We start from the raw sequence: 57671 nt of genomic DNA on the forward strand, positions 1-57671 counted from the left end.
CGTGGTCAAAAAACCAAGCCAGAACCAACGCCTGTCGTCGGAACCACGAAATACACGAACGAAACGAAAGTAAGACCGGAGACCATCTTTCGTGTAGTTCGTAACTTTCGTGGTCAAGACAAGCCACAACCAACGCCTGTCATTCCAACCAAGAAACACACGAACAACACGAAAAAAGACCGGAGACTATCTTTCGTGTCGTTCGTACCTTTCGTGGTCAAAAAACTAAGCCAAAACCAACGCCTGCCATTGCCACACGAAGACCACGAAAAAAGAGCAGAGACCAGCATGCGAGCGGCCTGTTATCATCGTAGAAATTCTTAGGCTGAAGGCTGGTTCGTGGCGTCGTCGCGATCTCGGCCAGTTCGTTTCTCATGCGACGCCCGTAAACGCCATGGCAGCAATTCTGTTGAAAGATGAAAGCTACAAGGTCATGGGCGCCTTGTTTGAGGTCTATCGAGAAATGGGGTGCGGCTACCTCGAATCGGTCTATCAAGAATGCGTGATACTTGAGTTTACCGACCAAGACATCCCGTTTGCATCGCAAACCGAACTGACGTTGAAGTACAAGGGACACGCTTTGAATTCCAAGTACATCCCCGACTTCATTTGCTTCGGCGAGATCATTGTGGAACTTAAAGCAGTTGGATCAATTACAGACCAACATCGTGCTCAAGTCCATAACTATCTCAGAGCAACCCGCCACCGCCTCGGCATCATCGCCAACTTCGGCCACCACCCGAAACTCGAATACGAACGCATCCTTCGCTAACGCCCGAACCAAGACCACGAAATACACGAACGAAACGAAAGCAAGACCGGAGACCATCTTTCGTGTCGTTCGCACCTTTCGTGGTCAAAACCAAGCCTGAACCAACGTCCGACATTCCAACCACGAAATACACGAACAACACGAAAGCAAGACCGGAGACCATCTTTCGTGTCGTTCGTAACTTTCGTGGTCAAAAAACCAAGCACCCAGCCAGCAACTATTCGGTTTCGTCGATTCCGTAGGTTCTGAGGCGGTCTCGGAGGGTGCCTCGGTGGATGCCTAAAATCTCAGACGCTTTCGCTCGGTTGCCGCTCGTGTGGGCGAGGACAATTTGGAATAGCGTCGGTTCGGTGGCTGCGAGGAACTTGGCGTGCAGGTCGTTCGATGAAGAGTCCGATGATTCGAGCACCGACAGCGTCCATTTGCTGACCGCTTGTTCGAGTGACCCTTGAGGCGACGAGGAGGCTTCGCCACGTCCGGGGGCGGGTGGTGGGAAATCGCGAATCGACAGTGGACGAGAACGGGCTACGACGGCGGCGTGTTCGACCGCGTTTTTGAGTTCACGTACATTGCCGTGCCACGGTTGTTTCTGCAATTCGGCCAGCAATCCGTCACTGATCGCTTTCTCCGGTGCAGGGTATTGGATGCCCGTCAAGAAGTGCTGGCACAGCGGACCGATGTCGATTGTCCGTTCACGCAGCGGGGGCAAATGAATTTGCATCCCCGTCATGCGATGAAACAGATCTTCGCGAAACGTGCCGTCACCGACCGCTTCGTGCAAATCACAGTTGGTAGCGGCGAGGATACGAACGTTGGCGGTGCGTGTGCGAACATCACCGACACGGCTGTATTGTCCTTGTTCGAGCACCCGCAACAATTTGACCTGCGTACCCAGCGGCAGGTCGCCGATCTCGTCGAGCAGCACAGTCCCGTTTTCCGCTCGCTCGAACAAACCAGCCCGATCATCGCTCGCGCCCGTGAACGCACCTTTGACATGCCCGAACAGCTCACTTTCGATCAAATCAGGGTTCAACGCCACCGGTGCGATCGGCAGGTACGGGCCTTCACTGCGACGGCTATGCCGGTGAATTGCCGCAGCGACGAGTTCCTTGCCCGTCCCCGTTTCACCCGTGATCAACACCGACAGATCGCTCTCGGCCACCAACGCGATCTGGCGAAACACCTGCTGCATCGCGGGCGAAGTGCCGATGATCGCAGTTGGGTTGATGGCCGTTTTCGTCGCCACCACCTGTGGCGTTTGGTGATCGGATTCCACGAGGGCTTGGCGGGATACCCTTAACGCGTCCTCGAGCTTGAAGGGTTTCGTCAGGTAATCCGTCGCGCCATTCTTAACCGCCGCGACCGCCGTTTCCAAGTCACCAAAGGCGGTGATCACGACCACGGGAGCCTGATCGGTGGCGGCGAGGAACTTGGGAAGTGCCGTGATGCCATCTTCCTTAGGCAATCGCACGTCGAGAATCACCAGCGACGGTTTAACGGCAGCGGCCTGTTCGAGACCTTCCTCGGCAGACGAAGCCGTCACGACCGCGTGTCCCTCCTGAGTCAGCATTTTTTCGAGTGCCCAACAGATCGAGGGTTCATCGTCGACGACCAACACAGTGTGCTGGGTCGCTGCGGTGCGTGGGCGGGCGTCGGTGGAACGGTTCATGCGGAAGCGGTTGAGGGGTTAAACGCGGTCGGTGTGAGTGCTGGGTCAGGCGTAGGCAACGGATTTGTCTGTCGTGAGTGCGTGACCCTTTTTGCGGTTCATCAGTGTCGATTGCGAACTTGCCTTGAGGATTTTAGCGAGCCTGAGTTTGCGACTTCTCTGAATCGGATTGCCCGCGAGTGGTTGATCGAGTCGGTGTTGGCATCTTCATGGTGTCATCGTTAGCATGATGTGCGAGCGAGTGAATTAGCGAAACCTCTGCCTTGCGCCGCAGGCTCGTAAATAACAAACCGCAGGCAGTCACTTTAGACAGCGATTCATCCAATCCGGAAGGCGTTCCTTATCGCATCGGCGGTTTCCGAACTCGAAACTAAAACCTGCGAGCGATGTCGGGTGTGTTGGTTAGGAATTGTCATTGTCCATCAAACTGGCAGTGAATTCGAACACGGTCCAGCCTTCTTCGCGACGCCAAGCGACGTCGCCGTTGAGGTGTTCGGCGGCGCGACGGACGACAGAGAGGCCTAACCCCATGCCTTCGGGTTTGGACGTAACGAACGGTTCGAACAGTTCGTCCACAACGTTTTGATCGATGCCGGGGCCGTTGTCGCGGACACGGACGCAAACCGATTTGTCGGTTGGACGCTCGAGACGCACCTCGACGACATCGCCCGCCTGCATCGCGTTGTGCACCAAATTAGTCACCGCTGCAACCCACGTGGGGCCGTCACCGATTCGGTGCGAGGCATCCGATTGCGGGGTTGAGTCAAACGATTCATCAAGATGCCACTCGACATCGAGATGCAGGTGCCGTGCGATCGGCGTGAGACTCGAACGGACATCGTTCCAACAAACCGTGACATCGGTCGGTCGGTCTTCGTCTTGCCGTCCCGATGCGACGAGCAACAACCGGCGAACGTAATCTTCGGCCAATTCAATTTGATGAATCGCGACAGGCAGGCTTTCTTTGTCCGACGAGTCGCACTGGGCCGCGTGCAGTTCCACCGCCATGCGTGCCCCCGTGAGACTGTTGCGGAGTTGGTGTGCCATCCCACCGGCGATTTGATGCAGCAGCTTTTCGCTCTGTTGCCGATTCACTCTCTTCCAGAGTTGGTCCAACTGCCCCGCCATCTCGTCCACGTCGGCCCCGAGTCGTCCGAGTTCATCGGGGGCGTGATCGGTATCGGTGCATGCGAATTCGCCCGCCGCGATGCCACGCACCCGCCGCTGCAGTTTCGAGATCCGGCCGACCAAGCGAGACTGCATGAACAGCGTGATCGAACTGAGGGCCAGAATCGTGGACAATCCGGTCGCGAGCGGCAGGATCGCGGCACGACGCCGACTCGCCGACAACGTTCGTTCGTCAAAGACCACCGCGACGCGGGCGACGTCGTCTGCACGGACCTTGCCGCGTTGGGTGTCGAAGAAATAGACGAGATAACGCTTTTCGTCGATCGTCATTTCGCCCTCCTGCGGTGCCGCGTCAAGGCCGTCGAGGGTGCTGTATTTCACCCGCCCGGTTTTGCCGGTCGTGACCAAGTCCGTTTGCGTGAGTTCGGCGAGCGAATCCAACACGGTCGCGTTGAGCGGAAACGTCGAATCAGCCAACGTGTTTTTGATCCCGACAAACCGCTCCTGCAAATCGTCCATCGCCCATCGATCGCCGAGCCGATAAGACGCCAACGCGACGATGATCGCAGCGATCAACGCCACCGCGATCAGCGGTCCGAGCAATCGAAAACGGAGCGAACGGAGGGGGGCGGGGTCAGACAATGCTTTTTGGAGTGACTGCGTTGGATGGACGTTTGAGATCGTTCAATTGATCGGCGGTTGCATTTGGGCGGCCCCGAATTTCCGCCAGGACTCGGGACATGACTGTTTGAGTGCGATTTCTATTAACATCTCCATTTTGGTTGTAGCCGCCGTCGCCCGGCGGTGGACCACGTTCTGGAGAACGTAGCCGCTTTTGAAAACCTACGTCATTTACAGAAACGCTCGATTTGTAGAAACGTTCTAGCCCCGAGAATTCTGCCGATCTGAGAGTATGATTGTAGGCGAAACCCCGCGATGGAATATCCGCCCGGCACGACGGAAACAACGCCCCGGATTCCACCGTCGCGGACACAAAAAGCGCCATTTGTTGGGATTGAGACCAAATGACGGATTGGCACAGGGGGTGCTAAGTAGGGTGCAAAGTAGACAGTCGCGAAACTTTCACCGAATCACGCATCCGTTCCTATCCCCGGCCTTTCTCGCATTCGCAGCGACCGAACGGGGAGGTGAATCGAGAAATTCGCTCGCTGGCCCAAAACGATCGCCCCCTCACGCTTTTGAACCTCCTGAACACTCCATGAAACAATCACGCCCCGCATTCACACTCGTCGAACTTCTCGTCGTGATCGCCATCATCGGAGTGCTCGTTGGCCTCTTGCTGCCTGCGGTTCAGGCGGCGCGGGAAGCGGCGCGTCGGATGCAATGCAGCAACCATCTCAAACAGGTCGCACTGGCCTGTCACAATTACCAAAGCACCTACGGACGTTTTCCACCGTCGTCGCTCGTCAATCTCGACGTCACCACGACGGGCAACAATGGATCGTGGGGCGTTCATGGCCGCATTCTTCCGTTCCTCGAACAGGGCAACGTGTTCGAGAACGTCGACTTGTCCCTCGCGTGGGATGACCAGCAGTCGATCAGCGAGTTGAAAATTCCTGTCTTCGCATGCCCGAGCGATCCGGGAACGGACCAAGTCCGAACGTTTGACGATAACCGACCGTCGCTCTATCCGACGACCTACGGGTTTAACTTTGGGCGATGGTTCGTGTTTGATCCGACAACGGAAAAGGGCGGTGACGGGATGTTCTATCCCAACAAAATGCTCGACTTCCGGGATTGTCTGGACGGTTCGAGCCATACGTTGTTGATTGGCGAAGTGAAAGCGTGGACTCCGTACCAACGAAACGGCGGCCCCTCGTCCATCACCTTGCCGGCCACGCAGCTCGACGCGGAGGTGATCGTCGCGAGCGGCGGTCAGTTCAAAGACACCGGTCACACCGAATGGCCCGACGGACGCGTCCACCACACCGGCTTCACCGTCACGTTGGCTCCCAACAGCGTCGTGCGTTACACCAACAGCGGCCGTGAATACGAAGAGATGGATTACAACTCGTGGCAGGAAGGAAAGGACGGCGGCGCGGGCAACCCGACCTACGCCATGATCACCTCACGCAGTCACCACACGGGATTGGTCCAGGTCGCCAAGGTCGACGGTTCCGTCACATCGATCACCGAGTCGATTGACATTGAAACATGGCACGCCCTCGGCACCCGAGCAGGACGTGAGGTGATCCAAGGCGAGTGGTGATGCAATCACGGGACTTCAGAGTGGGATAGCCTTCCAGGCTGTCATGACCGCATCAACAGACCAGAAGCCAACCCCACCTGGTTTTATTCGTCGCGTCACGCGCGTGACGCGAACGCTTCTTTGAAGAACGCGCTCACCAAGTCGTCCGACCATGACGTTCGGTCTCGTTTCAAATACCCGTGGTGGCCGCCGCCTTTGGAAACGTGCAGCCGTACCGAGCCGGTCTCTCGGTCAGAGCTTTGCTGAGCCACCGGCGCGAACGATTCGACGGGCACGAGCGGGTCGTCGTCCGACGTGACGACGAGGGTGGGAACGTTGATGTCATTGATCACCTTCGCCGCCGACGCTTGCCCGTAGTAGTCTTGCTCGCTTTCGAATCCGGCCAACGGGGCGGTGAACTCTCGATCGAAGTGACGCAGCGTTCGGGGCCGTGGCAGTCGAAGCATCTGTTGATAATCTTCGCGTGACCGCAGTTGCGGCGACGCCCGGCGGAGCAAGTGTTTGATGAAGTACCAGTTGTAGAACCGCAACCGGGCCGACTGCATCGCGTCGCTGCAGAGCTGCAGATCCAGCGGCGGGGCGACGGCCAAAATTGGGCCGACGCGATCCCATCCCAACGGTGGTGTATGGAAACCGTTGCCGACGCGTCCGGCCGTTAGCAGCAATTGGTTCCCGCCCAGCGAAACGCCCACGGCTCCGATCGGGCTGTCAGCGTCATCGATCAGCCGGGCGATAAACTCGATCGCCGCCACCACGTCTTCGCTGCGCCCTGCGTGAGTAATCGTCCGGCACAGGGGCGCCGAATCCCCGCAACCCCGCATGTCGAGACGAAACGTGCGAATGCCTAGCTGCCCGAGTCGCCGTTGAAACCGAACCATGTACGGGGCGGCGTGACATCCGCAAATGCCGTGCAACATCAAAACCGCTCCGCATTGCGGCGTCCAACCCTCAGGCTGGTCGTCGTGCATCACCAACGCATCGCCATCGGGCAACGATATTTGATGTCGCTGATGGCTGGCCGCAACCGGCCGAACCGCTTGGCCCGGACGCGCCCCGATCAACGTTTGCAGATGGCCGCCTCTCAGAAGACGGTGCGGGACGTAGGGGGGGATCTCGAACTCGTGGAGCCACTGAGCGACGCGTCGTTGCGGGCGTGCGTTGGTGGTAAAAGTATGCTGTGTTTGCATGTTTTTCTCTGACGCTTCAAGAACAGAGCGGTTTGTCGTACAACTATCGGCCATGAAAACCATTCGAACCTTTCTCGCCATTCCATTGCCCGCCCCGTTAGCCCAAAGTGCGTCGGATTGGATTCACGAAATGAAGGGATCCGTGGAGCAAAGCCGCCCCACCCCAGAAAAACGATCTACAGTTTCACCTCCGTCGACGAATTCCGCGATGGGTATCAAATGGGTTCCTGAGGACAATCTTCATCTGACCCTGAAATTCCTCGGGGAAGTCGAGAATATCGAGATCCCAAAAATTTGCGATGTCGCTGCTGAGGTGTGCGAGCAATTCGATCCCTTCGAACTGAATTTCGTCGGCGCCGGGTTCTTGCCCGACGTGGCGCGAGCCCGAGTCTTGATCGCCAAAATCGAAGATCCGACCGAGTCGCTTACCGCGATGGTCCGTCTTTTGGAGGATCGCTACGCGGATCTCGGTTTTAAACGCGAATCCCGCGACTACGTTCCGCACCTAACGCTCGGCCGGGCCCGCAGCGGCAGTCGCCGGGTTTCTCAAAAAGCGATCGATTTGTGGCAACGTCACGAAAACGATCCGCTCGGCGAGATGACCGCCCGCAGCATCCAAGTGATCGGCAGTTTCCTTGAAAAACGCGGCCCGACCTACAACGTGATGAACACGGTGGAATTGTAAGGTGGGCGAATGCAACGAAGACGTCATCCTCGCGATTGAATCGACCTGCGACGAAACCGCGGCCGCGGTCGTGACCCGCAGCGGGCGAGTGCTCGGCGAATGCATCGCGACCCAAGAAAATTTACACGAGCAGTTCGGCGGCGTCGTGCCCGAGATCGCCGCTCGCGCGCACCTCGAACGCATCCTTCCGGTCATCGACACGTCGCTGCGCCAGGCGAACGTCAACGGGCGAGATTTGCACGCGATCGCGGTCGCCGATCGACCAGGCCTCGCCGGTTCGCTGCTGGTCGGCGTCGTCGCGGCGAAGTCTCTCGCCATGGCATGGCAGAAACCGCTCGTCGCGATCAACCATTTGCACGCACACCTCTACGCGTGCCAGTTGAGCCGTATGTCCAGTGACGATGACGCAGCCACTGACACGGCCGGCCGAACCGCCGAGCCGACCGAAACGACCGAAACGACGAGCGTCTATCCCGCTATCGGATTGATCGTCAGCGGTGGGCACACGACGTTGTATCTTTGCCGTGACGCGGTCGACCTTGAGTATCTCGGTGGAACGATCGACGATGCCGCGGGGGAAGCGTTTGACAAAGTGGCCGCGATGCTGTCACTGGGCTTTCCTGGTGGAGTGGCTGTGGCGAAGTGGGCGGAAAAAGGGAACGCCCAAGCGTACGCGTTCCCTCGATCGAAACAACATGACCGTACGTACGACTTCAGCTTCAGTGGGCTCAAAACAGCGGTGCGTTACGCTATCGTCGGCCCCGGCCGACAGGACTTCTCGTCGTTGCAATTAACCGATGAAGTCAAAGCGGATGTCTGTGCATCGTTCGAAGCCGCCGTGGTCGATGTGCTGGTAGCCAAGAGCAGGCGAGCGGTCGCCGAACTTGGTGTGAGGCGATTGTTGGTCGGTGGCGGTGTCGCTGCCAATCGCAGGCTGCGCAGCCAACTCACCGAAGCGTCGGAACAGGACGGATTCGACCTCGTCATCGCACCTCCCGAACTGTGCACCGACAACGCCGTGATGGGTGCGATCGCATGGAAGAAGATCGACCGCGGCGAGTTCGCAACCCTCGACCTCGACATCACCCCCGGCCTCCAACGCGGCTTCTAAAATAGGCCGGTTGATCCACGCGAAAGATGGGCTCCGGTCTTACTTTCGTTTCGTTCGTGTGTTTCGTGATTGGAATGACAGGCGTTGGTTGAGGGTTGGTTTTGACCACGAAAGGCGCGAACTACACGAAAGCTGGTCTCCGGTCTTTTTTCGTTTCGTTCGTGTATTTCGTGGTTGGAATGACAGGCGTTGGTTGAGGGTTGGTTTTGACCACGAAAGTTTCGAACTAGACGAAAGCTGGTCTCCGGTCATTTTTGTTTCGTTCGTGTATTTCGTGGTCCGAATGACAGGCGTTGGTTCAGGCTTGTTTTGACCACGAAAGGTACGAACTACACGAAAGCTGGTCTCCGGTCTTTCTTCGTTTCGTTCGTGTATTTCGTGGTTGGAATGACAGGCGTTGGTTGAGGGTTGGTTTGACCACGAAAGTTACGAACTAGACGAAAGCTGGTCTTCGTGCTTACTTTCGTATTGTTCGTGTTTTTCGTGGTTGGAATGACAGGCGTTGGTTGAGGCTTAGTTTTGACCACGAAAGGTACGAACCACACGAAAGCTGGTCTCTGTTCTTACTTTCGTTTTGTTCGTGTATTTCGTGGTTGGAATTGCGGGCGTTGGTTGTGGCTTGTTTTGACCACGAAAGGTACGAACTAGACGAAAGATGGTCTCCGTTCTTACTTTCGTTTTGTTCGTGTATTTCGTGGTCCGAATGACAGGCGTTGGTTGAGGCTTGGTTTTGACCACGAAAGTTACGAACTAGACGAAAGCTGGGCTTGGTGCTTACTTTCGTATTGTTCGTGTATTTCGTGGTCTTAAAAAGCGGGTGGGGTTGAGTGATTGGCCATGTGAGTTGATTGTCTCTCTTGGGGCGTTTGTGTTTCGTGGTTGAGTTGTGTGTGGATTGCTTTTGTGGATGGATTGTTGTGGCAATGGGGGGCTGCATTTGGGATGATGCGGGGAAGTGGCTGGGCGTTCGGTTAGTGTGACGCTTGGTCCTCCCTCCCTGAATTTAGGAACTCAATCATGTCATTTCGATCTCAGTCATGGCGTTCATCATCTTTGACACGACGCTCGATGCTGGCGGCCGGTGGTGCCACGTTGTTCACCACTCCGGGGGCGTTTGCCGAGGAGTTGTTGAAGCCGACACCTCGGTTGACCGAAGGTCCTTTTTATCCCGACCGTTTGCCGTTGGATCAGGACAACGACTTGATCGTGATCGGGGATGGGACGACTCCAGCGGTGGGCGAGATCACGCATTTGACGGGCCGTGTGTTGACTCCGGCGGGATCGACGTTGCGTGGGGCGACGGTGGAGATTTGGCAATGCGACGCCAACGCGGTTTACTTGCACTCCCAAGATAGTGACCGCAAGAAGTCTCAGCAGGATCAGAACTTTCAGGGGTATGGCAAGTTCGAGACCGCGTCCGATGGAGGCTACCGTTTTCGGACGATCAAGCCGGTGCCGTACCCAGGTCGGCCGGCGCCACACATTCACATCAAAGTCTCGCAGAACGGTCACGAATTATTGACGACGCAGTTATTGATTCGTGGCCATGAAGGCAATGTGCGTGACGGGGTGTTCCGGCAAGTGCGTCAGAGCGAGCAGCGTGACTTGTTGCTGGGCGATTTCAAGCGAGTCGCCGAATCAAAGATCGGCGAATTGTCCTGCAACTTCGACATCATCCTCGGCAAAACCCCAGCAGACGCGCGAGAAGGTTAGCGTTCCGTCTCGCCTCAACACTCGCGTAATCGGTAGTCATTAGTAGGCCGGACCAATCGCAGCGACGTTCCGGCAATGTCGCGACTGCCAGATGCACGTCACAAAGCCTACTTCATCCGGGCTATGTTTAGGATGAAGAGGCCGGCAGCGGCTCATTAATCTTTAATAACGCTTGATTGCATGACTTGCCGTGTGGTGGGGTTCTCTAAACGGATAGAGATCTTGATTGCCTCGGGGCGAATGGTGAACGGTGGAAGCGTTTCGCGTTCATCCTCGTCATCGGCACCATTGGCCCCATCGTTGTCCAAGCCATCTGCAGCCAAGTCTTCTCCGGCAACCGGTGTCGACGTTCGCCACGTCGTTCCTGCACCGCTGCGGTTATCTTGAAAGAACCCGTCTCTTTCGTAATGAGAAGTGTATGTGTCAAACGTAGGTTGGAATAAAACGATATTCGACGAATTGATAACGAGCTTTCCTGACCGGAGCAAACTGCTTGCATAGTTGTTTATCTGCGCTGTCAGCGGGAAGGTCGTCGGCGCACCCGGAGATACATTTGTGCCTGCGAAGGCTGATTTTACGAAACCGAATTCGGTCGCGTTTGATAACGCGGCGTCACCCGCATTAGAAATGTTGTTGGTAACCTTCATTTCTCCCCATCCACGCAGCGAACCCCCGGCGAGTAACGGATATGCCAAATCGACGAAACCGCCATTTGCGGAGTCCGACGCATCATGAATTGCTTCTCGATACGCAACATCATTTGGTGACACGAGCATCGGTGTCGATGTCAGGATCGAGGTGGCTGTCGGGTCGAGGATCTGGATGTCAAAGCCTCGGCAATTGGTCACAACGACATCTTCGCTCGTTCTATCACCCGCTAGAACAAATTCCTGCCGCAGGAAGCCACTCCATCGTCTTTCGAGTACAACCGCATCGGTCACGGGACTAGTGAGGCTCGTAGGATCTGTCGACGTGCTATCCGGACGAACAGGTAGCGACGAAGTCGCGTCGGCGTTCAACAATAGTTCCACCGGTTGATCGAGCGAGAGAATTGGCATTGAAGTAATATTGCTTCCCGAGCCAACTAACGTCCCAACAGGGACTCGCACGTGAGCAAATCGATTGTGTGGCTTCGAAAGATCCTCGAGCGAGTTGGCAATGATTGTGTTGTTGTAGGTGCCGTTGTTATTGAGGCCTCTCCGGACAGACAAATCACACTGCTGGTGTGCCGCAGCCATTCCTGTCTGCCACGCTGTTCCCGCTGCCGGAAGATTGACCGCACCACCCGTTAGATTTAAGTCGGGCCTTATGAGTAATACACGACGATACAACGACACCGCATCGGGAAGTCCATTCCCGTTTGCATCCAATATTGCTCCAGCAGAATCTATTTCCGCGTTCAGGAAGTAGATGATTTCCGCATGTTTCGATCGAATCATCACTGGCGTTGTGCTCGTTCCTGAACCCGTCAGAACCCGTTCTGGAACCTGACCTTGAAACCACTGACCTGGCTTCGCAACAGCGGTGAAAGCAAGGTAATCGTCCAAGTCTCCGTAACGGGAATCCACGGCGACTGTAAACCCATCAATCGTATCTTGGCTCCCAAGGATTGACGAACTCGCGTTTGTCATTGGGCCTTCGTAGTACATGAAGTACCCAGGTGGTTCGTAGTCTAGTGTTGCCGGTTCTAGGGTCACGGTGCATTGCTCTAGCTCATTGCGTAACCGAGAAGTGACGTCTCGCAGTTCTGCTGATAGGGTGACGCTACCGCGGCCGTCGCGGACTCGCTCTCCAACGAAAGCAAATGCTCGTGCTAGAGCAGCCATCATGATAAGCGTGACAGCCATCGCGATCAGCAACTCGACCAATGTGAATGCGAATCTAGATGCTGAGGACGACCACCGACATTTATTCTTCCGAGTGCAATCGTACGGCAGGCTTGTATTCATGCGTCGGCTTCTGTTAGAGACTTGCAAACTGAGTTCACGACTCGCATGTGTTACTGCCATGGCATCAGTTTCGCAGAGAGATAAAAGAGTGCTCACTGGTAAAACCTCTCGAATACGACGGTGTCACGAGCGTTGAGGTCTTTACCAGGAACAAAACCAACTGGGACCGAGCGGTCTACAATAAACATCGCTCGATACCGCCGATTTTGCCCGATCGCCTCGTTGTATTCCGCTCCGAGGCTGTCGGTGTCATTGGGGTCCACCTCAAATAGCCCCAGCGTGAGCCGAACCACAAAGACTTGCGAGTTGTCTGACGCCAGATTTGGCATCCGCAACAACGTCTGATACCGCATGAAGGGGTTGCTTTCGGAATCCAGGTGCGTACCAGTCAATTGCTCGGCATTCTCTCGAACGAAGAAAGGAGTTACATCCGCCGAACCGCCTTGGTCTGGGTCAGATGTCTTCAGGGTTCCGCGTCCTCTCAAGAGGCTCGAGTTCACTGAGCGACGGCGGGCGTCAGCTTGGGTCGTTGCGTCGATAAGTTTAGGGAAAAGGTTTCCGCGAGATGGACTACGAAAGACACCTGCAAACTGTGTCGGCAGGTAAGGATTCAGCTTTGAGGTGTCGTAGTTGAATGGAGCGCTCGCGCCTGTAACGGCAACGCCGGTTGATGGGAGAGTGTAGCTCCTTCGTGATTCGGCCAAGTCGGTGAAGCTCAGCCTGCCAGTGTTGGTTTGAACGTGTCCGTCGAGCAGACCGTCCCAAACCTCAGGTTCCGCGATTGTATTGATGTTCACCGTCCCATTTCGACTGCCGTTCCGCAAAAAATTGAACGGCGGTCGCATAAGCGGGGATAGCTCATCGGTTAATCGATTCGGATGGATGTAAGAAACTTCCCCACGGTAAGGAGGCAGCGTCTCGACCATTTCAAGGATGCGTGCAAAATCGGCACCTTCCGCTGGAACTCGGTCACTATGGAAGAAGTTGAGCAGGTGACGGAACGCTCCGCGGAATTGAAGACGGTCAACGGGATCGTCTGGGTAGTTGATTGGGTCGGCAGACAATGTGTTGAATTCTTCAAAAAGACGTCCGGAGGAGCATGCCGGGACCATCAGCAGTTCAAACGGTGTTGCAAACGGACGATTCAACCACGGATGCATCGCATACGGAGTCACGGGCAAGTTCTGGTCCATCGTTGGGTCCGGTGTAGAGTCACCGTTCTCATCGATCGTACCTCGAAACGCTGTGCTGAATCCCGTGAAGCCTGCATTGACAGGGACTTCATTCGTGTTCAAAAAACCGAAACTCGACAAGATATGCGCATTGGGATTGTTGACCGGTGCGTTGAACGAAAAGAAATCGTCATCGGTCGCAATCAGGACGCTAGGTGCCGCCAAGGTTGTCTCGTACGAGTACAGAGCGTTTTCCCCAGTGATCCTACCGCCGATACCATCCAGGACAGCTCCATCACGCTGACGGGTGCGACGGGTGTATACAGGGTCATAGGTCTTGATAGGGTCCGTGAGGGCTGGTTTGGGCGGACTGGGGACGGTTCCTTCTTCCGAAGCAACGGTAGTAGCATTCTCTTTCCCGCTGAATACCGTCAAATCGATGGGAAGCCAATCGACGGTACGGTACGGGTTGGTAACCACATCGTACTCTCGGGTTGGATCTGCAAGACGCTGTAAGAAGGCAGAGCAGTATTCAGGAATAGTCCCGAGGAATGGATCGTACTGGTTGTTGTGTGAGTTCGTTAAATCGCCGTCTGAGTCAGTCTCGCGCCTTTGGATGCGTGGTATGAGCAAGTTGTCACCAGGAGGTGGGTCAAGTGTGTCAAGTGGCCGATCGGATGGCAGCGATGCCCCGTAACCGGAAAACGGTTCCGAAATATTTAGGCCACGTCCTGTACTCGTTTGAGCAACGAAGAACTTCGGCCGTATACCGTAGGTCGATTGAATGTCGAAGAGCGGAGTACCAGAGCTAAGATCGTACTGTTCGATGCCATTTGTTGCGCTGTACGAGAAGCGTTGATTGGAAATCGTGGTGCGGTCCGATTTGTATCCAAAACGAGTGTCTTCCCGTGGGGCGATGCAGAAAAACTGCCCGCGTTCCAATTGGCGAGCCGGGACGACCTCGTTATCGCCGACATTGGTTCCCGTCACAAATGCATATGTGTTGTTCACGCTCATCCCTGCGATGGCGGTTGGAACCTCAGTGAAAACGATATACCGCTCGAGACTGAGGCCAGTTCCTATGTTCCCATCTACTTCGTCTGTTTCATTGACATCTGTTTGAAAGCTGAGCGTGTCTGTGTTTAGGCCACGGAGTAGCGCGGGGTTCTCTGCCGCCTGTGCGGAGATGCTGTCTGCACCAATTGCTGCCAAATCGGGGTTGGCGGTATCAGGATAGTGGTGCTCGCTAATTGCGATTCGCCAAACGGGTGCCGATGTGGTGTCGGTATCATCAACTCGCTTGTCTAGTTGCAGTCGTCCAGACGAGTTGTAGAGTTCACGAGGCAGTCCAGCATGAGGCTCTCCTACGGTCGCTGGTCGCGGGTTATACAACTCCAAGAACAGGCTACCTTCTGGGTATTCCTCTTGGTCGGTGTCTTTATCGTCGGTTTCACCTGAACCTTTGGGGCCACCACCCGGGGTGCCATCGGTTACGCGTACATCGTGGTAGGCAGCTGACTCGCTAAAAACTAACTCCGGTCGCTCGACTCCCCAAACGGTGTTCTGTGCGGTTGGAGGTCCAGGGTTCCAGCCATCGAATGGATCTGGATCAAAAACGAATCGAGTCATGACCGAATCGGGATCTCGATAATCAATGACATTCACTGCCCATTGAGCGATTCGCCGAATTCGATACTCTGCCTCGAAATTCAAATTGGTGCTCGCGGTTGGCTTGTCTACAGGAAACGCATAGTCCTTGGAAACCAGTAGCATCAGTGTGTAAAGATGTCTCGCGAGCAGTTGTCGCCCTGTGACCTGGTCCTGTTGAAAAGGATCAGTTGTGGCGATTGGTGTTAAAGCCGGATCATCGATGTCAAAAACATAATGAGGTGTGACGTTTTGGAAGTCAGTGGGAATCGAACCAGCAGTAGCGACGAATGCATCGGTTTCACCTTTTACGGTGGCGTCACCATCCGTGTCCGCGACGTCGGTATTACCATCCCCGTCGTCGTCTGTTCCGGTAATGTCCTTTCGGAGCACTTCTGCTGGTTCGTCAATGATGTCATTTAGATTGTCGTCCGCACCGTTGCCAAATGGACGGTTGATGTCAATCTTTTTCCCCAGCCGGATTTCAGGCGGGATTAGCTCATTAATTTCAAGTTGTGTAAGTGCTGTCCCTCCCCGCTCTACCACAATGCGATCAATTAACGACTTGAATAGGGACTCCCCTGGATCGTCGAGCGTTGGGAGCGGTGTGTCATCCGACTTGCTGATTGTTGTCAGCAGTCGTCCCACATTTGGAACGGAATTGACAATCTGCCTTAGTCTCGTTGGTAGCAGGTCGATGTCGAATTCGTAACTGCGCAGGATTGCCTCAAGATCTGCTTCGCTAAACGAATCATCGCCGGTCAGATGCCCGTGTGGGTCCAACTCATAGGGGTCGTTGACCGCCTCTGAAACGGAGGCTGTGTTCGGCGCGGTGACGAGGTCGCCTGACCTGCCAATTGCAATCCCTCGATGCCCATATGGATCCGCGGAGAACCCATATCCGTCATGCGCGTTGTGTACTGCGGGGCGAGCGCCAGTCCGAATTGTGTCCAAGTTGTCTGACAACGCATCTGCCTTACCGGGTTCACCGTCAGTACCCAATCGCGTTGCGATAAGGTTGTTGTCGACCGCGTCGGGTAACTTGATTTCAGCAGGGCCGTATCCAAAACCACGAAGTGCAAATAGATCTTCGGCGATTGTTGAGCCCCCCCAACGCCCGTTTGCGTCGTCGATGCCGGTGGCAGTCGCGGCGATCTGAGTGTTGCCATGCGCGTTGACGTTCAAGCGCCCCGATAAATCCTCGATCATTGGTGCTACCAATGGTCGAAGTAGTTTGCCCTCCGGAGAAGTGATTAAAGGGAGGTTCAAATCAATCCAGACACTGTCTGGAATTCCGTCAGAGTCGTTGTCAACGTCCCAAGGGCCTTCTATCAGGGCCTTGGCAAGTTGATTCAATCGGTTTCGTGCTGTCCCGTACGGGGTAGTTTGCAACAATGGTGCTCGCAGTGCGAAACTACTGCTACCTCCCGTAAAGCGTTCATTGATTGCTGTTTGTCCTGACACGAACTGACCTTCCGCGATGGGAAATGGACGAAACGTCCCTCTCGCAAAACTTGCAATAACATCTCCGTACTTATAGGGATCAGCTAGCGAAGTTGCAGTCGGATTGCTCCAATCAGACTCAATATTAAGGATGTAATTGAGAACCGACGGACGATGGAACGATGGGATGACCGTGTTGTCGTCGTGGCGATAGCTCAGAAACCAATTGTTGAAATCCGCTGCATCATAGTCCTCGTCAAAATCACCTCGGATACCAGTGCCCTTGTCCACTGTTGTGAAAAGGTGGTTAGGCTGGAGAGCCATAGGAAGATCGTTGGGGGCAGTCGAGTAGCCGATTCCGGCAGGGATTCCTCGAGTGGAGTCGGCGGCAGAGGCAATAACGGGCTCACTGATTTCACTACCTCCAAATCCAATGCCTGGCGAGTTTCTCGGTACCCCATTCATGTGAATCCGGTCATCTACTGCGGGTGCAGTCGAATCGCCGAGGTCAATGAGTAGGCGATGATTGCTTCCTGCATCCCAGAAGGACCGAATAACTCGGTATGTGTTTGTTTCCAAATTGCCTGAGGTAAATGTAATGATTCGGCCAGCATAGAGATCATCAAATTGGTCAGCGACGAGATTCTGGTCGTTTGGGTCGATATCAGTGGACGAGACATCGAAACTACTGACGGTGATTGAACGAAAGCCGTTGGTCGCGGCGGAAATTGCAGTTACCCTCAGCGACGAGTAGTCAGTGCGTCCGTAATAGTCGCTAAGTAGGTCTTCGCCGTAGAAGGGATGGCTGTTATTTGCGGTACCGCGAATCAACGTCATCAACGCTTCGTCTATCAATGCATTTGCGTTCGGCTCTTTAATCGTGCGAGTTGCAATCGAAAACGACGCTTGCCGAGACTGACTGCTAAAGACCAGGTACGCAGCAACAAGCAAGCTGAAGAATGTCAGCATGCTGAGGACCACCAGCAGGATGATTCCGGAAGAAGGTTGCCGTTTCATCGTATTCTCTTTCAAGTAAGGTGAGCGTTGCTCACCGCGCATAAAGCGGGGTGTTTTTCAAACAGTACAAGCAAAGTCAGCCGAGCGGTTGCTGGCGTTACGCGCGCCTTATTCAAAGTTAGCAAGCGAAATCGATTGCTCCTTAACCGCCACAACACCTTCCATGAGCGTTGCGTAGGTCACTGAATTTTCAGTGCTGTCTAATGGGTTAGTGGGTGCTGGAAAGGCAACCGAAGAAAAAGACCAATCAGGCCCGTCCAGCATTACGGTTCGTTTCCAAACCGTAGTGTCTGGACGATAGTTCTTATCTGACGCACTTGCGCCTGTGTCTGAGACAAAAATTCCGTCTACAGCTGTGTTAGACGAGGGTTCGATGATCTCCGGTTCGCTGTCCACTGAAATCACGCGATACCACCGATGATTTGCAGTGAGTATTGGAACAGTTGCATTGGGATCCACTGTCCGGGAGAGCATGATCCAGTCGTTTGACTGAATGTTTGGAGGTGTATTTCCCGCGGATAGCAGTGTCACCGTGCCGCCGGCTCCGCCGCTGAATCCAGATGACTCTGCTACCATGCATAGACGTTCCGATAGAGCGTTGCCGTTAGGGGGCTCTTGGTCGTTTAGAGGAAATGTATCGAAAAGCTCTCGGTTTCGCAGGACGACAACCGACATCGACGCATGCAGTGTGTCTTCGAAAGGGTCGACGGTAATGATCCAACTGTATTGCCCCGTCGGCGCTCCGCGCCCAAATGGGACAGCACTGGTTGCGTTGCTCGCTTGCAGTCCCAGCAGCGAGGAAGAGATCGATCGATCTTTAGGACGCAACACGTTGAGGTCATCAGGACGTTCTACGAGCGTGCGTGCCGTTTCAAACTGCCCCGTGGCAATCAACGCAGCAACATCAGACAACCCCACTCGCAGCATACGTGGCTGGCCTGCGTATCCTGTTGTGCTAACCGACGTTTCCTGCGAAGGGTCGAGCAGCGGGTCATGATTGGGCTCGTAGAACGGAAACACATCTGCATTGTACGAATCGGCATGGCTGTTCGAGGCGTCGTCGGACGGTTCGGCAGCCCCCATCATCGGATCAATACAAAACGGACGAATGAACTTCGGTGTGCTATTGACCACCCCAACGCTGCCAAGAGGAATCAAATTGTCATTTGAGATCCAGTCACGTGCGAGGACTTCTTTTCCAACAGCAGACGTCAATTCCGAACCAATGTTCAAATCGATCGAGCTCTGTGCTCGCTGTCCTGCGACGGGCAAAACGGACACTAAGCCCAACAGCCCGATCATGACGACGCCGATGGCGAAAATTACCTCGACGAGCGTAACGCCGCAGCGTGTCTTTACTGACGCTAAAATCTTCATCAATTCCCCTCCAGCGATACGCCACTTCGAGCAAGTTCACGGGCCTCTCGCACTGCTTCAGCTAGCTTCGTGAGATCTTGATTGTCTGGCGCGGTTGTTTTGATTGTCGAGCCATCTATTGACGCAAAAGGGCTCGTTCTGACATGACCACTATTGGGGTTAATGACCAACCAGACCGAATCGAGATCCATCAAATTCGATTGGCCTCTGCGATCGTTTTGGTAGAGATCTTCACCAAATACAATTATTCCGTCCGTCTTCCCAATACAGAGATAGATTGTTGAATCTGGAATCGAGTATGGATCTCCGACTTCTCTTACACCAGTGACCTCGCCACCAGGTCCAAATACGATGTCGATATGTCCTTCTGCGGTGCTATTCGTGAAAGGTGCAAAGCTATTGCCATCGTCAAGCAATTCGTCATCGTAGTCACCATCCACATCCCTATCTCGTACTGTGAAGCCAGACAAATTAAGATCGATAGCTACGCCTCTCGGCATAGTAAGAACCGCTGTCGACGATACAGTGGGGCTTCGATGGATCCGGAATTTAACGGGATCTTGCGTGTTCAGTGGTGAGCGGACAGTAGAGGGATATCGCGGCACGTTTGGCGCTGCGTGAGTGGCTGGTGTTCTTTCTGTAAGATCGAATGAGACCGTAACCGTCGTTGCCGCATTGCCAGTGGTTGCGTCGTCTGAAATGGTGGTGATAGGTGCACATCTTCCACCAGGCAATTCCAAAAGGTCACCAATCTTCACTGGGGCCAACTCATCGTCGATCGCAGAATCTCTGAGTATCTCAGAACTCAATGCAATTAGCGGGCAGTCAACAGCGTCAAATTCAGCTTCATCAATCCCCGCACCGCCACTTGATTCTTGCAACCTAGCCATGGCATCGGACGCGTCACCGCTGTAGGGCGGCACTCCTGTCAACTGCCTTAGCTGAAGGGATGCACTTCGTCCGAACGGTGTGGAAACGTTTAAACGCTCTATGCGGACGCCAACGTTACGCTGTTCAGCGATCGCGCGATTTCGTGCAACGTCGATAAACGCAGCGATGTTTTGCACAGTACGCACACTTTTTTGATCGTCAACGATCTCTTTCACTGTTGGCAGCGCTATCGCAGCAAGAAGGCTTACGATGAAAAGCGCAATCAGCAATTCGACCAGTGTGAATGCCAGCGAGCTTACTGGACTTGCATTCGTTCTACTGAAGCTGGTTTGGTTCGCCTTCGGCTCACACGAAGTATTTGCAAATTTCCACATCACTGCGACTCCTGAAGCGAGAAGTTGGTTATGTCGTCAGCATGCAGTTCGGCATTGGTTATCTGCCCCGGTTTTACCGACACCGACGAATGCCGCAGATAAGGGTCGACAAATTGATAGGGGGCTGATCTTCCGTCGTTTTCATCGCCAATTTTCGATGTGGTACCTGTGTCCATCGAACTAAGTGGCCAAGATTGAGTTGAATGATCGACTGAGGAGGAAAGCTCCACCCCAAACTCTTCATCCTCGCCGCTGGAGAGAATAAGTGGTCGGATCGAATAAGGCTCGTCTTCGCTCGCAACCAAATAACCGAAATCAGATCGGAAAGGGTCAAAATCATCGGGAACACTGTTGTCAAATCTCCCTGTCGGCAGCGTGTACCCAACTGGCCATCGCACAAAACCTAGCGGTCTGCCCCAGCCATCAAGGATCTCAGGCATTCCGTCCTCGTCCGTGTCTCCGATATTCGAGTCAGGAATTCCATCGATCGCGGGTGTACCGCTGGCAAAGGAAGTTGCCATTATGAGATACAAGCATTCAGCGCCTTCGTTCTCCGTGTCCCAGGTATCTGTGGCAGAGGTGGTCACGCTATTGGCACGCGTAACAAAGTTAGCAGGCTTGCCTGAACCAGCCCATGTAACGGGGAATTCAAACCGTGGAAATGACGAGCCATCGAACTTTCGAATCACGCGTCCGGTTGCAGCGTCTTCGACTATTCGGTTTGCTACTGCCTTGATTGAAACCGGATCCGATGTTGTCCATTCAGTCGAATTCCATGTCGCAACATCAGCGATTTTGTCCGGCATCTCCAGACGCTGCAGATCTCTGGTCATGTTCAGCCGAACACGCGCGGCTTCGTAGGCTAACAATTCAAAACTGGCAGTCATCTTCTGCGAAGTATTGTTCGGGTTTACCGCATCTCTCGATAGATTGGGAATAGCAAGGGGGAGTGGCCGATACTTATAAGATTCATATAGTTCTTGAATAACCCCGTCGCAGGTGCCGATGATAGCTCGCGTGCGAGACGCTCTTGCACTATTGACCACGCCACGGGCGGCAAAAAGCACCATGCTTCCCATGATGCTCATGATCACCATCACGACCAGGATCTCTGTGAGCGTGAAAGCAGTCCGGTAGCGTTGCTGTTTCGTGTTAGACCTCATTCCAGCTCGCCCTCGAGAGTTGCGGCTTCAATAAAGTTGGTTGTATTGTCGAGATTGCCGTTGACGTTGATGTTGCTGTTCCAATCACGATCCTGATACCCGCGACTGCCCAGGCTAGAGTCAGTAAAGTACAGTGAGCTAATCGAAGTTGCGGAAGTCCCGTTGGCGGGATAAACAGTGCGACCTGACTCGGTAACAAAGTGAACCGGGGTGTCGCCTGGTGATCCGGAGGTGATGGATAGAATGGAGCCAAACACTCCATCCAGTCCGGGCGAAATTAGCTGAAATGAATTAGGGCGGTGGAAAGACACGGCCGCAAACGCTTCGGCTTCGTCGGCGTACTCGCTGCCGGCAGGTGGCTTGATTCCTATTTCAGTCTTGTAAGGCCTTATTCCACCGACTTCACTGGTTCCGGAGAGGTATCCGTTGTACACCGCTGTCGAACTGGTGCTGATATTGCCGTAGGTGCGTGAATCGAAATAAACAATCGGAGATGTCTCATCACCACCCGCCAAGTACGCAGGCAAAAGATCCTGCGACCCACCGTAGTCTCCTATCGAAAAGCCTGAAACAGGAAAACCGAAGAGCGTTTCGTCATTGCTTACATATCTTGCACCATTCAAGACCATCGTCATCCTGGTTTGATCGAAATCAAAGAATGTATTATCTCGAGTTGTTTGAAGCTGATAGTCCGCGAGATCCGTCGAGCCCGCTGTGCCGGAAGCGAGAAGCTCCAGCGGTCCGCCAGGGCCTGTAATCGGATGCTGAATATCGGCACTGAAACCACCTAAGAAGAACACTAATGCTTCAGCACGATCCATGGCATTAGGACTAAACGCTCCTGTTGTATTGGTAGCTGCTTCATTGTCGACAAGTCGGTCGAGAATTGTGACATCCGGCTCTGCCATTCTTGGAAACAGCTTCCGCATGTGCCGTTTTAACACCGCTTCGTTGCTGCCATCCGGCGGGTAATCTCCGTATTTTTCTTTATACGCTTCTACAGCTTGAGCGATTGAGTTCACTTCAAGCTTAAGCGCGGTTTCGTTCGCTCGCCTAATGCTGTTCGTTATCGCCGGGATTAACAGCCCTGCCAGAATCCCAATAATCGTGATCACCACGAGGATTTCGACTAGTGTGAAACCGGGTTTGGAGGGGGGCGGTGATTGGTGGGTTGCGGTGGTCATGGGCTACAAGCCTTGGGAGGAAGAGGCGGTTGGGAAAGCTGTTGGGGTTAGCTGTTAGCTGTTAGCTGTTAGCTGTTAGCTAGTTGCTAGTTGCTAGTTGCTAGTTGCTAGTTGCTAGTTGCTAGTTGCTAGTTGCTAGTTGCTAGTTGCGGCCTAGGTCAATCCGGTGATCAGTTCCACGAGGGGCATGAAGAGTGAGATCACGATGAAGCCGACCGCGACCCCGAGGAACACGATCATGATCGGTTCCATCAGTGCCGTGAGGCTGTCGGTCATGATCCGGACTTCTTCGTCGTACGTGTCGGCGACTTTGTAGAGCATCGTGTCGAGTTCGCCGGTCTCTTCGCCGACGTCGACCATGTTGACGACGAGGTCATCAACCACCCGCCCTTTGATCTTGGTCAAGTAGAACAGCACGCACAGCACCATCCCGCCGACGATCATGTAAAGCGCAAGGAACGTGAGTGTTTGAACCATGCCGTCTTTGTCGAGCTTGCTGCCTTTACTCGTCAACGCGACGCTCATGACCATGATGCCGGGGAACGATCCGAACAACGCCCAGAACACGGCGGCCATGGGGTGGAACCCGAGGACGGAGTGTTCCCGCAGCGGTTTACTGATCACTTCCCCTTCGCGGATCTGCTCGGCGACTTTGGTGTACAGTTTTTCGAACATCGCGTTACCGGCGGTCTCGCGGGTGATGTTCAGGCCTTCCATGATCGGCACCCCGGAACTGATCAGTGTTCCGAGCGTTCGTGTCGTCCGGGCGAGAATGTTCTTTTCGATCAACGCCCCGAAGATCGGCACGCGGAGGATGAACATGTCGAACCCGATCCGGCCGTGTTTGAATTTCCGCATCAGTTTGATCAGGATCAACGCACACACCGGCATCGCGATCAGCAGGAACCAGTAGCCCGCGATGTAGTTACTCATCGCGATGAGCAGCATCGTCGGTGCGGGAAGGGTCAAGCCGAACTCGTCGAACATCTTTTCAAACGTCGGAACGATGAACAACATGATGAACGTCAGGATCAGGATCGCGACCGTGACCACGATGACCGGGTAGATCAACGCACCTTTGACTTTTCGTTTGAGTGACTCGGCACTTTCGAGGAAGTCGGCGAGACGGTTGAGGATGGTTTCGAGAGCACCACCGGCCTCACCGGCTTTGATCATGTTGACGTAAAGACGGTTGAAGACTTTGGGGCATTTCGCCATCGCTTCGGAGAGCGTTGACCCGCCTTCGATCTCGTCGCAAACGTCCATCAGGGCGTTCTTGAGTTTGCCGGGTTTCTGGTTCTGTTCGAGAATCTTGAGGCTGCGGAGGATCGGCAAGCCGGCGTCCTGCAGAATTGAGAGCTGGCGGGTGAACGCGCAGATGTGTTTCGTTTTGGCACCCCCGAGGGCGAAGGGCCGTTTCTTCTTCCCACCAACGTCGACGGCGCCTGCGGCCTGTTTCTTGACGGCGATCTTCGTAACGAAGTATCCCATCTGACGAATAGTGGTTTGCGCTTCGTCCTCGTTAGCGGCTTCGATTTCGTCCCGGATCTCTTGTCCGGTCGCGTCCATCGCTTCAAAGGTATAAGTTGGCATGAGCTATGCTCAGGTGAAAAGGTTAATAACTACAGGTGTTTCAACTATCGTTCGATTGCTATCGCCAATCGTTCGCATTCTTAATCTTAATCTTGATCCTAATCTTCATCTCTCACTGGTGTCCCAACCGGTTGGCTACGCGTGATTCGTACACGGCTAGACCTCGCGTTCGCTGTCGTTGGCTCGTATCAGGCCTATCAGCATTGAGACGGTATCGAGCAGCATTTGCTTGCCTTCCAACGCGACATCACGTTCAATCAAATTCTTCGCGACGAGTACGTCCAGGCACGCTGCCGACTCGAGCGTCGATCCTCGTGCAATGTCGAAAAAACGACAGCGGTCTTTTGCTGTGAACTTGCCGTTTCCTTCTGCGATATTGAGTGGGATTGAGGTTGATGCTCGATCAAGTTGATCGTTGGCGGCATACTTGCGCGGAACATTGTCAAGTAGGTTGGAGGCCCAGGCTACGAACTCGATGGCACGTTGGTAAACGATGAGCTTTTCGTGGTCGAATTGTCGCATTACTGGGCTCCTAAAAGTTCTTAGCCTGAGTTGGTCGGTGTTTTGTTTTGCGGGATAGGGCGGGCGATGAAGATGCGTGTTGTTCGGGCGATGATTTGAGTTGGGGTGGGGATTGAGATTGTGAGTTAAGTTGGCGGTGGGGATTAAGATTATGAGTAAGATTAAGATTAGGATTTGTTTGGAAGCTAACAGCTAATCGCTAATCAGCCATCCACAACTGTTTCTCTTACGATTTCGTCGAGGGTGGTGATTCCTTCTCGGGCGACTTGCATTCCGTAGTCGCGGAGGGTGATCATTCCGTCGGCTTGGGCTTTGTCTCGTAGGTCGTCGGTGCTGTCGCCGGACATGATCATTTCGCGGATGGCGTCGTTCATGACCATCAATTCAAACAGCGCGATCCGGCCTTTGTATCCGGTGTTGTTGCAGTTTTCGCAGCCGGTGCCTTTGAAGTAGTCGGTCTCTTCGACTTCCTCGCGGTTGAGTCCGAGTTCCATCAGCAGGTCGGTGCTGACGCGGGTCTTCTCACGGCACTTGGTGCAGATCCGGCGGACGAGTCGTTGTGCGAGAATCGCTTCGACGGTCGCGCAGATCATGAAGGGTTGGATCCCCATGTCCGTCAGACGCGTCACCGTGCTCGGCGAGTCGTTCGTGTGCAGGGTGCTGAACACGAGGTGTCCCGTCAGTGCGGCTTGGATCGCGATCTCGGCCGTTTCGAGGTCACGGATTTCGCCGACGAGAATGATGTCAGGGTCTTGGCGAAGGATCGCTCGCAGGCACGATGCGAACGTGACGCCCGCGTTGGAATCGATCGGGATTTGAATGATGCCGTCGATGTCATACTCGACGGGGTCTTCGGTCGTGATGATCTTTTCTTTCGGGTCGTTCAGTTCGCTCAGTGACGAGTACAGCGTGGTGGTTTTGCCGGATCCCGTTGGGCCCGTCACCAGGATGATGCCGTTGGGGCGATCGATCGCTTTGCGGAAGTTGGCGATGGTGGTGGGGTCCATCCCGACGTTGTCGAGTGACAGGTCCACCACCGAACGGTCGAGCACACGCATGACGGTCGATTCGCCGAAGATCGTCGGCAGAACGCTGACGCGAAGGTCGACCGGGTGACCACCGACCATCAGTTCGATCCGGCCGTCCTGTGGCATCCGTCGTTCGGCGATGTCGAGGTCCGCCATCACCTTGATCCGCGTCGTGATCGCGAACGCGAGGTGGCGTGGCGGGGGAACCATTTCGTACAAGACGCCTTCGGATTTGATCCGGATTCGGAACTCGTCTTCGAAGGGTTCAAAGTGGATGTCCGAGGCGTGGTCCTTAATCGCGAGCAGCAGGACCATGTTGAGCAGTTTGCGAACGGGCGCCGAGTCGGCCAACGCGGCGGCGTCGGTGATGCTGAATTTCTCTTGGTCGAGAACGCTGACGGCGGCCTTGAGTTCTTCGTCTTCGGCGAGTTCGGCGACGAGTTTCTCGACGCTTTCCGCTTCGCTGTCGTAGTGTTTCGTGATCGTGGTGTTGACGTCACGTTCGGTCGCGACGACGACGCGGATGTCGTGGCCGAGGAACGTTCGCAGTTCGTCTTGGATGTTGAGGTTTTGCGGGTCGCAGGTGGCGATCGTCAGCAGGTTGGCGGCCTCATCGAACTGCACCGGGACGCAGCGATAGAGTTGTGCCATCGTTTCGCTGATCCGTTCGAGCACCTCGGGATCGATCTTCGCTTCTTCGAGCGAGACGGTTTGCATGCCCATCTGCTCGGCGAGCCCTTGGATCAATTGCTCGTCGGTGACGAGCTGCATGTCTTCGGCGACTTTACCGAACAGCGAACCGGGCTGTTGTTCTTGCTCTTCGAGCACGATCTGCAGTTGGTCATCGGTTAGGAAACCGAGGTCGACGAGGATCTGCCCGATACGACGTTGTGACATAGCAAGGACGCTTCGCAGCGGCCGGCAACTGTCGAGCGATGTGCTCTCGGGTTAACGGCCTAGTGAGTGAAAATGGCGGTGGCCCGCCGAGTTAGTTTTGATGGTTGGCGCTCGCGAGGAGCAAAACGCCGATGGCGACATGTTTGGACGTTGGGAGGACTCTCCACTCACTTCGCTCGGCCCTCCCGGAGGGCGGGTGAATCTTTGGGTGGGGAGGCTCGGTTTCGTCGTGGGGGTTTATGTTTCGTCGTGTGGGTTTATTCCCCTTCGGGCTCGGTGCCTTCTTCGATTCCCTTGCGGGCTTGGACGATGCGGCGGGCGAGGTCGTCGGGGTTGTGTGATTTTGCGAGGACGTCTTCGACGGTCACTCGGTTGGCTTTCCAGTGGTTGAACAGTGCGTCGTCCATCAGTTGCATTCCGAATTTGGCACCCGTTTGCATGGACGAGTTGATGCGGAACGTTTTGTTTTCGCGGATCAGGTTCGAAATCCCCGAGGTGACCACGAGGACTTCGTAGGCGGCGCAGCGTCCGCCGCCGATCTTCGGCAGCAGTGACTGGGCGACAACGCCGATCAGGGTCGATGCGAGCTGGGTGCGGATTTGGTCTTGGAGGTTACCGGGGAACGCGTCGATGATCCGGTTGACCGTGCCTTGGGCGCTGTTGGTGTGCAGGGTGCCGAACACGACGTGACCGGTTTCGGCCGCGCTGATGGCTGCTTCGATCGTTTCGAGGTCGCGAAGCTCGCCGACGAGGATCACGTCAGGGTCCTGACGCAAGGCTCGCCGGATCGCTTCGGAGAAGCTCGGGACGTCGACGCCGACCTCGCGTTGGTTGATCGTCGATTCTTTGTGTTCGTGATAGAACTCGATCGGGTCTTCGATCGTGATGATGTGGTGGTCGACGGTCTCGTTGAGCAGGTTGATGAGGCTCGCCAGGGTCGTCGATTTCCCGGAACCCGTTGGGCCCGTGACGAGGAACAAACCGCGTGGGCGGTGAACCAATTTCACGACCACTTCGGGTAGCCCGAGTTGTTCGGGGGTGAGTTTGTCGTTCGGAATTTGCCGCAGCACCATCGAGATGAAGCCACGTTGTTTGAAGACCGAGACCCGGAAACGGGCCAGTTCGCCGAACGCGAACCCGAAGTCGGTTGATCCTGTCTCTTGAAGTTCCCGTTGGCAACGTTCGGGCGTGATGCTCTTCATCAGCCCCACGGCGTCTTCGGCATCGAGCGTCTTGGTCTCGAGTTTGCGCATCCGGCCGTGCAGGCGGAACACGGGCGGTTGGCCAACGACAATATGGATATCGCTAACGCCCTGCTTCACAGCAGCTTGCAGCAGTTTGTCGATGAGAACCTGGGCCATGGCGTCCGCTAATTGCTAAAGAGGTAAACTGAGAGAGTGGAGAAGGACGGGGGGATGAGAACGTATCGCAACGCGCGTTGCATGGAGGCGCGACAATAGCCGCGTCCCCGGTGGGGCGTTGGTGCGTGGCGAGCCGGTCCGCTCAATCGGGCGGAATTGCTAGCAATTGACGTTCAGGGAATGATGCCTAGCCGTTGAAAATCGATCGGGGTTGGGTGAGGCGTTGGGGGCGAAGCGGGGGAAAGAATCGTTTGGTCGGGCGTTTGGGCCGTTGGAAACTGTTCTTGCCCGGTTTCGGGGACTCACCGCGTCACTGAATAAAAAGGATGCCAATGGCTGGGGTTCAGGCAGATCGAGAGATAAGAATGATGGGGTCGATCGGGCACTGAAAAATAAAGCTGGCTGGTGGGCCAGTGCGAGCATTATCGTGAAACACGTGTGAAAAGGCAACGATTTACCGGGAGAGTTTCAATTCGCACGCTCTGCCGACCCGTATAGGACGCAAAACCGTTACGCCAGCGAGTCGTTTGGGACGCCACGCAGGGGGGTGGGAAGGCGGTTTGCGCGGGTTCGTCGCGATCGCCACCGCCGGGGTTCATGCGGTGGCGAGCGGAGGCGTGTTTTCCGGGCGGGCGTGCCCGTGATTTGGCCGCTTGAGGGCGGGGGTTTGGGCAGTCCCGGCGAGGGCCTCGGTGGGCCTAGAGAGACGAGAGTTCCTTGGCGATGTGGCTGAGTGCCAGTTCCTCTTGCTCGGTCTGTTTCGCGACGCGGTAGACCTCTTCGAATGTGGTCACGCCCCGGATGACTTTGAGCATTCCGTCCGCGTAAAGCGTTGACATTCCGTTCTTGATGGCCTCTTCGCGGACCAGTTTCGTGGTGGTGCCTTTAAACATGAGTTCACGGAGTTTGCCGTTGATCAGCATCAGTTCGTAGATGCCGATCCGGCCCCGGTATCCCGACCGCCCGCAGTAGGTGCAGCCACGCCCTTTGCTGAACTCCGCCTGGGCCAGCATTTCGGGTGGAAGTTGCGAGTCCTTGATGACGCTTTCTGGCGGCTGGTACCGCACCTTGCAGCGGGGGCAGATGGTCCGCACGAGACGCTGGGCGAGCACCGCGATGACGGAGCTTGCCACCATGTAGGATGGGACTCCGATGTCCACCATGCGTGATATGGCACTGGGCGCATCGTTCGTGTGTAGCGTACTGAATACCAGGTGTCCAGTTAATGAAGCCTGGATTCCCATTGATGCGGTCTCATGATCTCGCATTTCACCGACCAGGATGATGTTCGGTGCTTGGCGGAGCATGGCTCGAATGATGCGGCCGAAGTCGAGTCCGATGCTATGTCGAACTTCGACTTGGTTGATGCCCGGCAGGTAGTACTCGACGGGGTCCTCGGCGGTGATGATCTTTCGGTCAGGTCGGTTCAGCGCGTTGAGAGAGGCGTAGAGCGTGGTGGTTTTTCCGGACCCGGTCGGTCCGGTGACGAGGATGATTCCGTTGGGGCGTTTGATCAGGGAGTTGAAGTTCCGGAAGTCGCGTTCGGAGAGCCCGAGCTGCCGCGTGCCGACTTTGATGTTGTCCTTGTCGAGGAGCCGCATCACGCAGGATTGGCCGTGGTTGGTCGGGATGATGCTGACCCGGAGGTCGAGCTGTTTGTCGCCGACGGTGATCTTGATCCGGCCGTCAGTGGGGCGTCGTTTTTCCGAGATGTCGATTTTGGAGAGGATTTTGATCCGGGCGATGATGGCGGAGAGCATCCGGCGGGGGGCTGCCTCCCTTTGGACGCAAACGCCGTCAATTCGATAACGGATCCGGACGCGGTCCTCAAACGGCTCGACGTGGATGTCGCTGGCGCGGAGCTGCACGGCTTCGGCGATCATCAGGTTGACCAGGCGGATGACGGGTGCGGAGTCGTCGTCGACGTCGCCCTCGTCCATCCCGTCGCTGCCGCTGTCGGTTTCGGTGAAGTCGATTGCCGTGTCGGTGAACTCTTGCAGCATCGAGTCAGCGGATTCACCTTCGACCTGCCCGTAGTACTGGTTGATGGCACCGTTGATGGCCTCTTTGGGGGCCAGGGCGGTTTCGATTTTGCGGTTGAGGATGAATCGCAGCTTTTCGACGGTTTCGAGGTCGAAGGGGTTGGCGATCAGGATCGTCAGGGCGCCGTCCTCCTCTTTGTAGGGCAGCACCATGTTCTCGCGGGCGACGGACTCGGGGACGAGCTCGATGACGGATTCGTTGATCCGGATGCTGCGGAGGTCCACGTAGGGGATTTTGTGGAATTTGGCGATCGCCTGCGCGACTTCTTCGGGGGTCGCGTATTCGAGTTTGACGAGGACGTCCCCGATCTCGGCTTTGGTGTTCCGGGAGATCTCCTCGGCTTCGGATAGTTGGTCGAGGCTGATGACGCCTTGCTGGAGCAGAAGGTCGGTGAAATCTTGCATCGTTTTGCTCATGGCGAGGTCCTTCGTCAGAAAAGAAGCGGTCGTGCGTCCCCTAGGATATCACGGGAGAGCGGGAAATACAGCTAATAGCTTTGTTAATAGCTGTCAGTCGTTAGCTTGTGGGAGGCTAGTTGCGGGCCGTCGCACTCTTCTCGTGTCTGGGGGCGTGCCGCGGAACACGTGAACAACGCAAAAAAGAGCTGAGACCATCTTTCGTTTGGTTCGTAGTTTTCCTGGTACGGAATCGAGCCTGGGCCAACGCCTGGATTTGGACCACGAAACCCGCGAACGACACGAAAGTAAGAACGGAGACCATCTTTCGTTTGGTTCGTAGTTTTCGTGGTTAAAGAATCGAGCTTGGGCCAACGCCTGGATTTAGACCACGAAATACACGAATGACACGAAATTAAGAGCGGAGGCCATCTTTCGTGGTTAAGGAATCGAGCTTGGGCCAACGCCTGGACTTGGACCACGAAATACACGAATGACACGAAATTAAGCGCGGAGGCCATCTTTCGTGTGGTTCGCGCCTTTCGTGGTTAAAGAATCGAGCCTGGGCCAACGCCTGGATTTGGACCACGAAATACACGAATGTCACGAAAGGTAAGAACGGAGACCATCTTTCGTTTGGTTCGTCGCTTTCGTGGTTAAAGAATCGAGCTTGGGCCAACGCCTGGATTTAGGCCACGAAATACACGATTGACACGAAAGTAAGAACGGAGACCATCTTTCGTTTGGTTCGCGCCTTTCGTGGTTAAGGAATCGAGTCTGGGCCATCGCCTGGATTTGGACCACGAAATGCACGAATGACACGAAAGTAAGAACGGAGACCATCTTTCGTTTGGTTCGTAGCTTTCGTGGTTAAGGAATCGAGCCTGGGCCAACGCCTGGATTTAGACCACGAAATGCACGAATGACACGAAAGTAAGAACGGAGACCATCTTTCGTTTGGTTCGTCGCTTTCGTGGTTAAGGAATCGAGCTTGGGCCAACGCCTGGATTTAGACCACGAAACCCACGAAAGTAAGAACGGAGACCATCTTTCGTTTGGTTCGTAGCTTTCGTGGTTAAAGAATCGAGCCTGGGCCAACGCCTGGATTTGGACCACGAAATACACGAATGTCACGAAAGTAAGAACGGAGACCATCTTTCGTTTGGTTCGTAGTTTTCCTGGTCAAAAATATAGTGCAGCACCTGTCTGTCTCTCTGCTCCTGTATCCCCTCCTCGACCTTGGCCGGGGGATCGAGGATGTTTTGTCTTGGTTTTGGGGTGTTTCTTTGGATTTGGGGATTTGGGGATTTGGAACGATGCGTGATCTTTGCCGGGACTCCCAGGCGATTTTTCAGGCTGGTGTGGACGCTGTTCGCGGCGAGACGCTGATGCGGGATTGCGTGCACTTGGATCGGCAACAGTTGACGTTGGGCGAAATTTGCGTTCCGCGGGGCTCGTTCGACCGGATCGTTCTGATCGGCGCGGGTAAGGCGTCGGGGGCGATGGCGGTCGGGTTCGTGGAACGGATTCGCGATTGCGAGCGGGAGTTAGACGCCATCGAGATCGTGGGGCACGTAAACGTGCCCGAGGGCTGTGATCGTGTGCCTGGAGGGATTGATTGGCCGGATGAGTTGACGTTGTGTGCGGCTCGCCCGGCGGGCGTGAACGAGCCGACGGAGGAGTCGATTCGAGGCACCGATCGGATTTTGGAATGGGTGCGAGGCGCGGGGCCGCGAGATTTGGTCGTGATGCTGCTGTCCGGTGGCGGCAGTGCGTTGTTGTGCCGTCCGGTCGCGGGCATCACGCTGGCGGAGAAGCTCGCCGTGATCCAGCGATTGAGCGGCGGTGGCGCGAACATCGCGGAGCTGAACACGGTTCGGAAGCATCTCAGTGATGTCAAAGGCGGAGGGCTCGCGCGGGCCCGTTGCGGCGGTGGGATGGTCACGATGGTGTTGTCGGACGTCCTCGGCGATCCTCTCGATCTGATCGCTTCGGGGCCGACGGTAAAGGACCCGTCGACCCGCGAGGATGCGTTGGCGGTGCTCGCGAGGTTTGATCCGGAGAGACGTTTACCGAAATCGGTCTACGCTGTTCTCGAGGCGGACGCTGTGCCTGAGGCGGATGTGGTGCTCGAGGCGGATGTGGCCCCGGCGCCACGTGAGACCGAGTATCCGATCACGGTAGTGGGCAACAACGCCGTCGCCGTGGACGCGGCCGGGATCGTGGCTGAGTCGTTGGGGTACAACCATGTGATGCAATCGGCGAGGGACAGCGAGGGGCCCGCGGAGGAGGTCGGGGTGCATTTGGCGGACATGACGCTCGGGATGCTCCGCCGCGACCAGAGTTTGCATCGGCAGGACGCGTTGATTACCGGTGGGGAGCCGGTGGTGCAGTTGGCGGACGCGTCGATTCGGGGCAAGGGCGGGCGGAACCAGCAGTTGGTGTTGGCTGCCTATCAGCGATTGCTGGCGAGTGGATTGAGCGACGCGGAGTGGGGCCGGTTGGTGATCTTGTCCGGCGGTAGCGACGGGGAGGACGGGCCGACGGACGCCGCGGGTGCCTATGTCGACGGGGCCGTTCATCGCCGGGCCATGGAGCTGGGGTTGTCGCCCGATGGCTTTCTCAAACGCAACGACGCGTATCGTTTCTTCGAACAAACCGGTGGGCTTTTGGTCACGGGGCCGACGGGCACGAACGTTTGTGACGTGCGGGTGGCGTTGGTGGGGGAATAGAAGCTAGTTGCTAGTTGCTAGTTGCTAGTTGCTAGTTGCTAGTTGCTTTTTTTACCCTGGTCGGTCGAGGCCGATGGAGCCGGCGGATCGTTTTCGGTTGGAGAGGACTTCGCTCATCGTTTCCCAATTCGTTTGCACGCATTGGTAGGCGGCGAAGGCGGCGAGGAGGCCGACCGCGGTTGCGGCGACGGCGGAGGCGACGACGTATTTGGCGATCGTGTCACGCGAGAGCAGCAGTGCGAGTCCGAGTAGCGGGATCCCGGCGGCGGCGAGCAGGAAACGGCCGCACCATTTGCGAATGTCGGCGTGCCGCTGGTCGAACCGTGGGTCTTGCATCGTTTTTCGGATCAGGCACGGGTAGTAAACCGTGGAGGTCATGACGACGAGTCCGAAGAACGGATAGACCGCCGCGACGCCGCCGCAGATCAGGAGTGAGCCGAAGAAGTGCAACGCCGCGACGGGCGGAAGGCTGGGGGAGCCGTTGACGAGCACGAGTGGATAAACGATCGCGGCGGCGAACCACAGCAGCCCGCCGATCCATGCGGCGCGTCGGCCGAGATGCACGGTTCGCAGAATCGCGTCTTGGTCGCTCGAGCCTCCGTCACGCGCCTTCAGGATGGCTGTCGCGACGGGTTTGGCGGTCATCACCATCAGGACGCCACCGAGTGGAAACGCGATCGCATTGACGATGTTGGCGAGGTGGAAGAATCGCGGCTTCAGTTCCGGGTAGCGGCCGATGATTTCGACGTAGTTGTAGAGAAAATTAAAGCATCCGGCGGCGATGTTCGGCAGCAAGATGAACACGGCGGCGATCAGCCACGGTGAAATGCGACCGCATCGGCCTGCCCACGAGTCGCTTGCGGGATCGAACAGTCGTGCGGCGTCGGGGTAGAGCGCCAAACGGAGTCTCGCGCCGAGTTCACCGGCGCTCTGCGGTCGATTCTTTGGGTCGAATTCGATCGCTTGGCGAAGGACTTGTTCGAGCACGCGTTGGGACCCTGCGGTGCTCTCTTCGGGGTGGCTTCGCCGTGACCGGGATGTGCGTTGGGTGGGTGGTGTTTCGATGGTTGTCGGGTTGTTGCGGCGGCGTTCGCGATGTCGTTCGAACCACCGGCGGCCACGCATCGGTGAAGGCTCGTCTTCGAACGGGCGTTGTCCTTGCCAGAGTTCCCACAGCAGGACACCGGTGGAGTAAACATCAGCGAGCGCACCGACCTCGTGATGAGCGGTTGGTTGCGGCGAAAGGTCACAGATCGCATTTGCAACGGCGTGGATTTGTTCCGGTGCCATGTATGCGAGCGAGCCTCCGATTGAGCGTGAGACTTCGTTGGCGATGTTGTCTTCGTCCGGGTCGGTTCCTTGCGCGGTGGCGGTCGTTGACGGTGGCACGCTGAAGCTGACGTTGAAATCGGCTAGTCGTGGAAGGCCTTCGGCGGACAGCAAGACGTTCGCGGGTTTGACGTCGCGGTGGAACACGCCTTGATCGTGAGCGGCTTGTAGCGCGTTTCCGAGTTGCACGCCGATCCATGAAACCACCATGGGCCACGATGACGTGGCGATCCAATCGCGCACGGCGGAATGTTCGGGGACTTGTTGAGACGCGTTGAGGAGTTGTTCGTCGACGCTGTCGAGCAGCACGTGTCCGGTCAGTTCGCTCGCCGTGTCCTCGCCGGGTGGTGAAGCGAGTGAGTCGCGTCGGAATTTTCGCACGCGTGTGACAACACCAGCCAGTGTTCCGCCGGGAAGGTACTGCATGTAAAGCAGGTGTGCGTTATGTCCGGCGAGGTGTCGCTGATCGAAGACGCGAACGATCCCCGGGTGGTCTAATCTCGCGAGCGTTCGTGACTCTTCGGCGTCACTGCCGTCGTGCGTTGTGCCGGCAGAGATCTTTAGCGCGACGAGCCGCCGCATCGGTACTTGTTGAGCGAGGTAGACGCATGCGAACGCGCCTTGCCCGAGCGGTGCGATGACGCGGAACTCATCGACGAGGCAACCGGGCGGCAGTGATCCGGGAAAGAGTTTGGCGGGCAGGTCATTGGATGAAACACTGCCTGATTTTGACTCACGCGCGGGCGTGTCTCTCGCGGCGATTTCGATCGCGGCCTGCATCTGTGCGGCGTGATTGTTTTCTCTGCCGTGCAGTGCGGTTTGGTCGGCATCATGCGCGGTATCAGGTTGGCTTTCATCGGGTGCCGTGGCATCGGCATGTGAGGCATCGTGTTGGCCGGCATCGAGTCGATGTGCATCGAAACGGGGCGTGAGAATGGTTTCGTCGCAGGCGTCATCAAGAGACCGATCGTCGTCTTCTGCGCGGGCGTCTGTTTGGGCCGGTTTGCGGGGTGACGGGCCGTGTGGTTGGTCGCTCGGATGCGAGGGCGTTGCGGGAGGGTTGGTCACGTCACGAGACGGTGAATTTTGCCCCTGATCGGTGGGTGGCGGCGTGGACCGGGGGGCGTTTGAGGCCGCATCGTTCTCATGAGGATCGTTCATGGATCGCGATGCCGTGAGCGTGCAATGGAGGGAGCGAGTGGGTCAGGGGCGAGGCCATCAGATAGCGTATCACGTAATTCTGCGGATGCGGTGTGGGGCGAGATGGGGCGGGGTGATGAGCTCAAAGGGGTATGGACACAAAAAAAGCCACGTTTGACCGAATCGGGCTCGCGTGGCTTGGCAAATGAATCGTCGAAGTCCCTCAGAATCGAGGGCAACCGAAGAGAAACGTCTAGCGACGCTTTTTCTTAGCAGCCTTTTTCTTGACTGCCTTTTTCTTGGTCGCTTTCTTGCGAGTGGACTTCTTAGCGGCTTTCTTAGTAGCCTTCTTCTTGGTCGCTTTCTTCTTAGTCGCCTTCTTTGCAACCTTCTTAGTGGCGCGTTTCTTCACCGACTTTTTGGCTGCACGTTTCTTGACGCTTTTCTTGGCGCTCTTTTTGACGCCAGTCGCTTTTTTCTTGGCCACAACTTCCTCCGCGAGAAAGAAAATGGTTGATGAGTCATTGTGACTTTTCAAAGACTCGATTGCTTCGATCGATGGACCATGAAGGTCTCTCGATCGTTCTCATCGAAGTGCTTTGGAAGCCACCGGCCACGGCTCAACAACACAAGTTTGTAGTCACTTCCGCTTGCTTCAATGTTCCACATTGACCATGCAAGCAAAAGCAACCGTTAACACACTAGCGCGTAACTGTACGCGCTTCCACAAATTCCGCAACATCTTTTTCTAAAAAAAGCGGTTGCGTTAGCAAAGATTTTTGCTACGAGGAATCCGTTTTGCAACCACACGTGCAAAATTTGATCGCATGCTCAGTCGAATTCGTTGTCTGTTTACGTTCGATGCGCATGTCGATTGAACGTGTGTGTTGTCATGTCATCGGATGTGCACGACAGCGGTTCTTCTAGATGAAACAACGTCGCAATCGCAATGTCGATGTGTGCGTGTGCAACGGCATACGCAATGTTTAACGGTATGGACTCTGCATCATCTGGTAGTTGCCGAAGCCCAGTGAGAGAAACAGCAAACCCATGATCGGTTGGTGCCCTTGTGTTAATGCGTAGAAGGCGACGACGCCGGCACTCGCCATGCTGATCCACAACCACGTGTCACCACGATCACCGCTCATCAAAACGAGTGAACGCATCACGCGACCACCGTCGAGCGGGAACACGGGAAGTAAATTCAACAGCGCCCAAAGGACACTTGGGAACACGTAGAACAAAATTAATGCCTTCAGACCCACGCTAGCGACCGGTTTACCTTGGAACCATGGACGCAAACCGTCTAATGGCCAAGGCATTTGGGCAAATGCGGTGACTTCGTAGCGCATTGCAGTGACGAGTCCTGCTACCGCGAATGCAGAGGCGATTTGTGCCAGTGGACCGGCCAATGCGATCACCAAATCAGACACGTGGGTTTCCTGGCGCGAGGAAGAAATGTCGGTAAACCCTCGGCCGTCACTGCGCATCGAAGATGGGATCGCGAGTCCACCGAAATGATACAGCACGATCGTGCTTTCTCGTCCGTAGAAGCGAAATGCGAAGGCGTGTCCGAGTTCGTGGATCAAAATCGACAAGAACAAACATGCCGTCCACAAGAACAACAGTGGGAAGATGCCGGGGCTGCTGTTACCGGTGGTGGCGTCAATATTTTGGGCGAAATCGTATCCGATCACAATCGCGCCAAGCCAGAACGTCCAGGCGATGCGCACCGGGAATCCGAAGAGCGAGAAGTTCAGATCGTACGGTGATTCATCAGGGGCTTGCAGGAACATGATCGTGCGTATCGGTCGCGAAAAGAGATGGAGAGAATGATGGGCTGCGTGCGAAGAAAAAAAATTTTTCTTCGTTACAGATTTTCAATCAAAAAGGACCACAGATCAGCGTACTCGTCGATCTTTTTGCTGGTCGGTGTTCCTGCGCCGTGACCGGCGCGTGTTTCAATCCGAATCAGTACGGGGGTGTCGCATGATTGGGCGGCTTGCAAGGCGGCGGCGAATTTAAAACTGTGACCGGGCACCACTCGATCGTCGCGATCGGCCGTGGTGACTAGCGTTGCGGGATAGCACGAGCCTGGTTTGACGTTGTGCAGTGGGCTGTACGACAACAGGTTGTCGATTTGGTCTTCTTCGTCGCTGCTGCCGAACTCAGTTGCCCATGCCCAACCGATCGTGAATTTGTGGTATCGCAACATGTCCATCACGCCGACAGCGGGCAGACACGCACCGAACAGTTCGGGACGCTGCGTCATGACGGCGCCGACGAGCAAGCCTCCGTTGCTGCCTCCGCGGATCGCGAGTTTATCTGATCGGGTAATGCCCTGATCGATCAGGTATTCTGCGGACGCGATGAAGTCATCGAACACGTTTTGTTTCTTCAGTCGCATTCCGTCTTCGTGCCATTGGCTGCCGTATTCACCACCGCCACGGAGGTTGGCAACCGCATAGACGCCGCCGCTGTCGAGCCATGCGGCGATGGCGGGGGAATACGACGGTGTCAGTGAGATGTTGAAACCGCCGTAGGCGTAGAGCAGCGTGCGATTGCTGCCGTCGTTTTTCTGATCGCGATGGCGGGTGATGAGGATCGGTACCCGCGTGCCGTCTTTGCTCTTGCAGAACACTTGCTCGGTTACGTAATCAGTGACGTCAAAAGGAACTTCGGGACGTAACCACAGTTCACTGTCGCCGGTCGCGACATCGACGCGGTGCAGACTCGGAGGGGTGACGTAGTTGCTGAACGAGAAGAATGTTTCTTTCGCATCGGATCGTCCCCCGAATCCACCCGCGGAACCTTTGCCGGGCAGTGTCACCGCGCCGATCCGTTCGCCGTCGAGAGAGTAACGCACGACTTTGCTGAGTGCGTCGCTGAGATAGCTCGCGTAGATCGTGTCGCCTAACATCGAGACGTCTTCGAGTGTGTCGGTGGTTTCGTCAAAGATGGATTGCCATGTCGATCGATTGACTTCTTGCATCGCATTGGGATCGGCGAGATGTTTTTCGACATCGATGGCGATGACACGTCGTCGAGGTGCGTCGAGATCGGTCAAGAAATACAGCACCGAATCAACGGCAGCGAAGAAGCGATAGTCGGCGTCGAATCCGGTGATGATGGGGCGAACGGGGCCGTCGGCGTTGCGGAGGTCACGCACGAAGACCTGTGTCTTCGGTTCGGTGCCTTTCCAGTTTTCGATGACGAGGAAACGTTCATTTTCGGTGACCGTCGGCGAGAAGCCCCACTGCGGTTCATCGGGACGCGAGTAGACAAGCGTGTCTTCGGATTGTGGCGTGCCTAAGCGATGCAGATACAGCATCTGGTTTTCGTTCGTGCCGGTGAGTTCTTCACCTTCGACGGGTTCGGCGTATCGGGCGTAGTAGAATCCGTCGCTGTTGGGCGTCCAAGCGATGCCGCTGAATTTCGACCACATGACGACGTCGTCGGTGTCTTCACCGGTTTCGGCATTGCGGACACGCCACGTTCGCCAATCGCTGCCGCCGTCGGCGATCGAATAGGCGAGCAGTTTTCCGTCATCGCTCGGATGCCATGAACCCAGTGCGACGGTGCCGTCCTCACTGAGTGTGTTCGGGTCGATCAGCACGGTTCGTTTTTCGGTCAGTTCATCCGCCGAGATGCCAGCGGGGGCGACATACAGAATGCTTTGGTTCTGCAGTCCGTCGTTGTGTGAGAAGAAGTATCGATCGCCACGTCGGACGGGTAATCCGGTGCGAGAATAGTTCCAGAGTTGTTCGAGTTTGTCTCGCATCGGACCGCGAGACGATAACTCGTTGAGGTACGCTTGCGTGACTTCGTTCTGCGCGGTCACCCACGCGGCGGTGTCATCGCTTTCGACATCTTCGAGCCATCGGTAGGGATCAGCCACTTTTCGACCGTGGTAGTCGTCGATGACATCAACGGTCTCGGTTTTGGGATATTGAATCGACTCGGTGTTGGTCATGGGAGCGGTCGTGAATTCAGTCGTGGATTGAGCGTGAACGTGGTCGAAGGGGCTCGCATGAAAGAGGATCGTGGCAACGGCCGCGGCGAGCAAAGCCGGGCTTGTGGACGATTCTGGTGCGCGATGGCATCGATCAAACATCGAGTCAGACATGTTCATTCGTAATGAAGAGGAAAGGGGGTGGGCTGTGTTTCAGCCGCCTTGGACGCCTCGGAACGGTAATAGATACTACGCGTTTGGCCTCGGATAACAAGATGAACCGTTCTCCAGGGGTTCGTTGTGCGGCGGTGAATGCATCTCGTGCATTGTTCATGGTGACCTCAGTGTGCTCGAGCTGGAGGGCTCGCGAGTTACCGCTCAAAAGAGTTGCGGGATGACGTGATTCGTCTGAACCCACCCCACGTGTTCGCCCGGGCAATCCACCCGTGGCATCTCTACACGTCGGTCGCTACGTTGGCAGGATACCCACGGCATCGTTTTCTTTGGGGTGACCTCATTAAGTCGACGATGCCTTCGGCCTTTCCGTTCACTCGTTTCTGGATCCATGATGATGAAAACATCACCGCTCTCTTTTTACGTCAGTCGCTGCGTTTCGCTTTCGTTCCGCAAGCTCGCGATGGTGTGTTCGGTCGCGATTTGTGCCACTGCGATTGGGTTAAGTGGTTGCCGAGTGCAAACGCCGGTGGAGCCCGCGGCAGATGAGAACGTGGCATCGGACGTTGATGCGGCAACGATTGGGACGGTAACCGTCGAAATCGCTAGCGTGAGTGACGACGCGGAGGCGGGTGAATCGGATGCGGGCGAACCGTTGCTCAACAACACCATCGAGATCAGCGAAGGCAGTACGGTTGAGTCGGTGATGAAGAAAGTCGAAAGCCCGGAAGTCGTCATCTCCGGCAACGGCATCACGGCGTTCGTTCAGAGTATCGATGGCGTTGAGACGGACGCGACGCGGGGTTGGACTTACACGGTCGATGGTGAGTTCGCGACCGAGGGGATCGGTTCAACGGAATTGAAAGCAGGGCAAACTGTCCGTTGGCGTTTCACAACGCTCGAAGAAGCGATGGCGACTGAAAAAGCCGTCGAGACTGAAGAATAGTCACGCGAAGGATCGACGCTACGGTAAGCCGGCGGTCATATGGTGCGTCGGCGGTTAGTCGATGAGAGGCAGTTCGTCTTCGCGACGTTCGGACATGCCTTCTTTGAAGTGACGTCGGCAAACCGAGACGTATCGGTCGTTGCCTCCGATTTGAATTTGGCTGCCGTCTTTGATCGTTTTGCCTTCAGCGTCGATTCGCAGCACCATGGTGGCTTTGCGTCCGCAGTGGCAGATGGTTTTGATCTCAACGAGGCTGTCGGACCACGCGAGTAACGCTTCGCTGCCTTCGAAAAGGTTGCCTTGGAAATCGGTGCGTAGTCCGTAGGCGAGAACCGGGGTGTCGTGCCAATCGCAAATGTCGCTGAGTTGGCGAACTTGGGCACGCGTTAGGAACTGAGCCTCGTCCACCAGCACGCAGTGTAGTGAGGACGGGGGCAACGAGGATGGCGGCGACGAAGAAGAATTGTCGGCGACATCCGTGTCTTCACCGGCGAGAAACGTTTCGTAAACGACTTTGAGGTTGTCCGACGGTGTGAAGGTGACCGATTCGGATGCGATCCCGATTCGCGAGGCCACTTTGCCTGGACCGAAGCGGGTGTCGAGTTCGGGGGATAGTATCAGTGTGTTCATGCCGCGCTCGCGATAGTTGTAGCTCGATTGCAGCAGCATGGTTGACTTGCCCGCATTCATCGCGGAGTAATAGAAGTAGAGTTTTGCCATGACGTTAAGATGAGCTGATGGGCGGGCGACGGGCAAATCATAACCCGAAGCCTCGTCATGGGAACGTGTCGGCGAGGATTGAACATTGGTCGCGGAAAATCGCGGCGCGAAAGGTTGCCAGCAGGAAATCCTTGGTGCGGGCAGTCTGGTGTGGGCAGACTGGTGCGGGTGATGTTTCAGAGAGACGGGGGGGAGAAAGAGAGATCGTAGAAAAATAGGAACACGACTTGAAAATCAATCTCGCCCGCCAACTCGCCCGGCGAAAGAGTCGCCGGAGTGAAAGATCGGCCCAGCACGAGATCAGCCAGCACGAGATCGACAAAGCGAATAGATCGATATGGTGAGAAGATCGCATGACCGCGAAACGCTAACGCCGCGGATGCCCGTCGCGGCATGGTTGAGCGTGTTGTCACTCGATGCGGTCTTGGTCGCCGTCGCGTGGCAGCAGTTGTTGATGCTGAGTTTTTGTGATCGCGGGGCGACATGGGCCGAGTGCGGATCGCTCGCGGCGACGGTGTGGTTGGTTTATGTGGCCGATCGTTTGCTCGATGCCGCTCGGTTGGATCTTTCGCAACCTCACACGCTGCGGCATCGATTTTATCTTCGGCATCGACGTGTCTTTTTCGCCGGTTGGGTGGTGTTGTTGTTGGCGGACACGTTGGTGGTCGTTCGTTATTTGTCGCCGGAATTATTGCGGAGTGGATTGGTGTTGGCGTCAGCGGTGTTGGTTTATGGCGCCGGTGTTCATTTCCCTTCGGCGTCGTCGGATGCCAAGGGATCGTTGTTGAGAACCCGACTGCGACCGGCTTTGGTCCCGAAGGAATTTCGTGTGGGTGTGTTGTTCGCGTTGGGCGTTTCACTGACGGCGTGGACGAGTTTGATCTTTCACGGCGATAGCGGCGAAGATCGGCAGGTGTTCTTTTCGCTCGCGGCGGCGACCGTCGCGATGGCGGTGCTGTTTGGAGTCAATTGTGTTTTGGTGGCGCGATTTGAACGACATCTCGATCGAGCGCAATCGTTTGCGTCGATCGCTACCCGGTGGCAAAGTCGCGGGGAACGCGAGATGCAACTTTCGTTGTGCGTGTTTGCGATCGTGGTGACGTTGCCGATGGTGGTGATGATGTTGCAATTGCCCGCGTCGGTGGGGACGGCGGTTGCGGCGTGCGCGTTGGGGTTGTTTGTGTTGGCGTTCGTTTCGGATCGGCGATGTCGGCAACCAACGAGCATGGAGGTTCAGCAAACGACGCAGGACACGTTCACCTTTTTTGACGTGCGAGGTGTTTGGGTGGACGTGATTTTGTGGACGCCACCCATGGTGATTTTGTGTTGCATGTGAACTCGGACACGCGTTCCCGATCGCAACGCGGATATGACCGTTTGGCGGCGATGTATCAGTCGATCGAGCGAATCGCGTTTGGCAGTCAGTTGCAGCGAGCGCGGGTGGCGTTGGTCGACGAACTGCCCGCGTGGGATCGCTTGTTGTTATTCGGCGATGGTGACGGACGTTTGTTGGAACGGCTTTGCGAGCTGCCGCGTGCGTTAGGCGAGGAACGTCGGCTAAACGAAACGCAATCGCATCCGTCACCACGATGGCGGATCACGAGTGTCGATCACAGCGCGGCGATGTTGGGCCGGCAAAGGGCACGCGTGGAGGCGATCGGTGCGATCGAACGTGTGGAGTTTGTACAGGGGGACGCACGCGGGTTTGTTCCGGAGGCGAACGCCTACGATGTCGTTGTGGTGCCGTTTTTCTTGGACTGTTTCGGCCGCGGTGAACTGGAAGAGAATTTGCCGTGCTGGTTGTCAGGGTTGCGTGTCGGTGGTGTGCTGTATCACGTCGATTTTCAAATCCCCGAATCACGTTGGCAACGGCCGCGAGCGAAATTCCTGTTGTGGGCGATGCACCGATTCTTTCGCTGGCAAACGGGACTGCAGAACCGCGAACTGGTTCCGGTGGACGACATGCTGCGGCAGTGTGGTTTGCAAAAGGTGAGTGAACGTGTGGGCGGCAAGGGCATCATCGCGAGTGAGTTGTGGCGACGTGAGTCAGCGAGCCCGTCTGTGCGGGTGACTCCGTAAAGCCCCCGTACGTGTTGCGGTGACGTGGTCGTGATTCGTTGATCGAATGGGCTGACGTTTTTTGCCTCCTTGGCGTCCCAGGCGTGCTCGGCAAATTGGTATGCTGAACGGGCAGACCCCTGTGTGGCCAGCTTGGCATTCGGAGGAGTTGCTTTTCGATTCGTTTCATTCACACATGACGTTGGTTTGAAGACTCGCGTCAACCTCGCAAGGAAACTCCCATGAGCGTGCCTCCCAGTAATCCCTATGGAACTCCCACTGCCGCCTCGTCGATGAGCGGTTTTTCGAGCGGGCAGATGCGTTCGATGCGATTGAAACGTCTCGATCCACTGTCGTGCGGCAAGATGCTCGGGGCGTTGTACGTTTTCATCGGTCTGCTCATGTCCGTGTTCATGATCGCGATCACGGTGCTCGGTGTTGCCGGTGCGGGTGGTAACAACATCGCGGCCGGTTTGGCAGGAGGGGTGATCGGTGCGGTGTTCATGCCCATTTTCTACGGCGTGATCGGTTTCATTGGCGGATTGATCATGGCGTTCCTCTATAATCTGTGCGCCAGCGTCATCGGTGGTATCGAGATGCAGTTCGAGGAATAGCGATGTTTGATTGCGGGCAAATCAGTGCGGCGAACCCAGTGCATTGAACTCAGCGCGAGGAAAGTCAGGCTGGGGAATGTCGGAGTGAAACGCCAGCGATGACGATAGCGTTGGGGCGTCGGGCATCTTGAGTTGGTGCACCCTGGGGCAAGCGGTGAGATTCGGCTAATCTGGGGCGTTTTCGTTACCCGCCTGACTCTCACTCTCACGTCCTCCGACCATGAAACACTCCATCGTCTTGCTTCCCGGTGACGGGATCGGCCCGGAAATTGTCGAACAAGCCCGCCTCGTCCTGGTTGCGATCGCGGATCGATTCGGCCACGAATTCACGTTCAGTTCGCACCAGATCGGCGGCATCGCGATTGATGAAACGGGTGACCCGTTGCCTCAGGCGACCGTGGACGCGTGCCGTTCGGCGTCGGCGATCTTGCTCGGTGCGGTCGGTGGACCGAAGTGGGATGATCCGTCGGCGAAGACGCGTCCCGAGGCGGGGCTGCTCCGCATTCGGAAGGAACTCGGGCTGTTTGCGAATCTGCGGCCGATCAAATTGTTCGATCAGCTCGCCGACGCCTCGCCGTTGCGGGCGGATATTGTTCGCGGCACGGACATTCTGTTTTTCCGTGAATTGACCGGTGGGATTTACTTCGGTGAGTCGGGCAGTTCGGGCGAAGGCGAAGACGAGACGGCGTACCAGTCGATGACGTACTCGCGTCGCGAAGTCAAACGGATCGTGCGGATGGCGGCGACCGCGGCTCGTGGTCGATCGAACCGGTTGACCAGCGTTGATAAAGCAAACGTTCTCGAACCGAGCCGGTTGTGGCGACGGGTGGCGGCGGAAGTCATGGCGGAAGAGTTCCCCGATGTGAACTACGACGTCGTCTTGGTCGATTCGATGGCCATGCACCTGATCAATCGTCCGGCCGATTTCGACGTGGTCGTGACGGGGAACATGTTCGGTGACATCTTGACCGACGAGGCGTCGATGTTGCCCGGATCGTTGGGCATGTTGCCGAGTGCTTCGTTGGGCGAATCAGGACCAGGGCTTTATGAGCCGATTCATGGCAGTGCTCCTGACATCGCGGGCAAGGGAATCGCGAACCCGTTGGCGACGATCTTGGCGGCGGCGATGATGCTGCGGCATTCGCTCTCGTTGAACGACGAAGCGGATCTGATCGAAGCCGCTGTGGCAGGCGTGTTGGCCGATGGATTGCGTACGTCCGATCTGGCTCGTGGTGATTCGGACTCCGCGATCGGCACCGAGGCGATGGGCGCCGCGGTGGTTGCTAAAATTGCCAAATGATCGCGTGTCTGCGATACCGTTTGTTTTCGATTAAGTTGCCAACACTCACTTAGGTCTCAAACGCAGCGTGCCCGATTTTACGACCTATCTTTTGATCGCCGTCATCCTGGCGGCGTTGTCGATCGCGACCATCGTCGGTGTGGTGATGGGGCGGAGCAACACGCCGGGAACGGATGCGGCGCTGATCAAACGTTTCCAATCCAAACTTCGGGTTTGGTGGACGATGGTGGCGGTGTTTGTGATCGGTTCGTTAACCGGCCGGATCGGATTGGTGGTCTTGTTCGCGTTTGTTTCGTTCTGGGGTTTGCGCGAGTTTATCTCGATGACCCCGACACGGCGTGGTGACCATCGGACGTTGTTTTGGATCTTTTTCGTCTTCACGCCGATGCAGTACGTTCTGATCGGATTGGGAAGTCAGAATTACGAGTTCTACACGATCGTGATTCCGGTCTACGCTAGTTTGTTCATTCCGGCTCGGGCGGCGATCGCGGGTGACGCGAAACGGTTTTTGGAACGATGTGCCAAAATCCAATACGGGCTGTTGATCTGTGTGTACTGTCTCTCGCATGCTCCGGCGCTGCTGTATCTCGAACTGGTTCGCACCGGTGGTGAGAAGTGGGACGGCAGTGCGACGAACCTGTTGATGTTTTTCGTGTTGATCGCGCAGTTGTCGTTGACCTTGGAACGGGTTTGGAGTCGGTGGATCGGTTCGCATGTGATCGCGCCGGACATCAACGGATCACGGACTTGGGAGGGCGTGCTCGGTTCGATCATGACAACAGGGGTGATCGCCGCGCTGCTGCGATGGGCGACGCCGTTCTTTTGGTGGGAAGCGTTGTTGATGGGCGTCGTCGTCACCATCATGGCGAGCGTTGGAACGTTGACGATGAGTGCGATCAAGCGTGACCGGGGTGTGACGGACACGGGGACGCTCGTTCAGGGCCACGCCGGAGTGCTCGACCAGATTGATAACATTTGTTTCGCGGCACCGATTTTCTATCACGTGACGCGATTCTTCTTTACCGCTTAGGTTTTCTTCCTACCGACTCACCCGTTACGTTTTCGACATGCATTTGATTATCAGTTCGTCGCTTCATCCGACCAGTCGCAGCCGTATTTTGGCGAGAGAAGTTCGCACGCGGTTGGAGGCTCAGGGACGTGAAGTGACCGTCTTCGATCTTTCGCAACGCACCCTTCCGCCCTGCGATGGGGCGACGGCCTACGGTGACGCGGAAGTCATCGCGCTCAGTGGATTGTTGCGTGATGCGGAGTCTGTTTTCGTCGCGTCGCCGGTCTACAATTATGACGTTAACGCCGCACTGAAGAACGCGGTCGAGTTAACCGGCAAGGCATGGACGGGGAAAGTCGTGGCGTTAATGTTGGCGGCCGGTGGGCAAGGCAGTTACATGTCGGCGATGGGGTTGGCGAACAGTTTGATGTTGGATTTTCGTTGTCTGATCGTTCCGCGTTTTCTTTATTCGACGGGCGAAAACTTCGAGGGCGATCACTTGGCCGATGACGACATTGCCGGGCGAGTAGATCAATTGGTCGGTGAGACGCTGCGGATCGCAGACGCGTTGGCGATGTGATGCAAGTCGACCTCGTTATCACCGAACTCGATGTCGGCGGAGCCGAGCGTGCTCTGACACGGCTCGCGGTCGGGTTGCAGCAACGGGGTGACGACGTTCGGATTTTTTCATTAGGCAGTCTGCCTCGCGAATCAAGTCCCGGTGATGGCAAGGATCAGTTGCTCCGCCAGCTTTACGATCACGGCATCGACGTTACGAGCGGTAACGCCGCGGGTGTCTTTCAATTGCCGTCGGTTTACCGCGAGTTGAAGCAATGGCTGCACCGGCGGCCGGACGCGGTTCGGCAGAGTTTCCTGTTTCATGCCAATGTACTGACCAAACACGCGATTGGTGCAAACGCAAAGACGCGATCGGGGACGCCGTGGGTGGGTGGTGTTCGGGTCGCGGATCCGAATCGGATTCGGATTGCGATCGAAGGACAGGCACTCCGTCAAGCCGATCATGTGGTTTGCGTCAGTGCAGCGGTGGAGGCGTTTTCACGGCGGCGGTATCGATTGCGAGAGAATCAAACCGGCGTGATTGCCAACGGGGTCGAGGTCGAGCGTCTGGTGAGTGCGACGCCGTTCGATTGGCAATCGCTCGGTTGGTCGCCGGACGCCAACGTTGTGTTGTTCATCGGTCGTTTGCATGAGCAGAAGAATTTGGGTTTGCTGCTGCGGGCGTTCGATCGATTTGTAAACGCGGAAAACCGCAAACTCGTCATCGCCGGTGGCGGTCCGCAGCATGAGATGTTGCAAGCATGGGCCGACGGAGTGGGAACGGATCGTGTGCGGATTCTTCCCTGGCAATCGGACGTGGCGCCGTTGATCGCCGGATGCCGCGTGTTCGTTTTGCCGAGTCACTATGAGGGGATGCCGAACGTGGTTCTCGAAGCGATGGCGGCCGGCAAACCGGTCGTATGCAGTCGCGTCGAAGGTAGTTTGGAGTTGATCGGTGATGATCCCGATCAAGGGTTCGAACCAGACAATGAGGACGGTTTGGTTAGCAGGCTTAACCGGTTTCTGGATGATTCGGATTTTGCCACGCGGGTTGGCAGTGTGAATCAAGAAAGAATGAGAAAAGACTTCACAGTGCAACGAATGGTAGACGCGTATCGTGACCTCTACGATCGATTGCAGAATCAACGCTGAGAGAATGCTGGGGATGGACCGAGATGGTGATCTCTACCATTCGAATTCGAGCGTCTTTCCGGCCAAACGACGTTTGCCCTGGTGGGCGATGGCCCGCAGGCGAACCGGTCCGTGTCCGATCTTTTCGGGAGCGAGGGTCAGCCGGCCCGCGGCTGCGTTGATTTCGGCGACGACGCGTCCCATGTGAACGATTTCGATCTTGTCGGCATCGGGGCATTCGGCGAACAGCGTGAATTCGTCCGTTTTGTCTTTGCGGAGTTGTTCGATTCGCGGCAATCGCGGCAATCGCGACTCGTCGCCGAGGATGAGTTGTTCCCGAAATCCGATCCGCGGTTGGGTGGGATGGTTGCCGATCAAGATCATGCGGAGATCGATCACGCCTCGCGTTTCATTCGGAAGATTGATGCGGATGTCGGCGAGCGGTCGTGAACGGTTCGCCAATTTACCTTCGAGATAAATCTCCGTGGCGGCGGTTGGCGTGCTCATGGGACTCTCGGGGAGCGTTTGCCAACGCATCGCAACGGCGGGCGGGGTGTCAGTGGTTGTTGATTCGTCGGTATCTTCGTCTGATTCCTCGGTCGTTGGCGAGGGTATCGGTTTCATGCTGACGAAGTCATTGGGTGCACGCGAGAAGGGTTGGCAGAGGGGATCGCCGACGATCAACATTTGGTAGGGAGACTGCAACGTGAGGTAGAACGCTTCGATCGCCGTGACGCCTTCGTAGTAGAACGGATACATCATCGCAGTCGGAAACTTCGGCGGCAGTGAGTAAGGTTCCGCGACCGCGCCACAACTGATCGCGGCGCCCGCGTGCAGGATTTCTGTCAATTTTGTTTGGCTCGAATTGCTGAAGACGGCACCGAGGCTGGTGAGGTTTTCGGCGATCGCGCCGCGAGTGAATGTCCAATCACGGTTTCGCAGCGGCAGGTTCGCGGCGCCTAACATCATGCCGACATAACGGCGTCGGTCTTTCGGTAGTGATGACGAAAAAATCTCGACGGATTGATTTCGCGACAACAGCCACGCGACGGCGTCGGGGGTTCCGGTGAAGCGTGTGGTGGATCGCACATCGCTGGTCTTTGAAAAACCGAACGTGGCGGCGGGATAGCTGCGGTCGGCGGCCGCGCCCCGTTGGAGTACCGTGACGGCTTGGTCCAATGTGCTGCCGTTTTTGTGGATTACGGCCAACACGCATGACAGCATGTAAGTCATCGCACCCTGTTTGACGGGCGCGGGATGTCCGTTGCCGGCCCATCCGACCGATGATGAGAACGCCACGGGGCCTTGCGAGGCGACGGGCACGTCTTGCAAACGCTCAATCAAACGTTTGCGATCCGATGGTAGTTCCGGGGCATCGGGATCAAACAATTGCCGCAGAGGTTCGGTTTCGGTCAGTTGTCGTTGATTGGTCCACCCGTGGCGGATCGCTTCGCCGACCTGTTCGATCGCTTTCTGCTCGTTCTCGGCGCGGAGCCAGTTTTCGGCCGCGAGAATGCTCAGCGGGTGTAGCGTCGGATACTCGTTGGAGAGCGATTCGAACGTTTGGGCGGCTTTGACAAAATCATTTGCCTTGGCCGCGTCGAGAGCCGATTGGAACTGCTCGCCGGGTTCACCACTGAAGGGATTAATGAAATGGCGTTCAAATCGCCCACGGGCGTAGAAGTTCGATGCCCAACCCAAATATGCCGGCGAGTCGGCCATCACCCATCGATAAAAATAGGTAAGTGAATTGATCGATGCGGTGGGCGTTTGGTATTTCTTTTGGGCCTCGTCGGTGAGTTGTTTGGTGTGTGATTTAATCGAAACCGACGTCGGGAATCCTGCCGAGTAGGCGATCAGATGAATTTGCGCGGCGAGTCCGCGGGCGTTGATCGTTTCAAAAACTGGACGCAGAATCTTATCGCGGAAGTCATCGAGCCCGATCGTTAAACCCGAGGGGACGTCGTCGAGAAAGATCACGTTTCCCGGAGGAATCTCGCGCAGGGAAATGTAGTGATTGGCAATCGTTAGCGAATCGGAAGACGATGCGTTGACGATTAACGCGACGTTCTCGCCGGTCAAGCCTGCCTGCAATCGTTCTGCAGGAGACAGCGCACCGAGAACAAGCAGTATCAGAATTGCAATCTGTCGGTTCATAGCCGAATCGATCGTCGTGGACGACGTCCTAAGAGTTCGAACAGAGGTAGAACACCTGACCGACGTGATATTGTACCGACCTCAATCGTGTCGTACGGACCCAGTCGTACTTTTACTGAATCAGTCCAGTTTTCCTGGATCAATCGGGCGGAGTGTCGATTGCGGGATCAAACCGTTTCCAACATCCCACCAAGATCCCGAACGCGGCCAGAGCGCACGTCCAGCATCCGATCAGGCTGCCCGTGAACGCGACCGGAAAGACGATGTTCTCAGGGAGGAGTGAATGACATGCCGTCACCCACAAGAACAACACGAATGGAACGAACGCGAGAACGAGTCCTTTCCATAGGAACGTGATCTTGGCCCGGATCACCATCGCGATGCCTTGATCGTGAATCTGGTGCGGGAAAGCTAGGAACAGCGAGTTTTCGATCGCAAAGGTCAGCACGGCGAGCGATGGGAACGCCACCGCGAGCCATCCGACCTGAGCAGCGGGGACATCGGCGATCAGGGACGCGACGGCGAGCGTGATCCATTGAAACAGAATCGTGATGGCAACCGGAACCGACAACATTCCCGCGCACATTTCCGACGCCGTCAACGGGAAAGATCGCAACAGACCGATGCGTTTGAGGTCGCGTCGGAAGTCAATTTGCAGTGCGGGCGGCGCTAACAGGAGTGAACTCAGAGCGATGCCGCCGATGACAAAAATCCATTGCTTGGCCGCTTGCCCGGCGAGTCCTTCGGAAGGCATCAAGAGAGGCGAAAGCGATACCGCCATCGGGATCGCGAAACTGACGAGAACGTTGGCGCGATAGCGGCGGATGCAGTGCAATTGTCGGGCGACGATACCCCAGAGAGGCCACGTGAACAAAGGCCGATAGGATTCGATTTCACGCGTACGTGCGGCGCGGTTGTTCGTTGATGAATTGAATGACGAAGTCTTGTTTAATGACGAGCCGTTGTTTTGTGTCGCGGAGGTGGTTGAGACTGCCGAGGCATCATGGGAAGTGTTTCCTGGTGCGATGCCGGTTGGTGATAGCTCGTTCCATGATCGCAGTAACGCCTGTTCGCTGGCGTGGCGACGTTGGATGGACCAGTCGTCCAGTCGTATCAGCGAGACGCCCAACAATGCGATCGTTGCGATCGAACTGAGGAGGAGTGCGAGGCAGTGCAACGGCATCCATGCGGCGGGAATGAATTGAGTGAACGGCCACATCGGTTGGCTGACCGCGAGGTGGGAGGCAGGCTGCAGCGGAAGTGCGAACCACTGCACCGTGTCGCTGCCGGCGAAGAGTGCCACCTCCGAGATCGCGGTCGACATGTACATCGCCGGATCACCGCCAGGCGGAGTTTCATTGATTGTTTGCAGTCCGAGGGCGGCGACGAGTGCGAAGGCGACGACGAGGCTGGCGGTTTGCAGGAATTTCTTTTCTCGTCGGTTCATGGCGTCGATCACGTGACTGACGATTCTCCGCATCCACTCGAGAGTGAAGAGTGCGAGAAAGACACCCATCCACAATGAGAACAGGTTCGGAACGTCACGCCATAGCACGACGCACAGCAGCAGCGATTTCATGATCGTCGCGGGCACCACGCGGGCGACGTCATGCAGGACCACGAACATCCGAGACATCGGGCCGCCTCCGACCCATAGCGACATCGCGGGTGTCGTCACGACGCACGTGGGGGCGTCGACCGGTCGGGAGGCCCACAGATATTTGATTGAGTGGTAGAGCGTGTACAGCACCATTCCGCCGGACAGCCACAGTTGTAAACGCCCGGGATCGACGACGTCACGTCGTGACAATACGGTGAAACCGGCGAGCAGGTACAGCAGGATGAAGCCGATCGCCAGGAACGAGGCGGCGGCTTGGCGGGGGGAGCGAATTCGAGCCCAGAATCGATGCAAACGATAAGACGTGCGGACCGATTCGAGATGCCAGATCGTTTCGAGTGGGTGTTTCCACGCGCCGAGCGAGCTGATCTTTGTCGACGGTTGCCATGTTGTCGCTTCGTGAGACGTCGGTGATGAGAATGTGGTGCTCATCCGACGACCGTCATGGCTGCAAAGAAAGCTTGCTCGAGCGATTGAGCTTGAGGGAACGAGGCACGCAATTCAGTGGTCGCACCGTGATAACGAACCGTTCCACCGTGCATCATCCAGACTTGATCGCAAACGTCGCCGATCATCGCGAGCAGATGGCTGCTGATGATGACAGTGTTGCTCTGGCGAGCGTATTGGGTGATGGAATCGAGCAGCGTGCGAATTCCGGGCGGGTCGAGGCCTGTGAGTGGCTCGTCGAGCAACAGAACAGGCGGTTCGATCAAGTACGCACACGCGATCGCGAGTTTCTGACGCATGCCGCGTGAGAGTGTGGTGACGGCGGAGTCGTATTTCGGCAACAACTCAAATTGCTCGAGCAAGTCATACGCGCGGCGTCGGTGATCGGGGATACGGTACAACTGCGCGACGAAGTCGAGGTGTTGGCCGACGGAGAGATCATCGAACAGTGGTGGATCGTCTGGCACGTAGGCGACGTTACGTTTGAGTTCGACTTGATTTCGGATCGGACACAATCCGTGCACCCGTATCTCGCCCTCAGTGGGGCGAATCAAGCCGGCAAGGCAACGCAAAGTGGTTGTTTTTCCGGCGCCATTGGGTCCGACCAGCCCACAAACCACCCCAGCGGGAATTGAGATGCTGATGTCCTTGACGGCGAGCGTGTCGTCATAGAGTTTTTGAAGGTGAGTGATCTCGATCATCACACGGTATCGATGTGTTTATGGGACGTGGGTTGTTTTGGAACAAGGGTTGCCTGCTTGCAACGCTACCCCACCGGAGCATGCACTTACGAAATCGCCCAAAACGGGTAACCGGTGCCGCCGGAATAGTTGCCGCGTCCGTTCCCTTTGTGCCGACAAAACCGTTTGTCCGGACTTTTTTGGTTCCTTCTCTTGTTATGAAGCTCTTCTTGGATTCCCGATCACGCTCGCTGCCGAATCTCAATCGGACGAAAGTGAAGCCCTCTTCACCGCTGCGTGAAGGTGCGCCGACTGCCAGGCCGGCGAGTTCACGGTCAGGTGATGCGGCCGGGACGAGCACGGGCGAATCCACGATTGCGGGAGCGACAACGTTGGGAACCGTGATGTCGGAAGTCGCGACTGCCGATGTTGCACGAGTGCAGAACGAGGCTGACATCAGCACAGCCGCGGCGTTGGGATCGCCGGTTCGCAAGGCGGCGTTTTGGGAACCGTTGCGTTTGCCGCTGTTTCGGTTTTTTTGGATCGCGTCGTTGGCTTCCAACTTGGGTACGTGGATTCACGAGGTCGGAGCGGGATGGTTGATGACGACGTTGCAAGGCAGTCCCGAAATGGTGGCTGCGGTTCGCACGTCGATGTCGTTGCCGATCGTTTTCTTGGCCATTCCGGCGGGAGTGTTGGCGGACCGGATTGATAAGCGGCGTCTGTTGATGATGACGCAGATATTGTTGTTCGGCGTGACCGCGGCGTTGGCGACGTTGACACTGACCGGCATGATCACGGCGTGGGGATTGCTAGCGTTGACGTTTGTGATGGGGCTCGGGATGGTCGTTCACGTGCCGACATGGCAATCGGCGATTCCCGAACTGGTGCCCCGCAGTCAGATCTCGCGGGCGGTGGGCTTGGGCAGTATCAGTTTCAACCTTGCACGTACCCTGGGGCCGGCGATCGGCGGTGTGTTGATTGCTGTCGTTGGAATCTGGAGCACGTTCGCGATCAACGCATGCACGTTTGCGGCCGTTGTTGGCGTGTTGTTTGTTTGGAAACGCAAGACTACCGAGAGCAGTCGAGGTCGATCGTTTTTGGCATCGATGCGGCAGGGCGTGCGTTACGTGGCCGTACACCGAGTGATGCGGCACGTCATGATCGGCGTCGGGTTCTTTGTTTTACCCGGCAGCGCGTTCTGGTCCCTGCTGCCGCTGTTTGCAAAGACGGAACTGGGTTGGGGCGCTCGAGGTTTCGGGATCATGGTGGCGGCGGTCGGTGCCGGTGCCGTGGTTGGTGCCTCGGTGTTGCCGCGTTTGCGTCACCGGTTCGGTTCGGATCGATTGGTGGCCGCGGCGATGTCGGTGTTCGCCATCGGGTTGTGGGTGATGAGTCAATCACCGCAGTGGCAAATCCTGATGCCGGCTGTGTTGGTGATGGGGGCCGGATGGATGGCCACGCTGACAACGCTCAATGCGACTGCCCAAATCACATTGCCACCACGTCTGCGGGCACGCGGCATGGGTTGCTATCTGACGATGATGGCAGGATCGATGGCGGTAGGTTCGTTGATGTGGGGCCAGATCGCAGGACGGATCGGATTGTCTGGTGCGTTGTCGGTCGCGGCCGGCATGATGCTGTGCACGGCGATGATCGGGTTGGCGTTCCCGTTGGCGACGGTGCTCGACGATTGATGCGTCAGGCTGTGATTGCGTCGGGCAGGTGATACGTCGGGCAGGTAATACGTCGGGCTGGTTCGGTTCACCGAGGCGTAGCAAGGATGGGGGGCGTTCCTACGCGGCCAGCGGATCGGCGTTGAAGCCGAATCCGCTTATTTGAACTGTTAAACTTTCTTGAAGATCAACCCAGCAAAGTCTTGAGCATGGGGAGCTTGCTCATGATCTGCTCAACGACATCGTCACCGAGTTTGTCTTTGAGGAATTCGACGACGGTAGAGATGAACGGTCCGAGTTTGTCCGCGTCGATTCCGGTGCTGGCCAAGGCGGACGCCATCTCGAGTCCACCGCCGGCGTTCCCGCCAAGGGCGGCGGAGGCCATTCCGGAAAGCTTGCCGAGCAGACCGCCACCGGCAGCCGGTTCGGGTGATTCAGCGGCTTGCGAGGCGGCCTCTTCGGCACCGGGGACTGCACCCGCGATTTGGCTGAAGAGATCGCCTCCGACTTGGTCTTTCAACAGAGCCATCAGTTTGCCGACTCCGGCATTGGCGATTGAGGAGTCGATACCGAGGCGTCCGGTGATGAGTTGGATCAATTCGTCCATGGGTTTTGCTTTCGAAAAGAGAGGCTGTGTGGAGAGCGGGCCTCGAGACTGCACGCGTCGATGCGGGAAATCAGGAGGCAGATCCACCGTGAAGAGAGGCTGGTGCACAAAGGTGCACACCAATGCCGTTGAGATTGAATTGTTGCGGCGGGCGGAAGGTCATTCAAGATGTCAATCACCCCAAACCGCGGCTTTTTGACATTCCTGGCATTGACTGGCGCCTCAGTTTGGTTCAGGCTTCGAGCTAGTTGAGCACCACACTCTTGGCGGCTGTTTGGTTTTGGAAGTGTTTTCCGCCAATTCCGCCTTGAATGCGAGAGACCTTTTGTCTCGTTGGTGACGGTTCGTAAGGTTAGTTTTGTGACGAATATTTATGTAGGGAACCTGTCGTTCTCGGCAACCGAAGATGATCTTCGGGGAGCGTTTGAGCAGTACGGCGAAGTGTCGGCTGTCAACATTATCATGGATCGGGAAACTGGTCGGAGTCGGGGTTTCGCGTTTGTCGAAATGGCTGATGCCGACGGAGCAAAAGACGCAATCGAAAACCTTGATGGTCAAGCGATTAGCGGTCGAAACGTAACGGTCAATGAAGCTCGGCCCCGAGCACCACGCACCGGTGGCGGTGGCGGTGGTGGACGCGGCGGCTACGGCGGTGGCGGCGGCGGCGGCGGCGGTCGCGGCGGCTACGGTGGTGGTGGCGGCGGTGGCTACGGCGGTGGCGGCGGCGGCGGACGCGGCGGCGACCGTTACTAAGCCTCACGGCAGGTTCTTAACACGAGACGTTTTCGTCGAGTGTCATAAACCACACACCCATGGACGTGGATCGAGAGAGGGAAACCTGATTTCGATTTCCAAACACGTCCAATTTTGATTCAAGCGACAACGGGATGAGTTTTCCAAACTCGTCCCGTTTTTCGTTGGCTCACCGAAAGACACTTCCGCTGCGAGAGACGACCGTCGTCTGTCGTGATCGGGCTTCGCTGCAAGCTTGAATGCATCGCCAAACATGACGTGAGCAACAGTGCGAAAACGAAACACCGGCGATGGACCAGTCCCGGCTGGGTCGACGAATGCTCTGGCTCGCGGTGCACGTGCGGGCGTGCGAGTGAGTCAGAACATCCGTCCCAGGACGTGTCCACCGCCGGTGTGGAGTTTTCGTGTCGGTACTGCCTCAAAGCGATCGCGGCAAAGCGTTTGGCGGGCGTACGTCCGCTGGCAGACCGATCAGATGGCGTTGATTAACGCCGCGTCGTCGAAGGTTGGACGGCGAGTTTCATGTGTCCGTAGAGCGTTTGATCTCGACGCACGATATAGAACTTGGCGTTGGGGCCTTGGCGAATCTCAGGATGCTGAAGGATCTCAGCGAGATCTGCGAGGCTCGATGTTTGCCAGGAGTGGATGCCCAACAGCACGTCGCCGACTCGGATGCTCTGTTCGTCAGCGGCCGAACCGGGGCGGACGTCGGTGATCACCAAACCGCCGCGATAGTTCGTTTGCATCTGACTGTTCATTCGGCGTGTGAACGAGTCACCTGCGGGACGAACGGCAACTCCAATCACCTGCCATGCGAGTGACGCGACAGGATCGGCTGATCCGGTCGAGGAAGGCACCGTGGCGACGAACGTTTCATAGGTTTCGTTACCGCGTTGGAACTCCACTCGAAGGTTCTCGCCCGGTGATGCATCGAGAACGGAAAGGGCATATTGCAAGGGGGTGTTGATCTTGTCGTTGTCGACTTTGATAATCCGGTCACCCGCTTTCAGTCCGCCACGTTGAGCGGAGCCGCCGTCGATCAGGTCGACCACTTGGAACCCGCCTTCTTGAACCGATTTGCCTTGCAGGCCGATCACGAATCGACGGTCATTGTGACGGACGATCATTTCGGTCACGGTGTCGAGCACTTGGTCGATCGGAATGGCGAACGCGATTTGCTGGGCTCCGACACGGACGGCGACGTTGACACCGATGATTTCGCCATCGATGTTCAGCAACGGACCACCCGAGTTGCCCGGATTGATCCCGGCACTGGTTTGAATCAGATCGCGATAACTCTGTGTTTCGTTCACGGGGATATCACGATGCAGTGCACTGACGATCCCAACGGTACTCGTATGGACATACCCAAAGGCGTTGCCGATTGCGATCACAGGTTCCCCGACCATGAGATCGTTGCTGTGTCCTCGTGGGATGGTTTGGAACGGACCGGCCCCGCGGAGTTTCACGAGTGCGAGGTCGTTGCTCGGGTCCGAGGCGATGAGGTCCGCCGTCGTCG

Annotated in this window: 40 protein-coding genes (1 of these 40 only partly in view); 16 read left to right on the plus strand and 24 right to left on the minus strand. The window is 56.4% G+C overall.

The window, feature by feature from the left end:
- The first annotated feature begins 394 nt into the window (after positions 1-394).
- On the plus strand, positions 395-772 hold the full coding sequence (locus FHS27_RS01585) for a GxxExxY protein (protein ID WP_184300750.1): 378 nt from the start codon (positions 395-397) through the stop codon (positions 770-772).
- Between the two features lie 217 nt (positions 773-989).
- Here FHS27_RS01585 and FHS27_RS01590 read toward each other — a convergent pair whose 3' ends face one another.
- Both FHS27_RS01590 and FHS27_RS01595 read right to left on the minus strand, forming a co-directional pair.
- Entirely contained in the window at positions 990-2441 is a 1452-nt protein-coding gene (locus FHS27_RS01590; protein ID WP_184300753.1) for a sigma-54-dependent transcriptional regulator, read from the minus strand.
- Between the two features lie 402 nt (positions 2442-2843).
- Positions 2844-4211 (minus strand): sensor histidine kinase, encoded by a 1368-nt coding sequence (locus FHS27_RS01595; protein WP_246418984.1) that lies wholly within the window; start codon positions 4209-4211, stop codon positions 2844-2846.
- A 577-nt stretch (positions 4212-4788) separates the two neighbouring features.
- Here FHS27_RS01595 and FHS27_RS01600 point away from each other — a divergent pair.
- Complete coding sequence (locus tag FHS27_RS01600) at positions 4789-5799, plus strand: DUF1559 family PulG-like putative transporter (protein WP_184300756.1); 1011 nt, start codon at positions 4789-4791, stop codon at positions 5797-5799.
- A gap of 95 nt (positions 5800-5894) precedes the next feature.
- Here FHS27_RS01600 and FHS27_RS01605 read toward each other — a convergent pair whose 3' ends face one another.
- Positions 5895-6986, minus strand: coding sequence for a YheT family hydrolase (locus tag FHS27_RS01605; RefSeq protein ID WP_246418985.1), 1092 nt, complete (start codon positions 6984-6986; stop codon positions 5895-5897).
- Between the two features lie 52 nt (positions 6987-7038).
- On the opposite strand from FHS27_RS01605, the gene thpR reads away from it, so the two are divergent.
- The 3 genes from thpR (at position 7039) to FHS27_RS01620 (ending at position 10495) form a co-directional block, all read left to right on the plus strand.
- Entirely contained in the window at positions 7039-7671 is a 633-nt protein-coding gene (gene thpR / locus FHS27_RS01610; protein WP_184300759.1) for an RNA 2',3'-cyclic phosphodiesterase, read from the plus strand.
- 1 nt (position 7672) lies between these two features.
- Positions 7673-8782 (plus strand): tRNA (adenosine(37)-N6)-threonylcarbamoyltransferase complex transferase subunit TsaD, encoded by a 1110-nt coding sequence (gene tsaD / locus FHS27_RS01615; RefSeq protein ID WP_184300761.1) that lies wholly within the window; start codon positions 7673-7675, stop codon positions 8780-8782.
- A gap of 1017 nt (positions 8783-9799) precedes the next feature.
- A complete protein-coding gene (locus tag FHS27_RS01620) occupies positions 9800-10495 on the plus strand; it encodes a dioxygenase family protein (protein ID WP_221224791.1) in 696 nt (231 codons plus the stop codon).
- Positions 10496-10650: 155 nt separating this feature from the next.
- Here FHS27_RS01620 and FHS27_RS01625 read toward each other — a convergent pair whose 3' ends face one another.
- The 11 genes from FHS27_RS01625 to FHS27_RS01675 all read right to left on the minus strand — a co-directional run bounded on the left by FHS27_RS01625 (position 10651) and on the right by FHS27_RS01675 (position 30572).
- The gene (locus FHS27_RS01625) at positions 10651-12504 is read right to left on the minus strand and encodes a type II secretion system protein J (protein ID WP_390852322.1); all 1854 of its coding nucleotides are present in this window, start codon (positions 12502-12504) and stop codon (positions 10651-10653) included.
- Positions 12505-12536: 32 nt separating this feature from the next.
- Positions 12537-17723 carry a hypothetical protein gene (locus FHS27_RS01630; protein ID WP_184300768.1) on the minus strand — a complete coding sequence of 1729 codons (5187 nt, stop codon included), beginning with the start codon at positions 17721-17723 and terminating at the stop codon, positions 12537-12539.
- A 108-nt stretch (positions 17724-17831) separates the two neighbouring features.
- The gene (locus FHS27_RS01635; RefSeq protein ID WP_184300771.1) at positions 17832-19100 is read right to left on the minus strand and encodes a type IV pilus modification PilV family protein; all 1269 of its coding nucleotides are present in this window, start codon (positions 19098-19100) and stop codon (positions 17832-17834) included.
- Positions 19100-20365: a pilus assembly FimT family protein gene (locus tag FHS27_RS01640; protein WP_184300774.1), complete on the minus strand. Its 1266-nt coding sequence runs from the start codon at positions 20363-20365 to the stop codon at positions 19100-19102. Before FHS27_RS01640 ends, FHS27_RS01635 begins: the two co-directional genes overlap by 1 nt.
- Complete coding sequence (locus FHS27_RS01645; protein WP_184300777.1) at positions 20365-21528, minus strand: type II secretion system protein; 1164 nt, start codon at positions 21526-21528, stop codon at positions 20365-20367. The genes FHS27_RS01640 and FHS27_RS01645 overlap by 1 nt, the downstream gene beginning before the upstream one ends.
- The gene (locus FHS27_RS01650; RefSeq protein WP_184300780.1) at positions 21525-22712 is read right to left on the minus strand and encodes a type II secretion system protein; all 1188 of its coding nucleotides are present in this window, start codon (positions 22710-22712) and stop codon (positions 21525-21527) included. Before FHS27_RS01650 ends, FHS27_RS01645 begins: the two co-directional genes overlap by 4 nt.
- 153 nt (positions 22713-22865) lie before the next feature.
- Positions 22866-24305 (minus strand): type II secretion system F family protein, encoded by a 1440-nt coding sequence (locus tag FHS27_RS01655; RefSeq protein ID WP_009101136.1) that lies wholly within the window; start codon positions 24303-24305, stop codon positions 22866-22868.
- Between the two features lie 156 nt (positions 24306-24461).
- Complete coding sequence (locus FHS27_RS01660) at positions 24462-24827, minus strand: four helix bundle protein (protein ID WP_009101134.1); 366 nt, start codon at positions 24825-24827, stop codon at positions 24462-24464.
- 203 nt (positions 24828-25030) lie between these two features.
- Positions 25031-26752, minus strand: a complete 1722-nt coding sequence (locus FHS27_RS01665) for a GspE/PulE family protein (RefSeq protein ID WP_184300784.1) — start codon at positions 26750-26752, stop codon at positions 25031-25033.
- A 257-nt stretch (positions 26753-27009) separates the two neighbouring features.
- Entirely contained in the window at positions 27010-28113 is a 1104-nt protein-coding gene (locus FHS27_RS01670; protein ID WP_184300787.1) for a type IV pilus twitching motility protein PilT, read from the minus strand.
- A gap of 698 nt (positions 28114-28811) precedes the next feature.
- Positions 28812-30572 carry a GspE/PulE family protein gene (locus FHS27_RS01675; protein WP_184300791.1) on the minus strand — a complete coding sequence of 587 codons (1761 nt, stop codon included), beginning with the start codon at positions 30570-30572 and terminating at the stop codon, positions 28812-28814.
- A 1295-nt stretch (positions 30573-31867) separates the two neighbouring features.
- Between FHS27_RS01675 and FHS27_RS01680 the strand changes: the two genes are divergently transcribed.
- Positions 31868-33283 carry a glycerate kinase type-2 family protein gene (locus FHS27_RS01680; RefSeq protein WP_184300794.1) on the plus strand — a complete coding sequence of 472 codons (1416 nt, stop codon included), beginning with the start codon at positions 31868-31870 and terminating at the stop codon, positions 33281-33283.
- A 51-nt stretch (positions 33284-33334) separates the two neighbouring features.
- On the opposite strand, the gene FHS27_RS01685 is transcribed toward FHS27_RS01680, so the two are convergent.
- From FHS27_RS01685 to FHS27_RS01700, 4 genes are all read right to left on the minus strand, one after another.
- On the minus strand, positions 33335-35773 hold the full coding sequence (locus tag FHS27_RS01685; RefSeq protein WP_184300797.1) for a serine/threonine-protein kinase: 2439 nt from the start codon (positions 35771-35773) through the stop codon (positions 33335-33337).
- A 232-nt stretch (positions 35774-36005) separates the two neighbouring features.
- Positions 36006-36239, minus strand: a complete 234-nt coding sequence (locus FHS27_RS01690) for a hypothetical protein (RefSeq protein ID WP_009101124.1) — start codon at positions 36237-36239, stop codon at positions 36006-36008.
- 499 nt (positions 36240-36738) lie between these two features.
- Entirely contained in the window at positions 36739-37548 is an 810-nt protein-coding gene (locus FHS27_RS01695) for a site-2 protease family protein (protein ID WP_184300800.1), read from the minus strand.
- A 74-nt stretch (positions 37549-37622) separates the two neighbouring features.
- Positions 37623-39884, minus strand: coding sequence for a prolyl oligopeptidase family serine peptidase (locus tag FHS27_RS01700; protein WP_184300803.1), 2262 nt, complete (start codon positions 39882-39884; stop codon positions 37623-37625).
- Positions 39885-40269: 385 nt separating this feature from the next.
- On the opposite strand from FHS27_RS01700, the gene FHS27_RS01705 reads away from it, so the two are divergent.
- The gene (locus tag FHS27_RS01705; RefSeq protein WP_184300806.1) at positions 40270-40824 is read left to right on the plus strand and encodes a DUF4430 domain-containing protein; all 555 of its coding nucleotides are present in this window, start codon (positions 40270-40272) and stop codon (positions 40822-40824) included.
- Positions 40825-40878: 54 nt separating this feature from the next.
- On the opposite strand, the gene FHS27_RS01710 is transcribed toward FHS27_RS01705, so the two are convergent.
- Positions 40879-41544 (minus strand): thymidine kinase, encoded by a 666-nt coding sequence (locus FHS27_RS01710; RefSeq protein ID WP_184300809.1) that lies wholly within the window; start codon positions 41542-41544, stop codon positions 40879-40881.
- Between the two features lie 337 nt (positions 41545-41881).
- Here FHS27_RS01710 and FHS27_RS01715 point away from each other — a divergent pair, with 337 nt between their 5' ends.
- From FHS27_RS01715 to FHS27_RS01745, 7 genes are all read left to right on the plus strand, one after another.
- Entirely contained in the window at positions 41882-42880 is a 999-nt protein-coding gene (locus FHS27_RS01715) for a hypothetical protein (protein ID WP_184300811.1), read from the plus strand.
- The gene (locus FHS27_RS01720; RefSeq protein ID WP_315854453.1) at positions 42844-43623 is read left to right on the plus strand and encodes a class I SAM-dependent methyltransferase; all 780 of its coding nucleotides are present in this window, start codon (positions 42844-42846) and stop codon (positions 43621-43623) included. Before FHS27_RS01715 ends, FHS27_RS01720 begins: the two co-directional genes overlap by 37 nt.
- Before the next feature lie 221 nt (positions 43624-43844).
- Positions 43845-44216, plus strand: coding sequence for a DUF3566 domain-containing protein (locus FHS27_RS01725; RefSeq protein WP_184300814.1), 372 nt, complete (start codon positions 43845-43847; stop codon positions 44214-44216).
- A 220-nt stretch (positions 44217-44436) separates the two neighbouring features.
- The gene (gene leuB, locus FHS27_RS01730; protein ID WP_184300816.1) at positions 44437-45516 is read left to right on the plus strand and encodes a 3-isopropylmalate dehydrogenase; all 1080 of its coding nucleotides are present in this window, start codon (positions 44437-44439) and stop codon (positions 45514-45516) included.
- Between the two features lie 67 nt (positions 45517-45583).
- Positions 45584-46546 carry a phosphatidate cytidylyltransferase gene (locus FHS27_RS01735; protein WP_184300819.1) on the plus strand — a complete coding sequence of 321 codons (963 nt, stop codon included), beginning with the start codon at positions 45584-45586 and terminating at the stop codon, positions 46544-46546.
- 37 nt (positions 46547-46583) lie between these two features.
- Positions 46584-47105, plus strand: a complete 522-nt coding sequence (locus FHS27_RS01740) for an NADPH-dependent FMN reductase (protein WP_009101102.1) — start codon at positions 46584-46586, stop codon at positions 47103-47105.
- On the plus strand, positions 47105-48235 hold the full coding sequence (locus FHS27_RS01745; protein ID WP_184300822.1) for a glycosyltransferase: 1131 nt from the start codon (positions 47105-47107) through the stop codon (positions 48233-48235). Before FHS27_RS01740 ends, FHS27_RS01745 begins: the two co-directional genes overlap by 1 nt.
- Before the next feature lie 33 nt (positions 48236-48268).
- Here the strand turns inward: FHS27_RS01745 and FHS27_RS01750 are convergent, their stop codons facing one another.
- The 3 genes from FHS27_RS01750 to FHS27_RS01760 form a co-directional block, all read right to left on the minus strand.
- A complete protein-coding gene (locus FHS27_RS01750; RefSeq protein WP_184300825.1) occupies positions 48269-50371 on the minus strand; it encodes a hypothetical protein in 2103 nt (700 codons plus the stop codon).
- A gap of 139 nt (positions 50372-50510) precedes the next feature.
- Positions 50511-52421: a hypothetical protein gene (locus FHS27_RS01755; protein WP_184300828.1), complete on the minus strand. Its 1911-nt coding sequence runs from the start codon at positions 52419-52421 to the stop codon at positions 50511-50513.
- A complete protein-coding gene (locus FHS27_RS01760) occupies positions 52418-53137 on the minus strand; it encodes an ABC transporter ATP-binding protein (protein WP_184300831.1) in 720 nt (239 codons plus the stop codon). The genes FHS27_RS01755 and FHS27_RS01760 overlap by 4 nt, the downstream gene beginning before the upstream one ends.
- Positions 53138-53334: 197 nt before the next feature.
- Here FHS27_RS01760 and FHS27_RS01765 point away from each other — a divergent pair, with 197 nt between their 5' ends.
- Positions 53335-54813 carry an MFS transporter gene (locus FHS27_RS01765; protein ID WP_184300834.1) on the plus strand — a complete coding sequence of 493 codons (1479 nt, stop codon included), beginning with the start codon at positions 53335-53337 and terminating at the stop codon, positions 54811-54813.
- A 166-nt stretch (positions 54814-54979) separates the two neighbouring features.
- Here FHS27_RS01765 and FHS27_RS01770 read toward each other — a convergent pair whose 3' ends face one another.
- Positions 54980-55399, minus strand: a complete 420-nt coding sequence (locus tag FHS27_RS01770) for a DUF2780 domain-containing protein (protein ID WP_184300837.1) — start codon at positions 55397-55399, stop codon at positions 54980-54982.
- Positions 55400-55759: 360 nt separating this feature from the next.
- Between FHS27_RS01770 and FHS27_RS01775 the strand changes: the two genes are divergently transcribed.
- On the plus strand, positions 55760-56152 hold the full coding sequence (locus FHS27_RS01775; protein WP_184300839.1) for an RNA recognition motif domain-containing protein: 393 nt from the start codon (positions 55760-55762) through the stop codon (positions 56150-56152).
- 485 nt (positions 56153-56637) lie between these two features.
- Here FHS27_RS01775 and FHS27_RS01780 read toward each other — a convergent pair whose 3' ends face one another.
- Positions 56638-57671, minus strand: the 3' portion of a protein-coding gene (locus tag FHS27_RS01780) for a trypsin-like peptidase domain-containing protein (protein WP_315854459.1). Its footprint extends 355 nt past the window's final position; 1034 of the gene's 1389 nt are visible here — the last part of the coding sequence; its start codon lies beyond the right edge, outside the window — the gene reads right to left on this strand; it ends in the stop codon at positions 56638-56640.

The sequence above is a fragment of the Aporhodopirellula rubra genome, assembly GCF_014192335.1.
Classification (GTDB): domain Bacteria; phylum Planctomycetota; class Planctomycetia; order Pirellulales; family Pirellulaceae; genus Rhodopirellula; species Rhodopirellula rubra.

Coding starts and splice junctions, on each gene's coding strand:
- FHS27_RS01585 (WP_184300750.1), top strand. CDS start 395: ATGGCAGCAATTCTGTTGAAAGATGAAAGCTACAAGGTCATGGGCGCC.
- FHS27_RS01590 (WP_184300753.1), bottom strand. CDS start 2,441: ATGAACCGTTCCACCGACGCCCGCCCACGCACCGCAGCGACCCAGCAC.
- FHS27_RS01600 (WP_184300756.1), top strand. CDS start 4,789: ATGAAACAATCACGCCCCGCATTCACACTCGTCGAACTTCTCGTCGTG.
- FHS27_RS01605 (WP_246418985.1), bottom strand. CDS start 6,986: ATGCAAACACAGCATACTTTTACCACCAACGCACGCCCGCAACGACGC.
- thpR (WP_184300759.1), top strand. CDS start 7,039: ATGAAAACCATTCGAACCTTTCTCGCCATTCCATTGCCCGCCCCGTTA.
- FHS27_RS01620 (WP_221224791.1), top strand. CDS start 9,800: ATGTCATTTCGATCTCAGTCATGGCGTTCATCATCTTTGACACGACGC.
- FHS27_RS01625 (WP_390852322.1), bottom strand. CDS start 12,504: ATGGCAGTAACACATGCGAGTCGTGAACTCAGTTTGCAAGTCTCTAAC.
- FHS27_RS01630 (WP_184300768.1), bottom strand. CDS start 17,723: ATGAAACGGCAACCTTCTTCCGGAATCATCCTGCTGGTGGTCCTCAGC.
- FHS27_RS01635 (WP_184300771.1), bottom strand. CDS start 19,100: ATGAAGATTTTAGCGTCAGTAAAGACACGCTGCGGCGTTACGCTCGTC.
- FHS27_RS01640 (WP_184300774.1), bottom strand. CDS start 20,365: ATGTGGAAATTTGCAAATACTTCGTGTGAGCCGAAGGCGAACCAAACC.
- FHS27_RS01645 (WP_184300777.1), bottom strand. CDS start 21,528: ATGAGGTCTAACACGAAACAGCAACGCTACCGGACTGCTTTCACGCTC.
- FHS27_RS01650 (WP_184300780.1), bottom strand. CDS start 22,712: ATGACCACCGCAACCCACCAATCACCGCCCCCCTCCAAACCCGGTTTC.
- FHS27_RS01655 (WP_009101136.1), bottom strand. CDS start 24,305: ATGCCAACTTATACCTTTGAAGCGATGGACGCGACCGGACAAGAGATC.
- FHS27_RS01660 (WP_009101134.1), bottom strand. CDS start 24,827: ATGCGACAATTCGACCACGAAAAGCTCATCGTTTACCAACGTGCCATC.
- FHS27_RS01665 (WP_184300784.1), bottom strand. CDS start 26,752: ATGTCACAACGTCGTATCGGGCAGATCCTCGTCGACCTCGGTTTCCTA.
- FHS27_RS01670 (WP_184300787.1), bottom strand. CDS start 28,113: ATGGCCCAGGTTCTCATCGACAAACTGCTGCAAGCTGCTGTGAAGCAG.
- FHS27_RS01675 (WP_184300791.1), bottom strand. CDS start 30,572: ATGAGCAAAACGATGCAAGATTTCACCGACCTTCTGCTCCAGCAAGGC.
- FHS27_RS01680 (WP_184300794.1), top strand. CDS start 31,868: ATGCGTGATCTTTGCCGGGACTCCCAGGCGATTTTTCAGGCTGGTGTG.
- FHS27_RS01685 (WP_184300797.1), bottom strand. CDS start 35,773: ATGAACGATCCTCATGAGAACGATGCGGCCTCAAACGCCCCCCGGTCC.
- FHS27_RS01695 (WP_184300800.1), bottom strand. CDS start 37,548: ATGTTCCTGCAAGCCCCTGATGAATCACCGTACGATCTGAACTTCTCG.
- FHS27_RS01700 (WP_184300803.1), bottom strand. CDS start 39,884: ATGAACATGTCTGACTCGATGTTTGATCGATGCCATCGCGCACCAGAA.
- FHS27_RS01705 (WP_184300806.1), top strand. CDS start 40,270: ATGATGATGAAAACATCACCGCTCTCTTTTTACGTCAGTCGCTGCGTT.
- FHS27_RS01710 (WP_184300809.1), bottom strand. CDS start 41,544: ATGGCAAAACTCTACTTCTATTACTCCGCGATGAATGCGGGCAAGTCA.
- FHS27_RS01715 (WP_184300811.1), top strand. CDS start 41,882: ATGGTGAGAAGATCGCATGACCGCGAAACGCTAACGCCGCGGATGCCC.
- FHS27_RS01725 (WP_184300814.1), top strand. CDS start 43,845: ATGAGCGTGCCTCCCAGTAATCCCTATGGAACTCCCACTGCCGCCTCG.
- leuB (WP_184300816.1), top strand. CDS start 44,437: ATGAAACACTCCATCGTCTTGCTTCCCGGTGACGGGATCGGCCCGGAA.
- FHS27_RS01740 (WP_009101102.1), top strand. CDS start 46,584: ATGCATTTGATTATCAGTTCGTCGCTTCATCCGACCAGTCGCAGCCGT.
- FHS27_RS01745 (WP_184300822.1), top strand. CDS start 47,105: ATGCAAGTCGACCTCGTTATCACCGAACTCGATGTCGGCGGAGCCGAG.
- FHS27_RS01750 (WP_184300825.1), bottom strand. CDS start 50,371: ATGAACCGACAGATTGCAATTCTGATACTGCTTGTTCTCGGTGCGCTG.
- FHS27_RS01755 (WP_184300828.1), bottom strand. CDS start 52,421: ATGAGCACCACATTCTCATCACCGACGTCTCACGAAGCGACAACATGG.
- FHS27_RS01760 (WP_184300831.1), bottom strand. CDS start 53,137: ATGATCGAGATCACTCACCTTCAAAAACTCTATGACGACACGCTCGCC.
- FHS27_RS01765 (WP_184300834.1), top strand. CDS start 53,335: ATGAAGCTCTTCTTGGATTCCCGATCACGCTCGCTGCCGAATCTCAAT.
- FHS27_RS01770 (WP_184300837.1), bottom strand. CDS start 55,399: ATGGACGAATTGATCCAACTCATCACCGGACGCCTCGGTATCGACTCC.